Source organism: Jejuia spongiicola (assembly GCF_023502325.1).
Taxonomy (GTDB): Bacteria; Bacteroidota; Bacteroidia; order Flavobacteriales; family Flavobacteriaceae; genus Wocania_A; species Wocania_A spongiicola.
The window spans coordinates 519,043-576,713 of record NZ_JAMFLZ010000001.1 but is presented as its reverse complement, the minus strand read 5'-3'; the positions used below and the strand labels follow the sequence as shown (position 1 = coordinate 576,713).

Genomic DNA, 57,671 nt, shown 5'->3' with positions numbered 1-57,671 from the left:
CGCTTATACAGGGATAACAAATAATACCAGTTCTAGAAGTGCTTTACAAACGACCTTAGATGCAACAAGTTCTACTTATGTAACAAAAAGTTCTTCATCTATAAGCTTGGGAGGTGCAACAGTATATTATAACAATGGTGCATATCCAACAAGCATTGCAGAAATTCATACTATTAATTACTATGATGATTATACCTTTGATAAAGATGGATTAAGTTTACCTTCAAGTTATGAAGGACAAACTATTATAAACCATAATAACACCAATAAGCTTCTTACAAACGGTTTAGCTACAGGAAGCAAAGTTCGTATTTTAGACTCTAGTCCAGTAAAATGGATTACTACTATAACAGGATATGATGTAAAAGGACGTTCTATTTATGTAACAAGTAAAAATCAATATTTAAATACTACAGATATAATAAAAAGTAAATTAGATTTTGTGGGAGCAGTAGATAAAACTGAAACCTCTCATACTGGCAGTACAAGTGTTGATACTGAAGATTTGTTTACATACGATCATATGGGTAGATTAAATAAACAAACACAAGAGCTTAATAGCACTAACGTGTTGGAGGTTCTTGTAGATAATACCTATGATGAGCTAGGACAGCTTATAGGTAAAGGAGTTGGAGGTAAAACGACTCAAAGTAGATTACAAAATGTAGATTACAATTATAACATTCGTGGCTGGCTTAAAAGTATTAATAATGTGACAAGCCTAGGAACAGATCTATTTGGTTTTAAAATAAACTATAATACCATAGATCATCATTCTGGCAATGATAAAAAACAATATAATGGTAATATCTCAGAGATTGAGTGGAAAACTAGTAATGATAATGCGCTTCGTTGGTATAAATATGAGTATGATGATTTAAACAGAGTCACTTCTGCGGTAGATAATATTAATCGCTACAGTTTAAGTGGCATGCAATATGATAAAAATGGAAACATTACGAATCTTACTCGTAAAGGACATATTGTTGCAAACCCAGTGTCTACAACCAGTTCTCACTTTGGTAATATGGATGTATTAACTTATGACTATCTACCTAAAACTAATAAACTGTCAATAGTATCAGATACAGCTAATGACACTTATGGATTTAAAGACGACCAAATAGGTGGAGGTACCGATACTTCTGTTGATTATACTTATGATATTAATGGTAATATGAGCACAGATACCAATAAAGGTATTACAGCCATAACCTATAATCATCTAAATTTACCTACACAAGTCACCCTGGGATCTGGAAATATTTCTTACATTTACGATGCGTTAGGTACTAAATTAAGTAAAACTGTAGGTAGTACTATAACGTATTATGCTGGAAATTATCAGTACGAAGGTAGTTCTTTGAAATTTTTCAACCATGCTGAAGGTTATGTAGAACCTGATGGTTCTGGTGGTTATGATTATGTTTATCAGTTTACAGACCATTTAGGAAACATTAGGTTAAGCTATAAAGATATAAGTACTACTAGTACGCCTAATTTACAAATACAAGAGGAGAATAATTATTATCCATTTGGACTTAAACATAGAGGATACAATGGCGGAATTATTGGTAACGATCATAAATATGGTTTTGGTGGTAAAGAAGAACAGGATGATAATGTCTCAGGTAAACAGCTTGATTGGTTAGATTTTCATGCTAGAAATTATGATGCTGCTCTTGGTAGATGGATGAATTTAGATCCTTTAGCAGATTCTGAAATGCAGTTTAACCAGTCTCCTTATGCTTATACCTGGAATAATCCTGTTAATTTAACGGATTTTACCGGAATGCATCCTGATGATACAGAATATGATTGGAGAAAAGCAGCTAGAGCAGGTGAAACTGTTAATGTTTTAGGAGGTGGTCTTAGTTTTGATGGTAATTCTTTTACTGCAAAAGATGCGAGAGTACAAAAAACTAGTACTAAAGAGAAAACTACTAGTAATAATATAAATCAGCAAGAAAATTTAGAACCAGGAACTGTAATCCTTCCAGAAGTGGTTGTTGAAGGTAAAAGTAATCTTAGTTACAAAAGAGCTGCATTTCAAATACAAGCCAATATTCTTTCCACTAGTTATTATGACTATCTAAGATGGAACTTTTCTCAACGTGAAAACACTATGGCTGATAATTGGGCCACAGGTAATTTTATTCAAAGAGGTATTTATGAGACAGCAAATAGTTTTTCTATTTTCACTCAATCAATGAACCCTTTTGATAATCAAGTTACTAATTTAAGAGGTTCTTATGTTGGTCATAAGGATAATTCAGAGCATGGTGCTATTGTATCTGCTACACTTATTCCTATAGGTTCAGCGAAAATCGCAGCGGGGCCAACGAAAAATTGGATTAGAGGAGTATTTAAACCTCATAGATCTTATAGTAAGTTTTGGAGTACTAAAACAAAATGGTCAGTTAGTTGGGGAGCATCTCCTGCAAGGAATGGCAAATACCTAAAACAAATTCCGAGCTCAACATTAAGAAATTTAAACATAAAATTACGTCAAACAAGATTACCGTTTATTAAAAATTGGAGAACATTAGACAGGGGACATTTTCATATAAAATTATAATGAAATATTTAAAAGTTTATATAGCTCAAAATAAAAAAGAGAGTAGCTTATTTTTTAAAATTTATAGTGCGTTTTTTCCAAATTCATGTAATAAGTTGATTGATTTGAGTGATGTTTGGGTGCTCGAATTTAATGATGAAGGAATAATTAATAGAGAGGTTGGACTATCAAGTGAAATGAAGCCGTTAATTGCTATGCCAAATTCTAAATGTTATGGTTTTTTATCAGACACACAAATGACTTATAAAGATTTTTTTGATAAAAAGTTCAATTCAGAAAAGATTACCCCAGAAGTTTTTAAGAACTATTGGGATAATATGCAGGGTTCAAGTAGGTAGTATAGTGGTATAAATAATTAGTTGATGGTATTTTTTAATATATTAAATCTCTTATCCTCCTTTGCTACCATTAGTTTCTAATTAGGAAGGGTAAGAGTATTAGGTGATACAAATATATAAAGCTATATCATGAACATTTAATTTAATATCACTAGGTAGAGCCTAGGGTTAGTATGGAGTCTTATTGAATATAATTATTAAGATCAATGAAAAATCATTTTATGTTTTTATTTCTACTAGTTTTTATAACACCTTTTGCTATTGCGCAAAATACGTTTTATCAAGAGTTTTATAAAGATGGAACTTTAAAAGAATATGGAGAATTAATAAGTGATAAAAAAGAAGGACTATGGATCCATATTGATTCTATTGGTAAAATAGAAAGTATATCATGTTACTCAAAAGGCATAAAATTAAATATTGAGAATGTTAATTTTATTAAAGAATTATACATAGGAACTGATAGAGTTAAAGCTTTTGGAATAATTAAAAAGGCTAACAAGCATGGCATATGGACATTTTTTAGAAAAAATGGAACTTTACAGTCTGCTGGCTATTATGCTAATGGGGTGAAAGATGGAGCTTTTTATGTCTACCAGCCTGATGCTCAAATATCCAACAGTCAATTTTATAAAAATGGTTTGAAAGAAGGCGAATGGATTGATTACCATTATGGAGGAGTCATACATAATAAAACACAGTATAGTAATGATAAAATTGTAGACGGTGAGCAAATATATTATCACAGTAATGGAGAGGTTAAATTATTCAGTACTATATTAAATGACCACCTAATAGGGAAGTATATAGTATATTATGATACCGGACAAGTTTCTGTTGAAGGTCAATATACACAAGATGGAGATAAAGATGGTGAATGGAAGGAGTATTATCTAAATGGTAAGCTAAAAGAAAAATATACTTATAATCATGGGAGCTTTCATGGAAACTATATTAAATACTACGAAAGTGGTAAAGTAGAGAGTAAGGCATTTTATCAGAACAATAAGTTAGTTGGGAATATAATTTATTATGATGAATGATTTTCAATGAACTATCCTTCCAGTTATGCTAGTCTTTGACTAGTGACGACAAGAGTAAAACAATAACATATCAATATCTAAAATTAAAAGACAAGCGTACAATTAGTATACTTGCCTTTTTTTATAGCATATATTTTAAAGAGAAGCTAACCACTCCCCTTTAACCTTCTCACCTCCAAACTAATCCTCTTTTCTACAACTTTACCATAACTCTCCTGAGTAGTCTGCATTTTACTATGTCCTAATAACCTACTAACAACTTCCATAGGTACATTATTAAATAACAATACAGTACTAGCAAAAGTCTTTCTAGCAATATGATGTGTTAAGTTAAATTCTATACCAACTACATCAGCAATCTCCTTTAAATAAGCGTTAAACTTAGTATTAGACATTCTAGGAAACACATATTCATTAGCTTCATCATCATACCTATCTTTAATCTCTTTAGCTTTTGGCAATAATGGCACTTTATAGCTTCTAGTTGTTTTATTTCTATAAATGTTTAACCATAATTCTCCATCAAATTCAATAGTAATATTTTGCTTCTTTAGATTTACCATTTCTTTAAACCCTAAACCTGTATAACAACAAAAAACAAACATGTCTTTAATCTGTTGTATTCTCTTGATTTTAAAGCTAGTTTCTTCAAGTTTTTTAAGCTGCTCAGGTGATAGAAATAACACTTCCTTTTTAACTCTTTTAGCTTTGTACAACATAAATGGATCTTTAGCTAAATAATCTTCTGCTACAGCATATCTAATCACTCTTCTAAACCTCTGAATAGCCTTATTTAAGGTGCTTTGTTGGAACTTCTTTTCAGTCTTGAGGAAATACTCATAATGCTCTATAAAACTGCTTTTAAGCACCTTTAATTGGATATCTTTTTGCTTATGTTTATGCTTAATAAAAGCCTGTAAATGTCTTCCAGATTCAAGATATTTAGTATAAGTTACAATCTGTATATCTATACCAATAAGTTTCTTAATTCTAGCACTATGTAAGTTATACACTTCCATAACACCAAACTCCTTTTTAGGGGTTTCACCTTTGTACTGTTTATAGATATCATCTACACTAAAATCACTTCCTCTAACTTGTAGAAATAAAAAAGCCTGAGTAAGATTTGTTCTTATCAGGCTTAATTGTGTGTTTATGAGTTCTGCATCTGGTTCATCTGGGTTTACTAACTGTTGTTTACTATTCCAATTAATTAAAATTATGAATCTTCCAGTAGAAAATTGTTTTCTTTGCTTTAAATAAGTAAGTCTGCACATAATAACAGATTTACCATATTTATTCTTTGATTTTTTATTGAGATAAAATAATATGTTTAGTTTTGATTTATTCATTTTGATTAGTTTATGGTTAGAAAATTCAAAATAGCATCTTATTTAAACACATCACTATATGTTCTATTTTGCTATTTATTTTTTATTGTTAATACTACTGTAAGCTTAACTATATTGTTAATTACAACTACTTTCTCTTTAGTAGTTACAGTGAAAGGAATGAGAAAAAAAATTGGCAGATCATTCTATATAATAGCATCCTTTCCTTTTATTATTAGTTGTGTTGCTATTTTTCTTTTTGTGACTGGGCTGTGGTTTTACATTGGGTATTGGCTTGGGTTGATTCCTTTTGCTCCAAACTATTAGTATCATATTATTTTAGTTATACCTAGAAGGATTTTGGTATACCTGAACCTATACCTTTTTTGAAGAAAAACTTGTCAAAGTTGGCAGAATACAAACTTGTATAAAACAAAAAAGCATCCCAATCTTCAATAAAGAAAAAAGGAAAGCTTCTCATTGGAATACCAAATTAACTTTGGTATAACTACGTCCTAGATTTCTCTAGGAACAACACAACTTCATTTAATTGCCAAAAAAAGCCCTAATCTCTTAGAGCTTTTAGCAATACTTGCGGTCTGGACGGGACTCGAACCCGCGACCTTCGCCGTGACAGGGCGACATTCTAACCAACTGAACTACCAGACCGTTGCATTATTGCGGTTGCAAATATACACGCCTTTTTTTATATCTCAAATCTTTTTTTGAGTTTTTTAAAGAATATTTTTTCTAAATAAACTTTTGACGTTCTATCATGTATGTTGTGAGGATGTTATTAAAATTTTTATTAATATCTGCCTCAACATATTTTATCTTGTATTGAGCACATTTTAATTGTAAAGCATCAAAATAATCAATTACCGCTTTACTATAACTTTCTTTAATTGAATCTGCATACAAATTAATATGCTCTCCAGTTTCTACATCAATAAAGCGTTTAGGCTTATTATCAAAATCAAACTTTAATTCTTTGTCTTTATCAATTACATGAAATAAAATAACTTCATGTTTATTATATTTTAAATGTCTTAGCGCTTCAAAAAGCTTAGTTTGATCTTTTAAAGTTTGAAACATATCTGTAAACAAAAAAATCATCGACCTTCTATGAATCTTTTCTGCTATTTGGTGTAAATACTTATACGTTTCAGTAGTTTTATTTAAAGGTTTAGAAACTACAGCATCACTTAGTTTATTTAATAACATTTGATGATGACGCTCGCTACCCTTTTCTGGAGCATAAAAATCGTAATCATCACTATAAATACTTAAGCCTACAGCGTCGCGTTGTTTTTTAAGCATATGCATTAACGAAGCCGAAGCCAGTGCCGAAAAACCTATTTTATTTAGATTATCTATTGAAAAACTATCCATTTCAGGATAATGCATCGAACTACTATTATCTAAAATAATATGACAGCGCAAATTAGTTTCATCATCATACCGCTTAGTATAAAGCTTATCTGTTTTAGCAAACAGTTTCCAATCTATATGTCGTGTACTTTCGCCTTGATTGTATATTTTATGCTCAGCAAATTCTGCTGAAAACCCATGAAACGGACTTTTATGCATTCCTGCAATAAAACCCTCCACAACTTGTTTAGCAAGTAATTCTAAGTTTTTAAACCCGCTTGCCTTATTAAGTTCGTGCTGTAAATTCATGGCTTTTAAATATACTTATTTTAAAACGGCATCAACAATACCATAAGCAACAGATTCATCTGCACCCATCCAATGGTCGCGATTAAAATCTTTCATTATTTTATCAAAAGTTTGCCCACAATTATCAGCTAATATTTGTGCACTTAATTCTTTAGTTAACACAATTTCCTTTGCAGTAATTTCAATATCACTTGCCTGCCCACGAGCACCACCACTAGGTTGGTGTATCATAACACGAGCATGCGGTTGTATAAATCGTTTTCCTTTTTCTCCAGCAGATAATATAATTGACCCCATTGAAGCTGCAAATCCAGTACAAATTGTAGACACTGGACTTTTAATAGATTTCATACAATCGTAAATGGCAAACCCCGATGTTACATAGCCTCCAGGGCTATTAACATATAAATGTATAGTTTCATTAGACAAAGCATCTAAATACAATAATCTATCAACAACATGTTTTGCAGAATCATCATCAACCTGCCCCCATAAAAACACTTTACGTTCTTCAATTAATTTGCTATCAATAGCGTTTTGAACTTTATTTTCACTCATAATAATTATTTTGCATCTAAAATAAAAAAAGGTTCACCATAAATGGCAAACCTTTTCATTTTTCTTTTTAATTATCTACTACAAAAGCGCATCGATAGCTTCAGTATAAGCATTTTTAGGTGCAACACCTACTTGTCTACCAACAACTTCTCCGTTTTGAAAAACTAAAACAGTAGGGATGTTACGTACACCATATTTTGCAGCAAACTCTTGGTTAGCATCAACATCTACTTTCCCTACAACAGCTTTACCATCATATTCACCACTTATTTCTTCAATAATAGGTCCAACCATTCTACATGGTCCGCACCAAGCTGCCCAAAAGTCAACCAAAACTGGTTTATCACTTTTTAATACTGTTTCTTCAAACGTTGCATCCGTTATTTCTAATGCCATAATATTATATTTTAATCTGTTTTACTTTAAAATTTATTTACAAACTTAGTCAAAATATTTTCTATAGCTTACAACCAAACTATTTGTTTTATTTATATCCTTATTGTTTAAGGTTATTTTTGTATTTGGGCGCATCATTTTAATAAAAATGTCAGGCTATCCGCTATATCTTTCTTGTGCTTAAAATACTTCATGTATCCCATAAAGTGTTTCCTCCTATCATAAAACAAATTCCATCACACTTATTATTAAGCACAAAAAAGGATGCCGCTACTATCCTTTGCGCAAATTCACATTTTAATTCAAATTAATTTTACGCAACCAAAAAGTTGCGTATTTAAAATATTTATTTTAGTTTAGCAACCGAAAAGTTGCATATTAATTAAAAAACAAATAATTATGAATGATGTTATTAAAAAAGAAACCGTTTTAAATCATGCTATAGATGTGGTTTGGAATGCTATTACAAAAGCCGAAGAAATCTCTACCTGGTTTATCCCAGCAGATTTTAAAGCAGAAAAGGGTTATAAGTATACATTTACGTCTCCTCCAAACGAAAAAGGTTGTACAGTAATAAGTGGTGAGGTTAAAAATGCGAGTCCGTATGTACTTATATACACATGGATAGTTGCCGATACAAAAGTTGAAACTACTGTTAAATGGGAACTAGAAACAACAAGTAATGGCACTAAATTATCTTTGGAGCATTCCGATATTTCTAACTATGCAGGAGAAACAGCAGTTGCTATGTTTGAAAGCTTTAACGGCGGATGGGATAATTGTATTTCTGGTTTAACAAGCTATTTAAAACAAGAAGTTAATGCAGGATAAAATAACAAGACTATTTAAAGCCATTGCAGATCCAACAAGGCGTGATATTTTTCACGCCTTAGTGATTGCAACTTCAGCATTGTCTATCACTCAAATATCAAATCAATTTGATATCACAAGACAAGGTGTTACTAAACATATAAAAACTTTGGAAGAGGCTGGTTTGGTTTATATTAACACACAAGGAAGAGAACGTTTTTGTAATGCCAATGCAAAACCACTTAAGGAAGTTAATAAGTGGATTAAGTTTTACGAACAATTCTGGGATGATAAGCTTCAGAATTTAGAAGATTTCTTAAACACAAAAAACAGCTAAATGATTGATTCAAGAACAAACTATTCTCATCAAATTGAATTTTCTTCAAGCCCTAAACAAGTTTTTTATGCTTTAAATGACGGCATTCATAACTGGTGGGGAAAAACAAGTAATTCTCAATTTAAAACTGGCGGTCAATTTACTATTACTTTTGAAAATGAATATTGGTGGACATTTAAAATTCTTGAATACACCCCAAACAAAGAGTTGGTTTGGAAATGTATTGGTGGCGAACCCAATTTTAATAAAGAATGGGTTGGGCATGTGTTACATTGGCAAATAGAAGAAAAAGAAACCAAAACTATTCTTAATTTCAATCAGATTGGTTTAACACCAGAGCTTCATTGTTTTGAAGTTTGTTCCTCAACATGGGATATGTTTATAACCCAAAAGCTAAGAGCGTTTTTAACCTAAACAGTTGTAAATTTTTAATGGTTAATTCAAAAAAAATAATAAAATATTTTAATTAGTTAGGATTCCTTACTATATTTGTATCATAATTAATTTAAAACATAAAATTATGAGTAAATCAGTTTTTTATCACGCAGGGTGCCCTGTATGTATTAGTGCAGAACACGACATTATTGAACTAATAGGTAAAGACAACGTCGACATTGTACATTTTGGAGAAGACAATTCAAGAATTAACGAAGCAGAAAATGCTGGTGTAAAATCAGTTCCTGCTTTGGTAACGCCAAACGGAAATGTGCTGCATATTAATTTTGGAGCTTCAATGGAAGCCGTAAAAGGATAATTTTTTTATCACAATTAGTTAGGAATCCTAATTTATAAAACATATCATATTATGAAATCAATAGTATTATTTGTAGTAACCCTATTTCTATTCACAGTAAGTTGTATAAGTCAAAGTAATGAATATCAAAACGATAATTTCTCAATTACAACCACCAAGATTACCCATGATTCAAATTTAGGAATTACAGTTTGGGAGATCGCTGTAAAAGGTAACGCAGGCGAAACAGTCCCTAAAAAAGCAGGCCAATTAGATGGAGCTCCCGTTTTGGGTTACGTATTCCCTACAAGTTTAAAGTCAACTGACGTAGGTTTCAATCAAACCGAAGGTATTGTTGCGCTTGCGCTAACTTCGCATCCAGATTTTGATGATACACCTCTTTGGGATGAAAATTCAGATTCAATCTACGATAATGATGGCGTAATTTGGCATCCGCATTGGGTAGTTTTAGTTGAAGATAAGCGTGTAAAAGGGGGGCTTTCGGTAAAACAGTTTAATAAAGGCGACAAATCTGTAGTATTACCGCCTACAAACCCAGGAATGCCAATGTATATGGATTCTCCTGGTTACTCCGTAATTACAAAAGCTAACTCGATTAAAGTAATTATTCCAGATTATAGGATAAATCATAAAACCGATTTTAATTTTGATGCCGTAACAGCTTTTATGAAAGTTAACACGAGTAAAGAAAACTTTCCAATGCTCGGGGTTTATGAAGTTTTTACCGTTGCAAGTGGCGATTTATCATTACCTTATAAAGTAAAGCAATAATTATGAAAGTTTCAGTTTGGGATACATACGTAAAAAGAGAAAATGGTAAACTAATGCATTTTGATATTTTAGTTCCAAATAAGTTAAATGATGAGCAAATCATTTTAAATTTTGGTACAACTTATTTAGAAAGTAAAACTTTTAAAACAGAACGGATATCATCAAAAATATGCAAGTTTTGTCATATTGAACAAGCTACAGATGCTATTATAAATGATATTAAAAATAAAGGCTTTTCAATTATTGAAATGGAAAATTGTGACTAATTTAATTAGGATTACTAACTTTGCCTGTCGATACCATTCGGCAGGCTTTTATTTATGAGTGATAGTATTTTTAATCCCAATCATCAAGAAATTGATATTTCCAGTAAAATTGTAGCTGGTTTGGAACGTATTTCTGAAGCCTTTAAGGTTTTGCTTTGGGAAAAGGCTAAACTGTTAGGCTTAAGCCCTATTCAAATTCAAATACTCATCTTTATAAGCTATCATAAACTTGAGTTTTGCAATGTAAGCCATCTTGCTAAAGAATTCAACATTACTAAACCCACAATAAGCGATGCTGTTAAAGTTTTAGTTAAAAAAGAATTAATTAAAAAAGTATTTTCTTCATCAGATAGTAGAAGTTATGCAATACAATTATCAAATTCTGGTAAAGCTATAGTTTCTGAAACCGAAAATTTTGCACAGCCATTAAAAAAACAATTAACTGCCATTGATAATGGAAGTTTAGAGTCTACTTTTAATACGCTTAGTAAACTCATTTACAAACTAAATCAAATAGGTGTTTTAACGGTTCAACGTACATGCTATGGTTGTAAATTTTATCAAAAAAAAGCTAATCAACACTTTTGTAATTTATTAGAAAAAGAATTAAAAAACTCTGAAATCCGTATTGATTGTGTTGAGTTTGAAGAAAAAGCTCAGAATGCGGTTTGATGAATATCAATTTAACTTAAACCTAACATCTTGTGTTTCCAGCGCGTCTAAAAGCTCTTGAGATACTTTTACTTTTTGCTTTCTACTTGGCATTGTTAATTTTATTTTCTCTTTTGTATCGTACACTAAAAAATTAAGCATTTGGTTTCCTGGATGCATATTTAACAAATCCTTTAAAGCCATTATCTTCTGTTCGTTTAAGTCTTTTATATCTACTTGAATGGATAATTTTTTTGCATAATTTTCCATCACATCGTGCAACAATTGAAAACTATTAAACTGCAATCGCGGATCGCTTTTCTTACCTGTATCTTTATTCACCCATCCTTCTCGGACAAAAGTTTTAACGAAAACAAAGTTGTTTTTCATTAAAAAATGACGAAACTTTAAGTATTCCTCTCCAAAAATTCTAAACTCAAAACTATCAGTATAATCTTCAATCGTAAATAATGCCCAACCTTTTCCTTGTTTACTTACACGGTGTTGTACATCGGTTACTACACCCCCAAAAACAAGTTCTCTATTTACATAAGGCTCTAAACCATTAAACATCGCCAATGCTGCATTGCAAAAAGTTTTCATTTCGGTTTTAAAATCATCTAGTGGGTGACCAGATATATAAACTCCAACAACTTCACGTTCTTTACTCAGTTTCTCCATAGTACCCCACTCTTCACAAGGTGGCACTTCTGGTTCTGCTATCTGAACGTCGCTAGCTTCACCAAACAAACTTACTTGTGCAGAGTTTTCGTTTTCTTGATGTTTATGTGCATACTTTATTGCTTTTTCTAAAAAAGTAATTCCATCACCATCATCATGAAAATATTGTGCTCTATGCGTGTCGGCCAAACCATCAAAACCACCTGCCAAAGCTAAATTTTCAAAAGCTTTTTTATTAGCAGCTCGTAAGTCTATTCGTTTTGCGAAATCGAAAATCGATTTATAATGCCCATCTTTTTTCCTGTTTTCAACAATAGTCATAACAGCTCCATGTCCAACACCTTTTATAGCTCCCATACCAAAACGCACAGCATAATCTTTGTTTACCGAAAACTTGTAAAAAGATTCGTTAACATCAGGACCTAAAACATCTAATTTCATGCGCTTACACTCTTCCATAAAAAAGGTTACCGATTTGATATCGTTCATATTATTTGACAAAACCGCTGCCATATATTCAGCAGGATAATGCGCTTTTAAATAGGCTGTTTGATAAGCTATCCAAGCATAACATGTTGAGTGAGATTTATTAAAAGCATAACTTGCAAAAGCTTCCCAATCTTTCCATACCTTCTCTAAAACCTTTGCATCATGACCATTAGCACTTGCCTGTTCAACAAATTTGGGCTTCATTTTATCAAGTACAGCAATCTGCTTTTTTCCCATCGCCTTACGCAAAACATCGGCTTCACCTTTGGTGAAATCTGCCAGCTTTTGCGACAATAGCATTACTTGCTCTTGATATACTGTAATTCCATAAGTTTCTTTTAAATACTCTTCCATCGCGGGTAAATCGTATTCAATATCCTCATCGCCATGCTTTCTACGCACAAAACTTGGAATATATTCCATTGGCCCTGGACGATACAACGCATTCATTGCTATTAAATCTTCAAAAACGGTAGGTTTTAAATCTTTTAGATGTTTTTGCATTCCAGGAGATTCATATTGGAAAACACCAACTGTTTCTCCCTTTTGAAAAAGCTCATAAGTCTTTTCGTCATCTAATGGAAAATTATCCGGATCGAGTAAAATACCATGCTTAGCTTTTACAATTTTTACCGTGTCTTTAATTAGAGTTAATGTTTTTAAACCCAAGAAATCCATTTTCAATAATCCGGCATCTTCCACCACGGAGTTGTCAAACTGCGTAACATACAAATCAGAGTCTTTTGCTACAGATACGGGAACGAATTTGGTAATATCATCTGGGGTAATAATAACTCCACAGGCATGAATACCAGTATTTCTTACCGACCCTTCAAGTGCTCTCGCCGTATTAACCGTTTCGGCTTCTAAATCGTCTCCTTCAGATATATTTAAAAGCTGATTCACTTTTTCTAAATCTTCAGCTCTAAATTTTTTGCTTAATTCTTTTTCATCTAAACCAAAAATTTTCCCGAGTTTAGACATTGTAGGAATTAATTTGGCAATTCTATCAGCATCAAACAAAGGCAAATCAAGTACTCTAGCGGTATCTCGAATAGAAGATTTGGCTGCCATTGTACCGTAGGTAATAATTTGAGCTACCTGATTGCTTCCATATTTTTCAATCACATAATCCATCACACGGCTTCGACCTTCATCATCAAAGTCAATATCAATATCTGGCATACTAATACGATCTGGATTTAAAAAACGCTCAAAAAGTAAATCGTACTTTAATGGGTCTATATTAGTAATCCAAAGACAATATGCTGCTACGGAACCGGCAGCCGAACCTCGACCAGGTCCAACAGAGACATCCATATTTCTAGCCTCACGAATAAAATCTTCAACAATTAAAAAATATCCTGGATAACCTGTGTTTTCTATAACGCTTAACTCAAAATCTAAACGCTCTGTAACTTCCTCAGTAAGTACTTCTCCATAACGTTTTTTTGCACCTTCATAAACCAGATGTTTTAAATAGGCATTTTCACCTCGTTTACCTCCGTCTGCTAAATCTTCATCATGCATAAACTCCTCTGGAATATCAAAAGCTGGCAATAATACGTCTCGAGCTAATTGATACGCTTCTACTTTATCAATAACTTCTTTTACATTTAAAATCGCTTCAGGAACATCTTGAAACAATTTTTTCATACTATCTGATGACTTAAAATAATACTCTTGATTTGGTAATCCGTAACGATATCCTCGACCTCGTCCTATAGGTGTAGCTTGTTTTTCTCCATCTTTTACACAAAGCAAAATATCATGTGCGTTAGCATCTTCTTGCTTTTGGTAATAGGTATTGTTGGTAGCGACCAACTTAACATTATGCTTTTTTGCTAATTGTATTAAAGTAGGATTTACTCGATTTTCATCTTCTTGGTTATGGCGCATTAATTCGACATACAAATCATTTCCAAACTCATTCTTCCACCAAAGCAAAGCTTCTTCAGCTTGATTTTCGCCAATATTTAAAACTTTACTTGGAACTTCTCCATATAAATTTCCAGTTAGCACTATTAAATCTTCTTTATACTGCTGAATTAGTTTTTTATCAATTCGAGGTAAATAATAAAAACCGTCAACAAAAGCATGTGATGATAACTTTGCTAGGTTATGGTATCCGTTTTTATTTTTAGCTAACAGTACAATTTGGTAACCGTTATCTTTTCTTGTTTTATCTAAGTGGTTTTCGCATACAAAAAACTCACAGCCAATAATCGGTTTTATTTCTTTGTCTACAACTATTTCTCCTGTTTCTTCTGCAGATTTAATTTTTGTTTTAACACCGCTATTGTGCTTGTTTACTGCATTTACAAAATGAAAAGCCCCCATCATATTTGCATGATCTGTTAATGCTACTGCGGGCATGTTGTATTCGGCTGCTGCCGAAACAATATCAGACACACTCATAGTAGATTGTAGTACAGAAAATTGTGAATGATTATGCAAGTGAACAAAATCAGCATCAGCTAAATCAGAGACGTTTTGCTCAATTTCTTCCGAAGAAATATTAGTAATTTGAGCCTTTTGTAATCGTTCATTAATTTTAGCGCTTTCTTTTTTAAGATTGATGTGCTTTAATCCTATAAGCTGAATAGTTTCAGGGTTGGACTCCTTAAATTTTTGAAAAAAATCAGGTTCAACATCAAGTTGTTCTTTTGTATATTCTCCTAAACGGATTAATTCTAAAAAACATCGCGTTGTCGCCTCAACATCGGCAGTAGCATTATGCGCTTCAGCAAAAGGCGTGTTAAATAAAAACTCGTGAAGCTCGGTCAATGTTGGCAACTTAAATTTACCGTAACGGCCTCCAGGAATTTGACATAAACTAGCAGTATGTTCAGTACAAGTGTCTAAAACCGGTAATTCTTGTAATGGATTAGCGACATTTCCCCTCACAAATTCGGCACCCATAATATTCAAATCAAACTTTACATTTTGCCCAACTACAAATTTGGTTTTGCTTAATGCTTCATTAAATTTTTCTAAAACTTCAGCCAAAGGCACCCCTTGTTCTTGTGCTAGTTCGGTAGAGATTCCATGAATTTTTTCTGCATCATAAGGAATATTAAACCCTTCTGGTTGTACTAAATAATCTTGATGGTCAATACAATTTCCCATAGCATCATGCAATTGCCACGCAATTTGTATACACCTTGGCCAATTATCAGTATCGGTAATTGGTGCATCCCAACGCTTTGGTAATCCGGTAGTTTCTGTATCGAAAATTAAGTACATTCTTTGTGTTTATTTATTGATGCGGTTATTTGTAGAGTCGCAAATAATGAGCTTATAAAAATACATATAAAAATGAGTTTGTTAAAGTGAAGTTATAAACAGTTGTAAACAAGTTTCGTGATTAGTAATCAATAAAATTATTCTATTTTAGAGGTTTTAAAAACTTACCCATGAAATTTAAAATGTGCATATTCCTTTTTTCAGTTTGTTTACTAAATTGTTCAAAACCCAAAAACTCTACTTTATATGTTGGTACTTATACCAATGGTGATAGCGAAGGTGTTTATCAATTTCAATTTAATTCTGAAACTGGCGAGCTAAACAAAAAGCAACTAGCATCTGTCTCCGAAAACCCTTCTTTTATAACATATTCACCAGACAAAAAATATATTTATGCTGTTAATGAAAATCAAGAGGGTGCTATATCTGCATTTAAAGTTGAAGATGATAAAACCTTAACTTTTATAAATAAGGTTAAAACCAATGGGGCACATCCGTGTCATGTAGCAATCAATAAACAAGGAGATAAAGCTGTAGTTTCTAATTATACTGGCGGAAATTTCTCATTATATAATATAAAAACTGATAGTGCTTTATCAGATGCTTTTCAGATAATAGATCATAAAACCGATAGCCTTATTTCCCATGCACATTCGGCTCAGTTTTTTAAAGACGATTTGTATGTCGCAGATTTAGGGCTAAATGCTGTTTATCAATACAAGTTAAATGGCACCAATTATAAATTGGAGGATTCTTCTATTGTAAAAATGCCACATAATGCGGGTCCTCGGCATTTCTCTTTAACTAAAGATGGTCAATTTATATATATAATAAACGAGTACTCAAATACAGTTACTTCAGCTAAAAAAACAGAAAATGGATTTGAGTTTATAGAAAATGTTTCAACACTTACTGATGATTTCAAAGAAAAAAGTTACTGTGCAGATATTCATTTATCTAGTGATGAGAAGTTTTTGTACGGCTCAAACCGTGGCGAAAACTCTATTGTTGTTTTTAAAAGAGACATAACTACAGGTAAACTTGATAAAGTTCAGAACATAAGTGTTCATGGAGATTGGCCTCGTAATTTCACTATAGATCCCTCAGGTAAATTCTTATTGGTTGCCAATCAAAAAAGTCATAATATTTCTGTTTTTAAAATTGATGATATTAATGGAACTCTTACCTTTTTACATTCAATAGAACTCCCTTCTCCAGTATGCTTATTATTCTAATATAAAATATTGATAATTAAAAAAATATAGTATCTTTGCGCCCTCATTAATAACCGAGGTCGAGAACCTCAAATAATTAATTATTATGCCAGTAAAAATTAGATTACAAAGACACGGTAAAAAAGGGAAACCTTATTATTGGATAGTTGCAGCAGATGCACGTTCAAAAAGAGATGGTAAATACTTAGAGAAATTAGGTGCTTACAATCCAAACACAAACCCAGCAACTGTTGAATTAGACGTTGATGGTGCTGTAAAATGGCTACAGAATGGTGCACAACCAACTGATACAGCTAAAAACTTATTATCTTATAAAGGTGCTTTACTAAAAAATCATCTTGTAGGTGGTGTAAGAAAAGGAGCTTTAACTGAAGAGCAAGCAGAAGCAAAATTTACTGCTTGGTTAGAAGAAAAAACAAGCAAAGTACAAGCTAAAGCTGACGGTTTATCTGAAGCTGACGCTAAAGCTAAAGCTGAGGCATTAGCAGCTGAAAAAGCTGTTAACGAAGCAAGAATAGCTGCGGCTGCTCCTGTTGTTGAAGAAGAAGTAGCTGAAGAAGCTGCTCCTGCTGTTGAGGCTGAAGCTTCAAACGAAGAAGAATAAAAACATTTATTTTTTTATACTTTTAAACTCCGATAGCTACTATCGGAGTTTTTTATATCCAAAAATGTCACATCGAGCGCAGTCGAGATACAATCAACCTGACATTTAAATAGTTCTCGACTGCACTCGAACAGATAAATTCAAAATGAAAAAAGAAGATTGTTTTTATTTAGGAAAAATTGTAAAAAAATACAGTTTTAAAGGTGAGGTTTTAGCAAAATTAGATACCGATCAGCCAGATATTTATGAACATTTAGATGCTATTTTTTTAGACTTGCGACATAATCTAGTGCCCTTTTTTGTTGAAAGTTCGCAACTACATAAGTCTGAATTGCTACGTATTAAATTTGAAGATGTAGATACTGAAGCCGATGCCGATGCTATTATGAAAAGTCATTTATATTTACCATTAAATTTGCTTCCTAAACTTGAAGGTGATAAGTTTTATTTTCATGAAGTTATTGGATTTACTATTGAAGATAAAAACTTCGGTGAAGTTGGTATATTAAAAAGCATTAATGATTCTACAGCACAATCTCTTTTTGAAATTGACAGAAGTGGCATTGAGATTTTAATACCCATGAATGATGAGTTTATTTTAAAAGTAGACCGAGAAAACAAAACTATTTTGGTTGAAACTCCAGAAGGACTGATAGATTTATATTTAGAAAAATAGCAGTGCAAAAAAAGCCATTTACTTTTAAAGAGTTTAAAGTACATCAAGACCAATGTGCCATGAAAATTGGAACAGATAGTGTTTTACTTGGAGCATGGGCTTCATTAGAAAGCAATCCTTTTTCTATACTAGATATTGGTGCTGGAACAGGTATTATTGCGCTTATGTTAGCGCAACGCAGTTATGCAGAACTAATAGATGCTGTTGAAATTGATGATAGTGCATACGAACAATGTGTTGATAATTTTGAACAATCTCCATGGGGAGATAGATTATTTTGTTATCATGCCTCGCTTGAAGAATTTGCAGATGAAATAGAAGATAAATACGATCTTATTATTTCTAATCCGCCTTTTTACTCTGAGGATTATAAAACTGAAAACAATCAACGTGATATAGCGCGTTTTCAAGATGCAATGCCATTTAATCACTTAATTGAAAGCGTCTCAAAATTACTTTCTGAAAACGGAATATTCTCTATCATTATTCCTTTTAAAGAAGAAGCTTCATTTATTAAATTAGCTTCAGGATTTGATTTATTCGCAAATAGAATATTACAAGTTAAAGGACATCCAACCTCAGAAATTAAGCGAAGCCTAATAGAATTTTCTTTTCGCGAAAGCGATATAAAAACTGATGTGTTGATTATAGAAACAGGAAGACATCAATACACCCAAGACTATATAAACCTTACTAAAGATTTCTACTTAAAAATGTAATATAAAATAAGTCATTACTCACCAGTAATAATATTTATTTGAGGCAAAGAGTCTTTAATTTTTAATATTCCTTCTTCAGAAATATTTGTTTTCCAAAGGTATAATTTTTTCAATTTTGAAAGCTTTTGAAGGCTTTCAACACTAACATCACTAATTGGGTTTCCGTAAACATTTAAATATTCTAAATGTGTTAATTGCGTTAATTGTTTTACGCCTTTATCTGTAATTTCAGAATTATTGACCCTAAGTTCTGTAAGGTTTTCTAATTGCCCTATTGTAGAAATAAAGTTTTCATGCATGGGTAATCTAGAAAAATCTGCCCAAATAATGTTTTCTTTTGCGCTTAACAAAATATCCATTTTATCTTGATTTAATGGGGTTTTATTATATGCTGAATATTTAACTTCAAGTAAAGTACTTTTATTTACAATCGGTTTAATTTTAAATCCCTCTGCTTTAATTGAATCCAAAATATTTTCATCTACTTCAGGCAAATTTAAGCTTCCTATAAATGTTCTTTTTAAACCAATACCTACCTCTTGCAAATACCCCTTAATTCTGTCAGTAAGATTAAGTTCTACAATTTTTTTATCAAAAGCTAGTCCTTCATTAATCCACCATTTAATCAATAATGTTTCTTCGTTAGTAAGAGGCGTTCTGCCTTCGGTAGGCATAAACTCTTTATGATTTGGATCTAAAGTAATACGTCTATATAATTCGCTTTTAGATGCATTTCCAGCAATTACTACCTTACCATTCTCTCCGCCTTTTAATATACTTTCTGAATCGACCAACAACAAACCTCCTTTAGCCTTATCATTATTATGACATACATTACATTTCTTTTCAAAAATAACATGGATTACATCTTCATAAACTAAAGCAGAATCTAAAATTGTTATTCTTTCTCTAACTGGTTTTATTCCTGCCATCGCTCTAATTGAAGCTGGCGCATGCTCAAATAGATAGTTTGAACCATGTGTTAAATTCCCCCCGTAATGTCCTGCAATTGATAATAAAATTACAACCAAAGCCATCATTACTGGGTATGTCTTTTTAGCCCAAAGTATAGTCTCTTTCTTTTTACTTAGAAAAAATAAAAGAAATGCCACTATAGTTGTAGATATTCCAGTCCACTTATGAAGATTTAAGGTATCTATATTATAACCTCCATCTGATGCTAACATAAGACCTAAAACAACGGCAATAACTCCAAATAATGCTCCTATTAAAAGAGCATATGATATTGCTAATTTTAAGTCTATCTTTTTTTTCCAGGCAAGGCATTCAAAAATTACAGCTAAAATTATAAACCCAATGGGTAAATGTACTACTAGGGCATGGAACCTACCAAAAAACTGCCCCCAGTTGGCTTCTAGGAATATTATCATATGCGGTTTTCTATCATAAAGAATTAATTATAAATATCTTTTTCTCCATTCATGCATCATATGTACATTAATAGCCCACTGATTTGCCAACGGCTGTCTAGTATATGGCATGGTCCACATATAATTAGCTGGACCAAACTCGGTTGTCATCGTAAGTACTTCTCCATTTTCTTTCTTCTGATTCACAACAGCATCCCACCATGTATAATGTGCTTCAACAGCATTTTTCCATTCTGGAGCTCTTGGCTCACTAACTTGAGCACCCTCTTCATGACCAATTCGAGAATGTATGTGTGATGTATGCTCTAGGGCTTTTGCTACAGTTTCTTTTTGATCGTCCAACAAGCTTTCAGCTACAGCACACCAATGTGAAATATCTAAGGTTAACTTCAACTCTGAAAACGCATCTATAAAACGACTGCAAACATGAGGCGCAAATAATATACGTCCCCTATGAGTTTCTTGATATATTGGTACACCAGAGGTTTTTGATTGTTGAATAGCAAAATCTATAAGTAGTTTATTTTCTTCAAATGAAAAAAAATCTTTTCCAGCATGGCAGTTTATAAAATCTGGTTTTCTAGATAATGCTTTAAGCAAATTTTCACCGTAACTTTTTTTATGCTCTGTAAAATTTTTACCACTACTTCCTGCCAAAGCACCATAACTTAAATTATACTTATCTAAAGCTTCATATAATATTTCTTCATCAGCTATATTATTAGGAAACCAATCTTCAATTCCGTCATAACCTTCTGCTTTAACTTGTTTACAAAAGGCATCCATAGTCCCTTTAAAACCCCACCGTGTAGCATAAATTTTAAGAGCAAAACCCTTTTTTGGTGTCACCTTCTCTAGTGGCGCACCCATGCTGGATAAAAGTAATCCTGCGCTAGCTGCTCCTGCTGTTGTTAAAAATTGACGTCTGGTTTGGTTCATGTGTCTATATTTTAATTTACACCAATAAATCTTTAATTACTCTACCGTGTACATCGGTAAGTCTAAAGTCTCTGCCTTGAAAATTATACGTGAATTTTTCATGATTTATTCCCAACTGATTTAATATTGTGGCCTGTAAATCATGAATATGTACTTTATCCTTAATACCATAATATCCTATTTCATCAGTTTCTCCATAAGATATTCCGCCTTTTATACCTCCTCCGGCCATCCAAATGGTATAAGCTTCGGTATGATGGTCTCTCCCGTAATATGGCATTATAATGCCTCCTCTATTTTCGCGCATAGGCGTACGCCCAAACTCGCCTCCCCAAACAATCAATGTATCATCTAAAAGCCCTCTTTGTTTTAAATCTTTAACTAAAGCCGTCATCGATTGGTCTACCTCTTCACATTTTGTTTTTAATCCTTCATTTAAAGAACCCGCTTTACTATCTCCGTGCATATCCCACCCCCAATGATATAGTTGTACAAATCGTACGCCTTGTTCAACCAATCGACGCGCCAACAAACAATTGTTAGCAAAAGAAGCCTCACCTTGTTTTGCGCCATACATATCTCTAATGTAGTCAGGTTCTTTAGAAACATCCATAACATCTGGAACTGAGATTTGCATTTTAAAAGCCATTTCATATTGAGAAATACGTGATAAGGTTTCATCATCGTTAAATTCCTTATGTTGGCTTTCGTTAATTTCTTTTATAGCCTTTAATGATTTTTTACGAATATCCCTACTCATACCATTAGGGTTAGATACATATAAAATTGGATCACCTGAATTACGACATTGCACGCCTTGATATTCTGACGGAAGAAATCCGCTTCCCCATGCGTTTTTTCCAGCACTAGGGTTTTTTCCTCCTGAAACTAAAACCATATATCCTGGTAAGTTTTCATTTTCTGACCCTAATCCATAAGTTACCCAGGCTCCCATACTTGGTCTTCCTGATCGAGCACTTCCTGTTTGTAATAACAATTGAGCTGGTGCATGATTAAATTCATCTGTATGCATTGATTTCACAATAGCAACCTCATCTACAATACTACTAAAATGAGGTAAAGCATCTGAAATATACGTTCCTGACTGACCATATTGCTTAAAATCAAATTGAGGACCTAACATTTTGGGGGTACCTTGTATAAATGCAAATCGTTTTCCTTCTAATAACGATTGTGGACAGTCTAAATCATGCAATTTCTTTAAGGCTGGTTTGTAATCAAATAGTTCTAATTGAGATGGCGCTCCAGCCATATGTAAATAAATAACTCGCTTTGCTTTAGGCAAAAAATGTGGCAGAGTACCAGGATCTAAACTATTACTTACATTCCCGCCAAATACATTTTGGGGGCCTATTAATGATGATAATGCAATACCGCCTAAACCTGTAGTACATTGTTTAAGAAAATGTCTTCTTGTTGTAAATTCTAATTTTCTTTTCTGTGCTTCGTTATACAAATCCATTTGAACCAGTTTAGTTTTTTACAAGAAATTCATCCATATTCATTAAAGTATTTACCATAACTGTAAGTGACGCTAATTCTAAATCATCTGATTTTATTAGCTGAAAGGCCTCTTCTTGATGCTTTAAGTAGTAAGCTTCTGTTTCACTGAGCAAATCATACAGTATATCAGACTTTTCGGTACTAATGCTTTTACCCATTACTTTTCTGTAAGCTAAATCTACTTTTTCTTTTTTTCCTCCTTCAGTTTCATCAACTTGTTTTGCCAAATTTATAGCAGCCTCAAAATACACAGGATCATTTAAAGTTATTAATGCCTGAAGTGGTGTATTCGTATTAATTCTTCGTGACAAACAAGTTTCTCTTTCCGATGCATCAAAACTTATAAACGAAGGATAGGGGCTAGACCTTCTTAAATAGGTATAGAGCCCTCTGCGGTAAGCATCTTCGCCTTCACTAGTTTTCCATTGATCATTATTATAAACCACTGTCCAAACACCATCAGGTTGATGTGGCATCACACTAGGGCCATACATTTTGTCGCTTAACAAGCCAGATACTACTAAAGCTTGGTCTCTTATTTGTTCAGCAGACAAACGAACTCTTGGGCTTCTTGCCAACCATTGATTATGAGCATCTTTACTTTTTGCCTCTTTTGAAACTACAGAGCTTTGCTTATACGTATCTGACATTACTATCGTTTTCAATAGTTTTTTGATACTCCAATCCCAATTTTTTGAAAAACTAAGCGCCAACCAATCTAGTAATTCTGGATGTGTTGGCCTATCTCCTAAGGTTCCAAAGTCTTCTGAAGTCATTACAATTCCTTTTCCAAATATTTTTGCCCAAAACCTATTTGTAATAACTCTTCCTGTTAAATAATTATCTTCGCTTACTAACCATTTTGCAAAATCTAATCTGTTCTTAAATTGTTCTTCTTTTGAATTAAATAACTTAGGAATTGATGCTGTTACCGTATCCGTTTCTACCAACCAATTACCTCTATCAAAAACCCTAGTTATACGACTAAAGTCCTTTGGCTTTTCTACCATTACTGGTGTGGTATATTTTGGGCGTATATTTAATAGTTCATCTATCTTGCTATAGATATTATCATATTCTTCATTTTTTTCAGAAGGTAATTTTTCGCCAATTAAAAATCCATCAATAAAACACTTATAATCTTTCGAATTACTTTTAAATTGAATATATAAATCTGCAAATTTAGATTCTGTTTTGATTTTTATAGGCACATTATTAAACCCATGTGTTTTATACAATTCTAATTCACCTATTATTGCTCCATCGATACTATCCGTTTTTACTAATAGTTTTCCTTTTAATTTTCCTCCTTGGCTATAGTTTAAATATATTCTGTCTACATTACTTAACGAAACGCCTTTTAACTTAATATAGGCATCATTACTAACCATCATATAATCTTGATTAGACCTATTATAATGGGTGGTTTTTTGAGTTTCGCTAAAATCTTCTGGCCTTATTTTAGGTTCTTGGATATGAATAAATTGCTCCCATTTATTAGTTTCAGTTTCAGAAGAAACATTAGAAATCCATTTTTTAACACCCTCTAATTCTATTTGATTAATACTATCAAATTCTCTGTATATTGGATGTTCGGTTGGCACATCCCAATCAGAAGTATTATTAAAAAAAGCAAAAGAAGTATAATATTCTTTATGCTTAATAGGATCGTAAGGATGACTATGACATTGTACACAACTCATTGTAGTAGACTGCCATATTTCCCAAGTGGTATTTACACGATCTATAACAGCTGATATTCGATACTCTTCATTATCTGTACCTCCTTCTCCATTATTTAGTGTATTTCTATGAAATGCTGTTGCAATTAATTGTTCTTTTGTAGGGTTGGGAAGTAAATCTCCTGCTAATTGCTCTATAGTAAATTGATTAAATGGCATATCTTCATTTAAAGCCTTAATCACCCAATCTCTATACTTCCAAATTTCCCTTCCTCTATCTGCTTCATATCCTTTAGAATCGGCATATCTAGCTAAGTCTAGCCACATGCTGGCCCAATGCTCACCAAACTTAGGAGATTCCAAAAGTGAATCAATTAGCTGCTCATATTTTTTTTCAGATGTATCTTTTATAAACTCACCTATTTGCTTAGTTGTAGGTGGCAATCCAATTAAATCAAGATATACACGTCTTACCAAATCATAAGGATCAGCCTCTGCATTTGGTGAAAGATTATGTTCTTCCATTTTTTTATGTGTAAAAACATCAATCTCATTATAACCCCAATCTGATTCTGAATTCGATATCTCTGGGCTTTTAGGTTCTAAATACGCCCAGTGTTCTTCCCATTCAGCACCCTGCTCTATCCATTTAGTTAACGTTTTTATTTCATCATCGCTTAAAGGTTCTCTTTCAAGAGGCATTCTCATTTCCGGGTTTTTATGGGTAATTCTGGAAATCATTTCACTTTTCTTTGGCTGACCAGGGAAAATTCCGATTTTACCATTCGCCGTTTCTCCTAATGCATTTTCTCTAAAAACTAATCCAAACCCACCAGATTGCTTTACCCCTCCATGACAGCTAATGCAATTTTTGTTGAGGATAGGTCGAACTTGAGTATTAAAATCTATCCTTCCTTCTTTGCATGATGTAAAAACAAAAAATATTAAAAAATAAAATCTTATGTATTTGCAATTATGCATATTTATCATGTTAAAAGGACATTGAATTTCTAACTATAAAACACTCATTGAAGAATAGCTGTTATTAATTATACGCAATTTTTACAATCTCTCCCCTATTCAAGTTTTGAAATTTTTATATAAACTCAAACTGAAACAAATCATAATTTACTAATAATCAGTCAATACCAAATATAATTACACAAATCGATATTATTGTTTGATTTTAATCAATGAAAAAAATTAAACAATGATAATGGACTCATAATATTTCATCAAACCAAAGAATATTTCTATCTCTTAAATAATGATTTATATCTTAAATTTTCTCAACTGATTTAATTAAATTTGACCAATTATTACTTTTTTAATAAAAAAAGAGTCAATAATTTCTCAAAAACACAATTTTAAAAATATCAACTGAATGAAACCTGATTTATTCGAAGCTCCTGATTATTATAATTTAGATGAATTACTAACAGATGAGCATAAATTAGTTCGCGATGCTGCCAGAGAATGGGTAAAACGTGACGTATCGCCTATAATTGAAGAATATGCGCAAAAAGCAGAATTTCCAACTCAAATTGTAAACGGATTAGCTGAAATTGGCGCTTTTGGTCCTTACATTCCTGAGGAATATGGAGGCGCTGGATTAGACCAAATTTCTTATGGCTTAATCATGCAAGAAATTGAACGAGGAGATTCTGGAGTACGAAGTACAGCATCAGTACAATCGTCTCTAGTTATGTATCCTATTTGGAAATATGGTAACGAAGAACAACGTCAAAAATATTTACCAAAACTGGCTAGTGGAGAATGGATTGGATGTTTTGGATTAACAGAACCTGATCATGGCAGTAACCCAAGTGGTATGGTTACCAACTACAAAGATATGGGTGACCATTACCTTTTAAACGGAGCTAAAATGTGGATTAGCAATGCGCCTTTTGCACAAGTTGCTGTAGTTTGGGCTAAAAATGAAGAAGGTAGAATTCATGGTCTTATTGTTGAACGTGGAATGGAAGGATTTTCGACACCTGAAACTCATAACAAATGGTCGCTTCGTGCAAGTGCTACGGGTGAATTAATTTTTGATAATGTTAAAGTGCCTAAAGAAAATTTATTACCTAATAAATCTGGATTAGGAGCTCCACTTGGTTGTTTAGATTCTGCACGTTATGGTATAGCATGGGGAGCTATTGGTGCTGCCATGGATTGTTATGACACCGCACTTCGCTATAGTAAAGAACGTATACAGTTTGGAAAACCAATTGGACAGTTCCAGCTACAACAAAAGAAACTGGCAGAAATGATTACCGAAATTACCAAAGCGCAGCTTTTAACTTGGAGGCTTGGTGTTTTACGTAATGATGGTAAAGCAACATCTGCCCAAATATCTATGGCCAAGCGTAACAATGTAGATATGGCTATAAACATTGCTCGTGAAGCAAGACAAATGCTAGGAGGTATGGGCATTACTGGAGAATACTCTATTATGCGCCATTCTATGAATTTAGAAAGCGTAATTACTTATGAAGGAACTCATGATATTCATTTATTAATTACCGGTTTAGATGTTACTGGATTAAATGCTTTTAAGTAAAGCCTTTCGCAATAACATAAAACAAAAAATGCTCCTTGATTATAGGAGCATTTTTTGTTTTATAAAATCCGTATATTTATGTAAAAAGTTGAAAATGAAAAAGATTGTTTATTTAATAGTAATTTGTACTACAATAAATTTAAGCTGCACTGTTGAAAAATCTGTTTTTAATCAAGAAGAAATTCAACCAAACCAATCAGTATTTGAAAATCAAGACACATATAAAATATTAGCTTTGGGTGATAGCTACACCATTGGAGAAAGTGTTTGCCAATCTTGCCGTTTTCCTGAGCAATTAAAAGATAATTTAAAACAAGAGTTTGAGTCTAGCAAGGAATTCAAATTAAAAATTATAGCCAGAACAGGATGGACAACCTCAAACTTACTCACCGCGATAGATACCGAAAAGCCTTCAAAAGATTACGATTTGGTGACCTTGCTTATTGGTGTTAACAATCAATATCAAGGTAAACCTTTTAATGTTTACAAAAAGGAATTCATTCAACTTACAAATAAAGCCATCGAATGTGTAAAAGGAAATAAAAAAGACATTATAATCATTTCTATTCCAGACTATGCATATACACCATTTGGTAATGGGAATCAAAATGTTTCAAAAGACATTGATAGATATAATGATTTTGCTAAAAACTATTGTGGCACAAATAACCTAACTTATGTAAACATTACAGATATAACTAGAAAAGGCTTGCAGGATAGCAACCTAGTAGCTTCAGATGGTCTTCACCCTTCAAAACTTGCTTACTCAAAATTTGTTGAACGATTATTACCAATTGCCTTAGACAAACTTAAAAATTAATACAGCGTTTATATTTGAAACGCTTTTTTGTTTACATTTACTCCTATGTTTTCAGCTAAAAAAAGATTGGATTACGCTTATAAAAACGCGAATGTCATTGATTTTGATGATGATAGTAAATTTATTCTTTTTAGTGATTGTCACCGTGGAGACAATAGCTTTGCTGACGATTTTGCCAATAATAGAAATATTTACTTTCATGCCTTAAAGCATTATTATGCTGAAGGTTTTCAATATTGCGAGATTGGTGATGGTGATGAGCTATGGGAAAATCTATCATTTACCTCCATATTAAACGCTCACAAAAACGTGTATATGCTTATGAAATTGTTTCATAAGGCTGATAAGTTACATATGATATGGGGAAATCATGATATGGTTTATAGAAATCCTGATTATGTAAAAAAACATTTATCAACTTATTTTGATGCAAAAACGGGAGAAGATGTTGAGCTATTTAAAGATATAAAGTACCACGAAGCTATAGTTTTAAAGCATTGCTTAACTGGTCAAGAATTATTTTTAACCCATGGGCATCAAGCCGATTGGTGGAACTATCTGTTTTGGAAATGGAGTCGTTTCATGGTTCGCGTTCTTTGGAAACCTTTGAATGTAATGGGGATTGCAGATCCAACAAGTCCTGCGAAAAACTACAAAGAACTTATTAAAGTTGAGCGTAGAATAAAAAAATGGATTTCAGAAAACAATAATTTGTTAACTATTGTTGGGCATACGCATAGACCACGTTTTCCTGAACCTGGAGATATTGCTTTCTTTAACGATGGTAGCTGTGTACACCCTCGCAGTATAACTGGTATTGAAATTGAAAAAGGCGAAATATCACTTATTAAATGGCAAATAGCCACTAAAGAAGATGGAACACTACAAATAGTAAGAAGTCTCCTTGAAGGTCCTATAAAATTAATAGACTATAAAACAGAATAAATCAACTAATAAAAAATTCGAAATGGCATATTTAAAAAATTATTGTTTTCTGATTATCATTTTTACTATTACCATAAATAGTTTTAGTTGCAAAAAATCTACCAGCCAAAAAGAGAATAATATTGCTGTTATGGCTTATTATGTACCTGAGAAAGATTATAAACCAGAAACGCTTCCATTAAACCAATTAACGCATATTATATATTCATTTACTAAGGTTATAGATAATGAAATGAAATTTAATAATGCAGAGCATGATAAGAAACTTAAACAATTGGTAGAGCAAAGAAAAAACCATCCAGATCTTAAGTTTATGATTGCTTGTGGCGGTTGGGGTTCTAAAGGGTTTTCAGATATGTCTTTCTCTCCCGAAAACAGAAAGAAATTTGTAAAAAGTGTGGTTAAATTTATTAAAGAATATGAATTAGATGGCTTGGACATAGATTGGGAATACCCTTGTATTCCAGCTGCTAATACTAAAGCAAGACCAGAAGATAAGCAGAATTTTACCTTTTTAATGAAAGAACTCCGACAAGCTTTAAACACTTTAGATAGAAAACAAACACTAACCTTTGCATCTGCTGGCTGGAAGCCTTATTATAAAAATATAGAAACTACAGAGGTGATGAAGTATGTAGATTATATGAATATTATGACTTATGATCAGATAAGTGGGAATTCACCATTTACTGGACATCATACGCCTTTAGGATGGATTAAAAATGAACATTTAAAAGATTCGCTGGTTTCTGATTTTTATGAAGAAATGACAAAAAGGAGCGCCGGCTATGGTGTTGAATATGAGCCAGGTTCTGCTGAAATGATTGTTGATTACTGCATCGCCCAAGGTGTAAATCCTAAGCAAATTGTAATTGGCGCAGCTTTTTATGGTAAAGCTTGGAAAGGAGTATCTTCAGCTAATGATGGATTATATCAAGCTAATAAAGGAGCACATGCAACGGATTCTTATAGAGATATTAGAAAAAAATACGAAAGCAATAATAATTATAAAAGGTATTGGGATTCTATAGCAAAAGCTCCATATTTATTTAGTGCAACTGACAGTATTTTTATAACTTATGATGACACTGTGTCTGTTAAACTTAAAACTGAATATACTATTAAGAATAGATTAGGCGGTATAATGTTTTGGCAACTTGGGCATGACGTCAAAGAAAAAAACAGCCTTTTAAATGCTATTTATAATGCGAGTGAAAATTAACTTTCAGGTGCTAATTCAACCTCTAATCCTTCCATATTTGGGGTCATTTGTATTTGGCAACCTAAACGACTATTATCTTTTACATCAAAAGCTTCAGATAACATTGCTTCTTCATCATCGCTCATTTCTGGTAATTCGTGATTTGAATTCACATAGCATTGGCACGAAGCACACATGGCCATTCCTCCACAAATACCAATAGTTCCTTCTGGTGCAAGCGCATAAGATCTTACAACTTCCATAAGATTCATTGCCATATCTGTAGGCGCAACTACATCGTGTATTACACCATCTCTATCGGTTATTTTTATATTTATGTCTTGTTCCATGATTCAATTTATACTTACGTTAATAAACGTATATCACAATTTATGCCGCAAAAATAAGCTTTCTGAATTATTTAGAAATAAGTTTCTCTATTATTTTAGTAGGAATTAAAAAAGAAAGGTTACGCATCAATATTAATGACTTGTTCTATTTGAGGTGCATATTTTTTTATCGTCATCTCAACACCAGATTTAAGTGTCATTTGATTTACACTACAACCCACACACGCGCCCTGAAGCTGCACTTTAACAAGGTTGTCGTTTTCAATAGCTAGTAGCGAAATATCACCGCCATCACTTTGTAAAAACGGACGAATTTCTTCTAATGCTTTTTCCACATTTAATTTAAGTTCTTCTGATGTCATAACTATTTTTTAACTGCTGAACATCCAGCCATTGTTGTAATTTTTATTGCTTCGGTTGGAGGCAAATCGTCATTTCGTCTTACCACTTCTTCTACTACATTTTGAGTTAATTTCTCAAAAGCTTGTTCTAACGGTGTTGCCGTTTGCAATGCTGCTGGACGACCAGCGTCACCTGCCTCACGAATACTTTGCACTAATGGCAGCTCACCTAAAAAGGGTACTTTTAAATCTTCCGAAAGGTTTTGTGCCCCTTCTTTTCCAAAGATAAAATATTTATTATCAGGCAGTTCTGCAGGTGTAAAATAAGCCATATTTTCTATAATACCTAAAACTGGCACGTTAATACTGTCTTGTTGGAACATAGCCACTCCTTTTTTAGCATCAGCCAATGCTACATTTTGAGGGGTGCTAACAACAACAGCGCCAGTTATTGGAAGCGATTGCATAATGCTTAAATGAATATCGCCAGTTCCTGGTGGTAAATCAATTAGCATAAAATCAAGTTCTCCCCAATGCGCATCAAAAATCATTTGATTTAATGCCTTAGCCGCCATTGGTCCTCGCCAAACTACGGCTTGATCAGGTTTTGTAAAAAATCCAATTGATAATACCTTAACACCATAATTCTCTACCGGTTTCATTTTAGATTTTCCTTCAATGTTTACAGCCAACGGTCGTTCGCTTTCAACATCAAACATAATAGGAATCGATGGTCCATAAATGTCTGCATCTAAAACACCTACTTTAAACCCCATTTTAGCTAAAGTCACAGCTAAATTAGCAGTAACTGTAGATTTCCCAACACCTCCTTTTCCAGAGGCAACAGCTACAATATTTTGTATTCCAGGGATTGGATTACCCTTTATAACATTTGCTTTAGGTTTTGCTGGCGCATCAACCTTAACATTAACCGTAATTTTGGCCTTCTCATATACTTGCTCATGAATGGTTTTAAGGATATCAACCTCAACACGCTTTTTTGCTTGTAAACTTGGGTTTGTAATTGTAATATCTACTATAACCTCGTCTCCAAAAGTGATAACATTTTTTACAGCTTTACTCTCAATCATATTCATTCCTTCTCCAGGAACGGTAATAGATTCGAGTGCTTTTAATATATCTTGTTTATTTAACTTCACTATATTCAATTTAGATTTATTCTAAAGTACAAATATACAGTGAATTGTTTAGAATTTAAAGTGGTTTAATTGAAATGATTTATGTGGTAATTGGGTTTATTTATATAGTAAAAATTCATTTTAACGGTAAGCATTTTTTAAATATTTTAAAAGAAAGAAGTATTATCCTACATGAAAAAAAATTCAACAAATATTTTATTGATTAAATAGCTAAAATGCAATTTAATACGCTGAAACACTGTGTGTGAAGCACTTACTGTGACTTTGGCATTGATATTGTTTCTTAACACTATATAATCTTCTTGGTTTTTAATCAAGATTAAATTAAAAAAGATGTTTTCATTTAAGAAAAAAGTAATGAAAGAAGATGCAAAATTCATTATTGATATTGTATCAAACTATTCTAGTAATGAATCTATTAAAAAGCTAATATCTCCAATATCTGACGAATATTTTTTAATAGATCGAAAAAACAAAATATCTATTTGTATTAGTGATGGTGAAGTAACCCTATCTAATCACACTTTTTTATATAAAAAACTGTTCAATTTATCGTTCACAGATAGGCTTAAAAAGCAAATAAAAGAACACATGGAACAAGAAATGCAACTTTTAAAGCAATCTCTTTTTAAAAATGAGACAGAATTGCTTTCAAAAATTTTAACTATTACAAATAAAAAGACAAAGCCTGTTATTATAAAGCATAATTTTAAATCAAGCTAATAATTACTTTAATTCGTTTGGATCCCAATATACACTTTCAAGGTTCTGGATTTGATTATCAACAACTTCTATACCTTCACTTTCCAAAAGCTGTTGCATTAAGTTAGTACCGTCAAAATGATGCTTCCCAGTTAACAAGCCTTTCCTGTTAACAACACGATGTGCAGGTACATCTTTACCTCCAGACCCATTCATAGCATAACCAACCATACGCGCGCTTCTAGCAGCTCCTAAATACCTTGCAATAGCTCCATAACTTGTTACTTTTCCGTAAGGTATTAATCGAGCAACTTCGTAAACTTTATCGAAAAAATTTAAAGTTTCTGGTTTCATTTTACAATTCTTTAATGATGTTTATAAGGGTTATTATCGAAATCACTCCTGTAATGCCTCCAATAATATAATTCATACTTCTTTGAGATGTAAACGTCTTTTGCTTGATTTTATCAAAAAAGAAAATATACATATATAGCATTACAAAAGTGCCAGAAGCTGCACCTGCAACATATGATATAATACTTATTTGATCGAATTTTAACCACCCGAAAGAGGCTAAAGTAATAGTCATGTATGCTTGATATGGTATAGGAAATACATTTATTGAAGACAAGAATAGGCCTTGAAAAAAACGACTGTGCTTGCTTCTTATTTTAGGTTCTATCTGCTGTTTGGGTTGCTTTTTAGCTATAAACAAAAAATAAATTGTGATTAAAATAAAAATAACTAATGCTACACGCTGAAGAATATCTATAACTTCAGGATGATTACTTAAATATCTTGCGAAAATAGCAGCAATATAAGTTTGGGCAATTACAATAACACAAACACCAATAGAAAATACAATACCCCTAGAATGCCCTTCTTTTAAGCTTATTTTGGCTGCCGTCATATTTAACAAGCCAGGTGGAATAACTCCAACTAATGCTATAAATAATCCTAAAAAAAAGATAAAAGTAATATCCACTAACCTTTAATTTTAAACCTAATATACGTAATTGGTTTGTTTTGTTCTAAATATTGTGATTCATAATACGTTTGAATGCTAGTTACTTCTTCTGGACTCCCTTCTTGTTTATACACATTATGGTTTGCATAAAGTACCTCGTGTCCAGCTCCGTGCAACAGCCCAAGTGTATAACCATGCATAAACTCGCTATCGGTTTTTAAATTAACTACGCCTTCTGGTTTTAAAATGGTTTTATAACGTTTTAAAAAGGTCGCATTAGTCATGCGATGTTTTGTACGCTTGTATTTTATTTGAGGATCGGGGAAGGTAATCCAGATTTCATCAACTTCGTTTTCTGCAAAGGCATAATCTATAAGTTCAATTTGCGTACGTAAAAACGCTACGTTTTCTATTTCGTCTTCAATAGCTGTTTTTGCACCTCTCCAAAAACGAGCTCCCTTTATATCTATTCCAATAAAATTTTTATTGGGATATTTTTGAGCTAAAGCTACGCTGTATTCTCCTTTGCCACACCCTAATTCTAAAACTAACGGATTATTGTTTTTGAAAACCGCTTTTTGCCAATTGCCTTTTAAATTGAAATTTGAGTTTACTAACTCATCTCTTGTTGGTTGAAACACATTAGTAAAGGTTTCGTTTTCTTTAAATCTTTTAAGTTTATTTTTGCTTCCCACTATTATTTAAAATTTTGGTAAAATTAAGGAAATATACGCGAGTGTTTATATGCTTATCTTTGATTTTAATGAAAATTTGCGTGAGGGATTGATACGACATCCTTTTTTGTGCAGACTAAGGTCAGTTGATTGAAAATATGATTATAATGTATTTACGCATTTGATGAAATACTGAAACAAGTTCTGCACAAGAAAAGATAAAGTGGAAAGCCCGACTTGAGTTCGCGAAAGGCACGCCCAAAATATTACAATGAAAAAACGAATACTAATAGCACCGCTAAATTGGGGTTTGGGTCATGCTACTAGATGCATCCCTATTATTAATGCTCTTATTGATTATGGTTTTGAACCCGTTTTAGCAAGCGATGGAAATGCTTTGTTACTCTTACAAAAGGAGTTTCCTAACCTTTCCTCTATTGAATTACCATCGTATAATATTACTTATGCTAAAAGTGGAAAGCTTTTTAAATTGAAATTATTAAAAGATTCTCCAAAGCTTATTAAGGCTATTAAATCTGAAAAAAAAGTACTAAAAGAAGTTATTGAAAATAATAATATTTCAGGAGTTATTTCAGATAACCGATTGGGTATATACAGCAAAAAAATTCCATCTGTTTTCATTACGCATCAATTAAATGTTTTAAGTGGGAACACAACATGGTTAAGCACAAAAATGCATCAAAAATTTATACACAAATTTGATATTTGCTGGGTTCCAGACATAGAAGACAGCACCAATTTAAGTGGAAAATTAGGGCATGCCGACTCGCTTAAGATTTCTAAAAAATATATTGGTCCTTTAAGCAGGTTTAAAAGAGAAAGCTTAAACATAGTAAATGATATTTTGGTTATACTTTCTGGTCCTGAACCACAACGAACTTTGCTTGAAGAAAAGTTACTAGTTGAATTAAAAAACTATAATGGGAAAATTATTTTTGTAAAAGGTGTACTTGAAAAAAAACAAGCCAGAAAAAGAATTGGTAACATGGTTATTTATAATTTTATGACTTCTGAATTACTCGAAAAAACTATAAATGAAAGTGCTTTAGTAATAGCTAGATCTGGTTATACTACAATAATGGATTTAGCGAAGCTTAATAAAAAAGCCTTCTTTATACCAACTCCAGGACAATTTGAACAAGAATATTTAGCCAAAAGATTAACCCGTTTAAATTTAGTTCCAAGTTGTAGTCAAAATGATTTTACAATAGAGAAACTCAAAAAAACAGACCACTTTAAAGGTTTAGAATCTTTTGATAACTGCGAGGATTTTAAAGATTTATTCAGCCTTTTCGAGCGTGAATGAAAACTCACTACCTACACCAATTTCACTTTCTACATATATTTTTTCGTCGTGAGCTTCAATAATATGTTTTACAATTGATAAGCCTAAGCCTGAACCTCCAACTTTTCTATTTCCTGTTTTATCTACTCTAAAAAAACGTTCAAACAAACGAGGTAAGTGCTTACTATCAATACCTTCGCCATTATCAGTTACTCTAACAATAACCTTGTTTTTTATTAAATTCTCTACACTAATCTCAGTTGTTCCTTTTTCTTGACCATATTTTATAGAATTTACAAATAAGTTTGCCAATACCTGCTGGATACGTTCCTTATCTGCTTTAACCAAAATAGGTGTTGTATAATCCGTATCAAAAGTGAGTGTAATACGTTTTTTATGAGCTCGCATTTCAAACATATCAAAAACACTTTTTACAAGCTCTACTATATCAAATGTTTCTATATTTAAACTTAAATCTCCAACTTCTAATTTGGTAATCATATCCAAATCTTTTACAATGTAACTTAGTCTTTCAACTCCTTTATTGGCTCTTTCTAGATATTTTTTTCTTATAGTTTCATCATCTAAAGCACCATCTAATAGTGTTAAAATGTAGCCTTGAACTGTAAATAAAGGTGTTTTTAATTCGTGGGAGATATTGCCTAAAAACTCTTTTCTGTATTTCTCTCTAACTTTTAGTGTTTCAATTTCTAGCTTTTTATCACGTGCAAACTTATCTATCTCTTCAGTAAGCGTTCCCATATCAGTAGTAATAGAACCTCTAGTTAAACTTGCAGACTCTAAAAGCGTTAAGTCATCATATATTTTTTTAACCCGTTTATATATAAAACGTTCAACTCTTAATTGAATAACTATAAACGAAAACAAGTAACAAGTTATCGCAAACGCTATAATTAGCACCCAATTAATCGAATAAAACATATATAAAAAAACACTCATCAAGAGCGTTATAAAAAGTGTTATATACAGCGATGTTTTAATCGCAAAACGATATGTTCTTTTTAATTTCATCTGTTATAACAAATGTTATTTAGCGGTCAGAGTAACATTAATTTAACCTCAATTAATCTTTCAAAGTTCGGTAATGTATACTTCCTTTTGCTAATCTACAAATTTATACCCAACACCTTTAACTGTTTTAAAACTATCGTTTCCTATTTTTTCTCTTAACTTCCTAATATGAACATCAATAGTTCTTCCTCCAACCACAACTTCATTTCCCCATACTTTATCAAGAATTTCGTCTCGTTTAAAAACTTTTCCTGGTTTTGAAGTTAATAAAGATAATAATTCAAATTCCTTTCTAGGTAAAAGAATTTCTTTTCCTTTTAAAATAATTTTATATTCATCTCTATCAATAATTAAATCTCCTATTTTTACAACATTTTCTTTCTTTTCATCCTCTTTATAGCGTCTTAAAAGTGCTTTTACTTTACTTACTAACACTTTTGGCTTAATTGGTTTTGTAATGTAATCATCTGCGCCAGCTTCAAACCCCGCAAGTTGAGAGTAATCTTCTCCTCTGGCAGTTAAAAAAGTAATGGTAACATCTTTTAACTCTGGTATAATTCTAATTTGTTCACAAGCTTCAATACCATCCATTTCAGGCATCATTACATCCAAAATAATTAAATGGGGTAATTCTTTTTTAGCTTTTTTAACGGCTTCAACACCATTCTCTGCTGTAATTATTTGATAGCCTTCATTTGACAAATTATAACCAACAATTTCTAAAATATCTGGCTCATCATCTACTAATAATATTTTAATATCTTTTTTATTCATTGTAAAATATACAGTTTCTATCTTTCTTGAGTAAAGATAAAACTAATAACATAATTTTATTAAAAACCTAAAACAAAATAACATTAAGGTAACGTACAACTTACACTTAATTAACCTTTCGATAAAATGTACAAATCTTTAACACTTTTTTTGGTATAACTTTTGAAGTAATTTATTACTTTTATATCAGCGAAAGTTTAATATGAGAAAAAACTACTTTTTAACTACATTTTTGGCTTTAATGTTTTTTGTAACCCAACAAGGGTTTACACAAGCAGACATTAATAATGTCCCTGTGCAACAAAACATTGAAGGACTTTCTATTTACCCAAACCCTGTTAATAACGGTAAACAGTTTATATATATTACTTCAAAAAAGAATTTTACTAAAAAAATTGAAATCTTTAATCCTTTAGGAAAACAAATTTTGTCAACTATTTTAATAGGAAAAGAGTTAAATATAGCGAAATTAAGTACAGGTGTTTACATTTTAAAGATTACCGAAAATAATATTAGTGAAACACGAAAATTGGTTATTAAATAGAAATAATACACTTATAATATATTTTAAAAGCGTTGCTAATAGTAACGCTTTTTTATTTTTATACTTTTGCCAACGTTACAGATATAAACACAAAACTGTTTTTTTGAACCGATTATAGCTTAATGATAGACAGTAATACCATTTTTAATATTAATAATCAAACAGAGTTTGAAGATTTAGCAATACAAGTTTTCAATTATCAGTTTAAAAACAACCGTGTTTATAGATCATTTTGCGACTTACTTTATAAACATCCAAGCGATGTTAAAACCATAAAGGATATTCCTTTTTTACCTATTCAATTTTTTAAGTCACACGAGATATTAAGTTCTAAAAATAAAGCTGAAACCATTTTTACAAGTTCTGGCACTACAGGAAGCAAAACAAGTAAGCATTATGTAACAGATTTAGAAATTTATAAGCAAAGTTTTACTAAAGGCTTTTTACAGTTTTATGACAATATTGAAGACTATGTAGTTTTAGCTCTATTGCCTTCGTATTTAGAACGCGAAGGCTCATCATTAGTCTATATGGTTAGTGAAATGATTTCACAGTCTAAACACCCTGAAAGCGGGTTTTATCTCAATAATTTTTCTGAATTAAAAGACACTTTAATTTCTGTTGATTCACAAAATAGAAAAGTATTACTTATTGGGGTATCGTTTGCTCTATTAGACTTAGTTGAAACCTACCAATTCAACCTTAATAATACTATTATTATGGAAACAGGGGGTATGAAGGGTAGAAGAAAAGAATTAATTAGAGCCGATTTACACAAAAACTTAAAAGCTGGTTTTGGTGTTGAAAATATACATAGCGAATATGGTATGACAGAACTTTTGAGTCAAGCATACTCTAATGGAAATGGTATATTTAATTGCCCCAATTGGATGCGTATATTAACACGAGATACAGAAGATGCCTTAAGTATTCAACCATCAGGAAAAACAGGTGGAATAAATGTTATCGATTTGGCGAATATTAATTCCTGCTCATTTATAGCTAATCAAGACTTAGGAAGAACCTTCAAAAATGGTTCTTTTGAAGTTATTGGTCGTTTCGATAATTCTGATATTCGAGGTTGTAATTTAATGGTTTTATAGCAAACTGTAAGATGTTTAATAGTTTTCGACTTACATTTTATGAGAAACTTAATATTTATTTTTCTATTTACAGTAACGTCCTCTTTTTCTCAAACCAAAGATTATAATGTTAAAAAGGGCTACGTAGCTAATGGTTATGATGTTGTTGCCTATTTTGAAAACAAGATTACTGAAGGAAACAAGGAATTTATAGCAAAATTTGAAGGTGTTAAATACAAATTCTCTTCTCAAAAAAATCTAAACACTTTTAACGAAAATCCAAGCAAATATGCCCCTCAATATGGAGGTTACTGTGCTTATGCCATTGCCATTAAATCCGATAAAGTTTCTATCAATCCGAAAGCTTTTGAAATTAGAGACGGTAAACTTTATCTGTTTTATAATGCTTGGGGAACAAATACTTTAAAATTATGGCAAAAAGAAAAACCTGAAGCCCTAATTAAGAAAGCAGATAAAAACTGGGAAATAATAAAATTTTTAAAATAAAATTCTATATCTGTAAGATTAGAAAAACCATTTCGACAAAACACTCAGCTAAGAAAAAGAAAAATTAGTTTTTTAGTTGGTTGGTTAAAAAAAAGCCTGAGTTAAAACTCAGGCTTTTACTATTTTATTGATAAAACAAAGTAATTCTTTTTACCTCGTTGTAGTAAAACAAACTTATTATTAATTAAATCTTTAGATGTAATTTTATAATCTTCTTTAACCTTTTCTTTATTCACAGATATAGAGTTTTCTTTTAAAGCACGACGCGCTTCTCCATTCGATTTTAAGAAACCTCCCTTTTCTGCTAATGCAGCAATAATATCTAATCCGTTTTCAATATCAGATTTTAGCACTTCGGTTTGTGGTACGCCATCAAAAACATCTAAAAATGTTTGTTCATTTAATTGCTTTAAGTCGTCACTTGTTGATTTTCCAAATAAAATAGCGCTCGCTTTTACAGCATTATCTAGATCTTCTTTAGAATGAACCATCGTTGTTATTTCTTCAGCTAAACGCTTTTGCAAAACACGTAAATGCGGCGCTTCATTATGTTCTTTTACTATGCTTTTTATATCTTCTTCATTTAAAAAAGTAAATATTTTAATATACTTTTCTGCATCCTCATCACTTGAATTTAGCCAGTATTGATAAAATTTATATGGTGATGTTCTATTAGCATCTAACCAAACATTTCCCCCTTCAGATTTACCAAATTTAGATCCATCAGATTTTGTTATTAATGGGCATGTAATTGCAAAACCTTTTCCGCCGCCAACTCTTCTTATTAATTCTGTACCTGTTGTAATATTACCCCATTGGTCGCTTCCACCCATTTGAATTGAACAATTGTTTTCTTTATATAAATGAAGAAAATCGTAACCTTGTACTAATTGATAAGTAAACTCGGTAAAACTCATACCTTCTGATGATTCAGATGAAATTCTGTTTTTTACAGAGTCTTTAGCCATCATATAATTAACGGTAATATGCTTACCAACATCGCGAATAAATTCTAGAAAAGAAAAGCCTTTCATCCAATCGTAGTTATTCACCAAAATAGCTGCATTCTCAGCATCGCTTTCAAAATCTAAAAAATGAGCAAGCTGATTTTTTATAGATTCTTGATTATGCCTTAATGTTTTTTCATCTAATAAATTACGTTCATTTGATTTTCCTGACGGATCACCAATCATTCCAGTTGCGCCTCCAACCAAAGCAACAGGTCTGTGCCCGCAACGTTGGTAATGAGCCAGCAACATAATAGGTACCAAATTTCCAATGTGTAAAGAATCTGCAGTAGGATCGAAGCCGACATAAGCACTACGCATGCTCTCCATTAAATGCTCATCTGCTCCAGGCATAACGGTATGTATCATACCTCTCCAAGTTAATTCTTCAACAAAATTCTTTATCATTATTTAATATTTTTAATAAACTGTAGCAAATATAAAAATACGTGAAGAATTACTAAGCTATTCGTGATGATTCTTTAAATATTCTGAAAAAAACTAACGCAAATACTTACATCCCTATCAATTCTATGCCCACAGGGTAATGATCAGACAAGTACCAGTTTGGTTGTTTATTGTATACTTGAGCGCTTACAAGTTTTTTACTCAATTGGGGTGAAACAAAAATATAGTCTATCCGCTCTAAGCGATTTATTAATTCTTCAACTGACTCAGAATTTATTTTCCCTAAAGGTCTTCCTGGAAAACTTCCACGCTCAGCCATACTATTTGAAAACTTTTGACAGGCATCAACAAGTGGAAAAGCCATAAAATTTGAAATTACTGAATAATCCATTTCATTATTTGTTAGGTTCCCTTCTTCTCCTTTATTCTTGTTTGAAAGCCTTAGCCTATCTAATAAAATGTTATTCTTATATAAATCTGCATCCATTGGCGAATGTGCATTAAAGTCGCCCATCACTAAATAATTTGGGTTACTTTTTGCCGCTATTCTCATTTTTTTTAGAATGATTTTGGCTTCTTTTTGCCTTTTTTTATAGCTAGATGGTGAAAAATGAACCACAAATACATCAAAACCTCCTGTTTTACAATGTAAAGCACCGTGGTGCATGCCTTCAAAAATGGTTTCCTTTACTTCTATCGGGAATTTAGAGGTTAAACCAACTGAATATCCATTTTCTTTTAGTAAAACAGAATACGAGTGTCCCCAATTTTTAGCATCTTCTTCTAACTTTTTTGGAGTATAATTGACTAGCTCTTGCAGTCCAACAATGGTTGGTTCCTCAGAATTAACCCAATTAACTAAATCTCCTCTTCTTTTTTCATCTTTACCAAAATCATATCCATTCCAAATATTATAAGATATAATTTTAACTGTTTTATTTTTCTGTTGAGAGAAACTAAAAACTCCAATTAACAATGTTAGAGTAATACTGAAATAATACTTTCTTACCATTTATGTTATTTCTTTAAATAGTAAAAATAGCAATTATATTCATGACGCAATATAAATGAAAGTAGTACAAATATTTACTATTTTAGTCGCATGATTTTAGTTACTGGTGGCACAGGTTTAGTTGGTGCGCATTTACTTTATAAACTTGTTAAAAACAACGAAACAGTTCGAGCTATTTATAGAACTGAGCGCAAACTTAACAATGTGAAAAATGTTTTTTCTTGTTATACTGATAACTATGAGTCGCTTTTTAAATCTATCCAATGGATACAAGCAGATTTATTAGACATTCCATTACTATCTGAAGCTTTTATAGGTGTTACATATGTTTATCATTGTGCAGCTTTTGTTTCTTTTGAGCCTAATAAATATCATCTTTTACGAAGAACCAATATTGAAGGTACTGCCAATATTGTTAATCTTTGCATTTCAAATGATATAGAAAAATTATGTTATGTAAGCTCAATTGCAACTACAGGTCATTCTATAAATAACGAACCTATTACAGAGGACACTGAGTGGAATCCTGAAGGCGACAATAGTGTCTATGCTATTACAAAGTATGGTGCCGAAATGGAAGTTTGGCGTGCTACACAAGAAGGGTTGGATGTAGTTATTATAAACCCTGGTGTTATTTTAGGCGCTGGCATTTGGCGCTACGGAACTGGTAATTTATTTAAAAAAGCGAATAAAGGTATTAAATATTACACAGCTGGTTCTATTGGATTGATTGATGTTAAAGATGTTGTTTCAATTATGGTAACTCTTTTGAAAAGTGACATTAAAAATGAACGCTTTATTTTAGTAGCAGAAAATTGGACTTACAAACAGTTTTTACAGGAAATAACTAAAGCTGTACATGCAAAATCACCTAAAAAAGAAGCAAAAGTATGGCAATTACAATTAGCTTGGAAATTAGATTGGTTAGCACATAAATTAACTGGAAAAAGAAGGCAATTAACAAGACAATTAGCCACATCTTTAAACTCAAAAACCAACTACAGTAGTACTAAAATTAAAAAAGCTATTGATTTTGAATTTACACCAATAGATGAAAGTATAACTACTGTTGGAAATCTATATCTGAAACAGGCGTAATTAATTCTTCTGTTTGTGCTCTTAACTTGAATTTGGTTACAGAGTCTTTTTTTATCAACATATTTAAAGAGTCCTTCATTTTTATTAACCGTATTGAATCTTTTTTAATTAATGATTTTACAGAGTCCTTTTTAACCAGTATATCAATATGGTCCTTTAGTTTTGAGATGCTTATCGAATCTTTTTTTATAATACTTTGAATAGAATCTTTAAACTTTTTTTCCTTTTCTTCTTTAAACTGCAAGTCAGCGTATTTATTTTTTAAAGCCTCAAGACTGTCTCTAACTTTTTGATAAATAGCTTCATAATCATCAACATAGTAAGCATAATAATTATTGCTTAAAGCAAACTGCAAACTGTCAATATTATATTTTTTATAAATATAGGCTTCGGCTTGTAAATTATTTTTATCTAAAGTGGTTTTATTTTGTCCATTTGCAGAAGATAGTAATCTTACATCCATTATTATATCAATCATTTTATCCTTTGGGATTAAATTCTCTGGCTTTTTAGGCTTGTCATATTTATAACAAGCGGTAGCCATTAATACAATGACAAAATATGCTAATAATCGTTTTAACATCATCTATTAAAAGTTAATCGTTTTGCAGCATTGACGCTATAAAACTTAAAGTTTTTATATGATAAGCTTCCATTTACAAAGGTATGTGTAATTCTCGATTTAAAAGTTGTTCCTTCAAAAGGAGACCAACCACATTTATATAGAATATTATCTTTTTTTACCGTCCACGGATTATTTAAATCAACCAAAACCAAATCGGCAAAATAACCTTCTTTTATGAATCCTCTTTTTTCAACTTGAAATAATATAGCAGGATTATGGCACATTTTTTCTACTATTTTTTCCAATGAGATTTTATTATTATGAAACATTTCTAACATAGCTGGCAAAGCATGTTGCACTAATGGCCCGCCAGAAGGTGCTTTTGTATAAACGTTTTCTTTTTCTTCAATAGTATGTGGTGCATGATCGGTAGCTATAACGTCAATTCTATCATCAAGCAAAGCTTCCCATAATTGAGCCTTATCTGCTTTTGTTTTTACAGCAGGATTCCATTTAATAAATGTTCCTTTTTCATCGTAATCTTTATCTGTAAACCATAAATGATGAATACAAACTTCAGCAGTAATTTTTTTATCTTTTAAAGGAATACTATTATCGAATAAGTTTGTTTCTTTTCCTGTTGATAAATGGAATACATGCAATCGTGCCCCAGTTTTTTTAGCTAATTCAATAGCTTTTGAAGACGACAGATAGCAAGCTTCTTCGCTTCGTATTTCTGGATGATATTTAATAGGAATATCATCACCATACTTCTCTAAATAGGTTTCAAAATTGGCTTTAATAGTACCTTCGTCTTCACAGTGTACTGCTATTAACAAATTGGTTTTTGAGAAAATATTTTCTAAAACTTCAGGGTTATCAACTAGCATATTCCCTGTTGAAGAGCCTAAAAACAATTTTAGTGCTGCTACATTTTTAGCATCAACTTTTAAAATTTCATCTAAATTATCATTAGTTCCACCAAACATAAACGAATAATTAGCCGATGATGTTTTTGAAGCAATATCAAACTTCTCTTCTAGCTTTTCTATAGTTGTGGTTTGCGGATTTGTATTTGGCATTTCTATAAACGAAGTAATTCCGCCAGCAATAGCTGCTTTAGACTCAGTTTCTATATTTGCTTTGTGCGTTAGCCCTGGTTCTCTAAAATGCACTTGGTCGTCAATAACACCAGGTAATAGATACTTCCCTTCGGCATCAAATACATGCACATCAGCAGATTTGGCACTAATAGATTTGCTTATCTGTTTTATATATTCTCCTTCAATTAATATATCTCCATTAAAAATCTCACCTTCATTTACAATGTTGGCGTTTTTAATAAGTGTTGTCTTTAATGTCATTTTTTACTTTTATTTTTTAAATAAACTTTTCAGCTTCATTGTAATTACTCCAAAAACAGCTTCAGAAATAATTCCTGAACTTAGCTTTGATTCGCCCTGTGTTCTATCCGTAAATATTACTGGAACCTCAATTATTTTGAATTTTTTTAAATAGGCTTTAAATTTCATTTCTATTTGAAATGCATATCCTATAAATTTAATTTTACTCAAATCTATAGTTTCTAGTACTTGCCTTTTATAACAAACAAAACCTGCAGTAGTATCATGAATGCGCATTCCTGTAATTACACGAACATATTTTGATGCTAAATAAGACATAAGCACACGTGCCATTGGCCAATTTACAACATTAACTCCTGTTACATAACGCGAGCCTATAGCTAAATCTGCGCCATCATCTTTACATGCCCGATAAAGTTTAACTAAATCTTTTGGGTTATGTGAAAAATCGGCATCCATTTCAAAAATAAATTGGTAAGATTTATTTAGACTCCAATTAAATCCATGTATATACGCAGTGCCTAATCCTGCCTTTTCTTTACGTATTTCTAAAAATAGTCTATTAGAAAACTCTTCTTGAAGTTCTTTTACTTTTAAAGCTGTTAAATCTGGCGAGTTATCATCTACTATAAGGATGTGAATGTTATCCGATTGAGAAAAAACAGCTCTTATAATAGCTTCTATATTCTCTATTTCATTGTAAGTTGGAATTATAACAACCGTATCTTGCATTTGCTAATATATTGTAATCGTCATATTTTTAGCAAATGTACATCATTTAAAAGTTTATTTTTTTTAAATATTCCTTAATAATTTTAACCAAAGTGTGAATATTTATAATAATTTTAAGGCATGTATCGTAACATCATCTCAAACGAATTATTTACAGTATTAATTATTGCTAGTCTTATCATTATTGCAGCAGCAAAATTGGTAGCACCAAAACGTTTTGGAGATTTTATTTATGTTTTAGGAAACTCTAAATATCTTAAAATATATGCTAGGGACCAGAAATTCTTAGACAAGTTTGACGCTTTGTTATTTTCAAACTTAGTTATTTCAGTATCCATTTTTAGCTATCTAGTTTACCAATACGTAACGGACACTAAAATTATTTCGGTAAATATTCTTTTTAAATTAGTTTTTGGTATTGGTACTTTTATTTTGATAAAAGTACTTATCGAACGCCTATTGGCTAGTCTTTTTGATATTGACAAATTAATAGACAAATACCTATTTCAAAAAATAAGTTATAAAAATTATTTAGGTTTATTATTACTTCCAATAAATGCTATATTAATTTTTACAATTAAGCCTACGTTACCTATTATTTATGCTGTAGTTATTTTATTATTAATTATTAATATAATGGGCGTAATTACTTCATTTAAAACACATCAAAACACAATAAAAAACAACTTGTTTTATTTTATTTTGTATCTTTGCGCTCTCGAAATCGCACCTTACATCATTTTATATAAGGTGTTTATTTCTTAAAGTAAGAAAACAAACTACTTGTGTATATGAAAGTGAAAACAATTTTAGTATCTCAGCCAGAACCTAAAATAGAGAATTCTCCTTATTTTGATTTACAAGAAAAGCAAAAGGTAAAAATAGATTTTAGACCTTTTATTCATGTTGAAGGCGTTTCAGCAAAAGATATTAGACAACAAAAAGTAGACTTAAACAATTATACTGCTATTATTTTAACAAGTAGAAATGCAGTAGATCATTTTTTTAGAGTTGCTGAAGAAATGCGTTTTAAAGTTCCAGATGCGATGAAATATTTTTGTCAATCTGAGGCTGTTGCATACTACCTTCAAAAATATGTAGTTTACAGAAAACGTAAAATTTATGTTGGGAAACGTACATTTGCTGAACTTTCACCTTTAATTAAAAAATACAAAGACGAAAAATTCTTGTTACCAAATACTGATAAAGTAAAACCTGCAGTACCAGAAACTTTGGATGCTTTAGGTGTAAACTGGAAACAAGCTACATTTTACAAAACAGTTGTTAGCGATCTTTCAGATTTAGAAAATGTAACTTATGATGTACTTGTATTTTTTAGCCCGTCTGGAATAGAGTCATTATTTAAAAATTTTCCTGATTTTAAGCAAAATGAAACGCGCATTGCCGTATTTGGAAATACAACTATTAAAGCTGTTGAAGAAAAAGGATTACGTGTAGATATTGCTGCACCAACCCCAGAAACACCTTCAATGACTATGGCATTACAAAAGTATATTGATAAAGCTAACAAGGGTAAGTAAAAACTACTATATATAATAAACAAAAAGGGCCGTTTTATAAAAATGGCCCTTTTGCTTTTGAGTTAGTCACTCTTTTGTTAAAACGCATAGCGTTGTGGTCCGCCTCGTCTTATTTCTTCACTACAATGTTCTTCAAACTTTTTAAAGTTTTCTCTAAATGCATTGGTTAACTTAAATGCTGTTTTATAATAAGCATCATCATCATTCCAAGTAGCTCGGGGGCTCAACACACTTGTTGGCACACCTGGACAAGTTCTTGGCTGCGCTACACCAAATACAGAGTGAATATGATAATCATCATAATTATACAATCCTAAATCACCATTTAGCACTGCATTAATCATTGCACGTGTATATTTTAATTTCATTCTAGTACCAATTCCATAAGGTCCTCCGGTCCAGCCCGTATTAACTAACCAAACATTAACCCCAGATTCTTTCATCTTTTTGCTTAACATTTCAGCATACTTTGCTGGATGCAAGGGCATAAAAGGCGCTCCAAAACACGCTGAAAAAGAAGGCTGTGGCTCAACTACTCCTGCTTCAGTTCCAGCTACTTTTGCTGTATATCCAGAAATAAAATGGTAAGCGGCCTGACTTGGTGTTAATTTAGAAATTGGAGGCATTACACCAAAAGCATCAGCTGTTAAAAAGAATATATTTTTTGGGTTTTTCCCTATAGATGGTATTCTAATATTTTCAATATGATCTATCGGATAACTTACTCTAGTATTTTGTGTAATAGAAGTATCTTCAAAATTAACATGTCCATTTTCATCTAAAATTACATTTTCAAGAATAGCTCCCTTTTTAATGGCATCATATATTTCTGGCTCATTATCTCTGGATAAATTAATAACCTTAGCATAACATCCACCTTCAAAGTTAAACACAGTGTTTTCGTTGGTCCAACCGTGTTCATCATCCCCAATTAAACTTCTATTTGGGTCTGTAGACAAAGTGGTTTTTCCTGTACCAGATAATCCAAAGAAAATTGCAGTATCTTCATTTTTACCAACATTAGCACTACAGTGCATTGGTAATGTGTTTTTAAATACAGGAAGTATAAAGTTTAAAGCAGAGAAAATTCCTTTTTTTATTTCTCCAGTATAACCAGTACCTCCAATTAAAGCAATTTTTTTAGTAAAGTTTAAAATCGCAAAATTATGTTGACGTGTACCATCTTCATCAGGAACCGCCATAAAACCAGGAGCATTAATTACTGTCCATTCTGGATTAAAATCTTTTAACTCATCTTCAGTTGGTCGTAAAAACATGTTTGATGCAAATTGATTACTCCAAGCATATTCATTTACAACTCGAATGTTCAATTTATAATCTTCATCTGCGCAAGCAAAGCTATCTCTTACAAAAACCTCTTTGTTAGATAGATAGTTTACAACCTTATTATATAATGCATCAAACTTATCAGCATCAAAAGGAATGTTAATATCTCCCCACCAAATACGATCTTTGGTAATATGGTCTTTTACAATAAATCGATCTTTTGGAGACCGTCCTGTAAACTCGCCTGTATTAACTGCTAAAGCTCCAGAAGAGGCCTCTTTACCTTGCCCTTTCTCTATAGCAATATCATGAAGTTGATTTGGTGAAAGTTGATAATTTACTTTGGCATTTTTAATTCCGTATTCCTCTAACGAAATCGTTTTCGTAACTTGGTTGTTATTTACCATTTTATGATGTAAAATTATTTATCTGGCAAAATTAAAACTTTATTTTAAAGTATCTACAAAATACTACTATTTATCACCCTTATTTTTTGCGAAATCGATAATCAACAAAAACCACGCTATAATTAATAGTAATCCTCCTATTGGAGTTATAAAGGCAATACTTTTAAAATTGAATGCTGTTAATGTATTTGTTGCTAAACCATAAATAGAGCCCGAAAAGAAAAGCACACCTATTAATACAAAATAGAAAATAAAGCGTTTTGTTTTTTGAGATATAATCGAGTTGCTGCCCACAAACAATAGTAGAATAGCATGATACATTTGATAACGCATACCGGTTTCAAAAGTTTGTAATGATTCTGTCGATATTAATTCCTTAAGTCCGTGCGCACCAAAAGCCCCAAAAACAACACTGGTTAAACCTAAAATAGATGCAGTAATTAAAATTTTCTTGTTCATAATTAATATAGATTATTCGTAAAAAATCGTTTTTATATTTATTAAATTCGCAAAATCAATCTGCTTTTTAGCATACTTAATTAAAAAACAAAATTACTCAACAAATCTCACTATGCGAAAGATTTTAGTTATTGGTTCTGGAAAATCGACATCATATCTTATAAAATATTTATTAGATAAGTCTACATCTGAAAACCTGCACATTACCATTGGCGACTTACATATAAAAAATGCTGAAAAGCTAATTGGCAATTATGAAAACGCTACAGCCATAACACTAGATGTGTTTAATGAAAATTCGCGTGTTGAGGCTATTAAAAACGCTGACATTGTAGTATCTATGCTTCCTGCGCGTTTTCATATAGAAGTTGCAAAAAACTGCATTACCTATAAAAAACATATGGTAACGGCTTCATATGTAAGCCCAGAAATGCAAGCTTTACATGATGATGCCAAAGCAAACGGACTTGTTTTAATGAATGAAATTGGTGTAGATCCTGGTATAGACCATATGAGCGCCATGCAAGTTTTAGATAATATTAGAAGTAAAGGAGGCAAAATTATTTTATTTGAATCTTTTACTGGCGGACTTGTAGCGCCAGAAAGTGATACTAATTTATGGAACTATAAGTTTACATGGAACCCCAGAAATGTTGTTGTAGCTGGGCAAGGCAGTGCTGCAAAATTTTTACAAGAAGGCACTTATAAATATATACCGTACAATCGTTTATTTAGACGTACCGAGTTTTTAGAAGTTGATGGTTTTGGTCGTTTTGAAGTATATGCTAATCGCGACTCTTTAAAGTATCAAAGCGTTTATGGTTTAGATAATATTAAAACTTTATATCGAGGTACTATGCGTCGCGTTGGTTTTAGTCGTGCTTGGAATATTTTTGTAACCTTAGGAATGACTGATGACAGCTATACTATTGATGATAGTGAAAACATGAGTTACCGCGATTTTGTTAATGCTTTTTTAACTTATAGTCCTACTGACTCTGTAGAACTAAAATTAAGGCATGCCCTTAAAATAGATCAAGACGATATTGTTTGGGATAAACTAGTTGAACTCGATATTTTTAATGATAAAAAACGAGTTGAACTAAAAAAGGCAACACCTGCTCAAATTCTTCAAAAAATATTAATGGATAGCTGGACATTAAAAGAAGACGATAAAGATATGATAGTTATGTACCATAAATTTGGGTACGAACTTAATGGTAAAAAACACCAAATAGATGCTACTATGGTTGCCGTTGGAGAAGATCAAACTTATACTGCTATGGCAAAAACCGTTGGCTTACCGGTTGCCATTGCTACACTTGCCATATTAAACAAAAAAATTACAACGCCTGGTGTACAAATGCCTATTACTAAAGAAGTTTATGAGCCTATTTTAGAAGAGTTAAAAGATTTTGGTGTTCAATTTAACGAAAAAGATGTGCCTTATTTAGGTTACAATCCTTTAAATAATTAATATTTGGGCGTTACCACAAGGGTCGCGCTTTTTATTGCAATCTTTTTTTCGTGCCTCAAAAAAGGATTTCCACTACAATAGCTAACGCGGGAATTTGGAGGTTCGTTTAACGTCTCGGTTATGATTAGTACGGGAATAAATAAGCGATTAATTTCCGATTAAGAACTTAGCCAAAACTTTTTATTTTGTTTTAAATTTTTCATTTTCAAAGCCAAATCAAAAGATTTGGCGGACATTATAAAAACACACTTCCCTTTGGATTAAACACCAAAACCCGTTGTTGTAGGTATTTTTTTCCTATTATAGTCCGTCAAATATTCCTCCAATGAATTCTCCTATTCCTTCTAATAGTCCATCAAAAATATCTCCAAAATCTAACCACGAAGCATCAATATCTAAATCAGGAATTGCAAGCCAATCTGCAGAAGTTGAAGTTGCAAGTCCGCTTAACATCTCTGTTTTCATCTCAACATAATCACAAACTTCACCGGTAATTTCGTGATAAGCATCAAAGTCGGGATGAGAAGAGAATGTACACATAGCCCAACAATGCCAATCTATTCCACTAGAATCATAGTATTTAGATTTTTTTGATGCCTTTTTAACTTCTTCAGGTTTATAGTATTTTTTCTTTCCGTGTTCTGCAACTAATAATTTTCCAACATCTGATATATATTCTTTTTTATTAGGCGGCGAAGTTGGACATTGAGTGTTCATTTTTTTGTTTTTTTAATCAAGATTTTCTTTTTCAGTTATAAGGTCAACAAATTCCGCATCTCTCAAAAGTCTGATGATAAAGTCAAAATCTTCTTTTCCAAAAATCTTTTCTAGTTTTTCAGTCCCAGTTATTTCAATAATACAATCTCCTGGATAACCTGGTCCTCTAGCTGTGATTGCATCGTTAAAAGCATCAATATTTTTTCCAAAACCTTTTTTTGCCGAAAACTCAATATCTTCCACATATTTGTTCCAAAAGTCTAATTTTGAATCGCAGAACTCTCCTCGAATAAATATTTTTCTTAAATGTTTAATGTTCCCATTTTCGTCCTGCGTTATACTCATAAAAGTATCTTTCCCATAAGCAAACCTGTCAAATACTTTGGAATATCCTTGATTTAGCCACCTTTTGTAGATTAATTTATTATTAAAATACAGATAGAGTTCATTATCATCTTTAATTTCCTTTCGAAGCATTTATTTTGTTTGAATACCTACAATGTTTTTCAAGTATATGAATTCATTTTAATGATTTATATACTACGTTAAACGAAGTTAGCCAAATTTTCTGACAAAGTCAACTTCTATTCCGCACAAAGCATAGTTTCAATTTAAAACCAAATGCTTACTTTTATGTTTTAAAATAAAACAGAATAACAAAATTCCCATCTTCAAAGAAATGACATAAATAATTTATTAATGAAAGTTATAAATCAAAACATACACATTGATGGTATTGATAAAAAGATACTTAGAGCTTTAATGGGAGATGCCCGAACTCCAATTCTGGAAATAGCTAGAAATGTTGGTATTTCTGGAGCTGCCATTCATCAACGCTTACGTAAACTAGAAAAATCTGGATTAATTTCAGGCTCTAAATTTGTAATCAACCCAAAAGTGTTGGGCTATACTACTATGGCTTTTATTGGTATTTATTTAGATAAAGCCATCAGTAATCCTGAAGCTGTTAAACAACTTAAAAAAATACCTGAGGTTTTAGAGTGCCATTATACCACTGGTAACTGGAGTGTTTTTATTAAAATATTGTGTAAAGACAATGAACACTTAATGCATTTATTAAATAGAGAAATTCAATCTATCTCTGGAGTTTCGCGTACCGAAACTTTTATTTCTTTAGACCAACAAATTGATAGACAGATAAGTATATAGAAAATATTTTTTAATCAAATTTATTATAAGATTTTATTTATTCTTGGAATGGTTATTGTAAAAAATAACCAAATCAATTTAAAAAACATAATCTTATGAAAAAAGCTTACTTACTATTACTAGTTGCAATTTTATTATCTACATCTTTATTCTCTCAAGAAGAAACAAATGATGAAACCATTTCTTCTGAAAATTTTAATGAATTTAAACTCAATGGTCTTTACCTTGTTCTTGGTGCTTTTGATGTTACCTATGAACGAACTATTAACGAAGAGTCTGCTTTTGGTTTAAATGTATTTCTCCCTTTTGATGATGACGTAAATGATGATGTTAACTACTATATTTCGCCTTATTATCGTTTTTATTTTGGTAATAAATATGCTGCAGGTTTTTTTGTAGAAGGGTTTGGAATGTTAAACTCTATAAATGATTACAGACTTTCTAATGATGGCTTTGATACCATTTTGCAAGAAGAAAATATTACTGATTTTGCTTTAGGAATTGGTTTAGGTGGAAAATGGATTACTAATAGTGGATTTATTGGAGAGCTAAACTTAGGCTTTGGTAGAAACCTATTCAATAATGACAGATACGATTACGAAATTATTGGCAAAATAGGTATTAGTGTTGGTTATAGATTCTAATAAATAATAAAAACCCAAGCTAAAGCTTGGGTTTTTGTTTAATTTAAATATTCTAGTATTATAAAGAACTACATCTTCATTAACCAAGAACGTACATCTACTTCTTGCTTAATAATATGGCGTAAATCTTCAATCTTAACACGCTCTTGTTCCATAGAGTCTCTATGGCGAATCGTTACAGTGTTATCTTCTATGGTATCATGATCAACAGTAATACAAAATGGTGTTCCGTTGGCATCTTGTCTTCTATAACGTCTTCCAACAGCATCTTTTTCATCATATATTACATTAAAGTCCCATTTCAAATCTTCTACAATTTTACGTGCTATTTCTGGCAAGCCATCTTTTTTAACTAAAGGTAAAATCGCTGCTTTTACTGGCGCTAAAACACTTGGTAGTTTTAGTACGGTACGCTTTGTACCATTTTCCAGTTCCTCTTCTTGTAAAGCGTTTGAGAACACTGCTAAAAACATACGATCCAAACCAATTGAAGTTTCTAACACGTAAGGCGTATAACTTGCATTTTCTTCATGGTCGAAATATTGTAATTTCTTTCCAGAATATTCTTCGTGCGCTTTTAAATCGAAATCGGTTCTTGAGTGAATGCCTTCCAATTCTTTAAATCCAAATGGGAATTTGAATTCAATATCAGCAGCAGCATCAGCATAATGAGCCAATTTTTCATGGTCATGAAAACGGTATTTATCTGCGCCCATTCCTAAAGACAAATGCCATTTCATTCTGGCTTCTTTCCAATGCTCGTACCATTTTTGTTGAGTTCCTGGCTTTATAAAAAATTGCATTTCCATTTGTTCAAACTCGCGCATTCTAAAAATAAATTGTCTTGCAACAATCTCATTCCTAAAAGCTTTACCTGTTTGCGCAATACCGAACGGAATTTTCATTCTCCCCGTTTTTTGCACATTTAAAAAGTTTACAAAAATACCTTGAGCGGTTTCTGGACGTAAATATAAATCCATCGCACTTTCGGCAGAGGCACCAAGCTTGGTTCCAAACATTAAATTAAATTGCTTAACATCTGTCCAGTTTTTACTTCCTGTTAATGGGTCTGCAATTTCTAATTCTTCAATTAGTGCTTTAACATCAGCTAAATCTTCATTCTCCAAAGATTTTGCCATCCGCGAAAGCGTGGCTTTTATTTTTTCCTGATATCCAACAACACGTCCGTTAGTAGAAACAAACTCTTCTTTATTAAAAGCATCGCCAAAACGTTTTGCAGCTTTTTTAACTTCTTTATCTATTTTAGCTTCAATTTTGGCACAATAGTCTTCAATTAAAACATCAGCGCGATAACGCTTTTTAGAATCTTTATTATCAATTAACGGATCGTTAAACGCATCAACATGCCCCGAGGCTTTCCATGTGGTTGGGTGCATAAATATAGCTGCATCAATGCCTACTATATTTTCATTCATTTGCACCATGGCTTTCCACCAATAGTCGCGTATATTTTTCTTTAACTCTGCTCCGTTTTGTGCATAGTCATAAACTGCACTTAAACCGTCATAAATTTCACTGCTTTGAAATACATATCCGTATTCCTTTGCATGCGAAACCACCTTCTTAAATTGATCATCTTGATTTGCCATGGTGCAAAAATAAAAAACCGTTTAAATTCAGTACTATACATTCGTTATTTATTATCGAATTTTATAAAGTTTTTAATGAAACAGATTTTAAATTATAAATCGTTAATTTTATTGTAGATAATTAATTTATGGGGCTTCAATCTGTTATAAATCTTTTCTTTCCCAAAGTATGCTATGCTTGTCTTAATTTACTAGATGATAATGCAGATACTATTTGTATAGATTGCAGACACGATTTACCAGTTACTAACTTTCATTTTGATGATAATGATGCAGTTAAAAAAGTGCTTTATGGCCGTGCAAAAGTTGAAAACGGAACTGCTCTTTTTAGGTTTGAAAAAAAAGGATTGGTACAACAACTTATTCACGGATTAAAATACAAAGGCTACGAAAATATTGGGTTTGTTTTGGGTAATTGGCTTGGTGGAGAATTAAAAGATGTTGAAGCATACCATACCATTGACATTGTTATTCCTGTACCGCTGCATAAAAAGAAATTGAAAAAAAGAGGTTTTAATCAAGTTGCCAAATTTGGACAACAAATTGCAAAAATTATAGATGCAGAGTTTAAAGATGATGTTCTAGTAAAAATTACAAATACAAAATCGCAAACTACAAAAAGTCGTTTTACTCGATGGACTAATAGTAGTGAATTATTTGCGCTTAAAAATATGGACGCTATTGAAAACAAACATATTTTATTGGTTGACGACATTATTACAACAGGAGCAACTTTAGAAGCCTGCATAAATGTTTTAAACCAAGTAGGAAATATAAAAATTAGTATTGCCACTATGGCAATAGCTTAATGTATTGTTCGTTATGTTTAGAAACCCAAAATAGATTTTATAATATATAATTTGTGTTAAATTATGTAGGTTTCTTCAGTAAAATTAAATTTTGCTCAAAAAAATACAAAATTTAGTTTCACTTTAGTAAACGCTTCGCTAGTACATAAATTTTTTCATTCCGTTTTTTGTTAATTTCAGAACGAAAAAATTCACGTACTTTTGCTAAAAATTTAAAATTTTTGATGAATAAATCCCTTTCTAACTTTATTTTTATAGCGTTTATATGCTTGGTTTTTATTAATTGCGCAAATCGAGGCACACCTGGTGGTGGACCAAAAGACGAAACCCCTCCTAGTATTGAGAGTTCATCCCCTGATAATTATTCTACTAATTTTAAAGGGAATGAAATCAAGATTGCTTTCAATGAATATATTAAGATAAAAGACATACAAAAACAGCTTATTATTTCGCCTCCAATGAAATGGCAACCAGACATATCACCCGTTGGTAGTGCCAGCAAAGAAATTAGAATTAAGATTAATGATACACTACCACCAAATACTACTTATGCATTTAACTTTGGAAATAGTATTAGTGATAATAATGAAGGCAACCCGTTTCCTTACTATAGATATGTACTATCAACCGGTGATTATATAGATTCCTTAACCGTAAAAGGGCAAATTGTTGACGCTACAAAAAGGCAGCCTGAAACATTTGTATCTGTTGCTTTATACGAAGTGGACTCTACATTCAATGACTCTATAATTTACAAAGAAGTTCCAAAATATATTACCAATACATTAGATAGTCTTACTACGTTTTCTATTGAAAATATTAAAGCTGGAAAATATATGCTTATGGCTTTAAAAGATGGAAATGAGGATAATAAATACCAACAAAAAACAGATCAAATAGCGTTTCACCAAGAGTTTATTAACGTCACACCAACAGATTCTACATTTTATCCCTTAAAATTGTTTTCTGAAGAACCCGATTTTAAAGCGATAAGACCGCGTTTAATATCTGGAGAAAAAATTGCTTTTGGTTATGAAGGAGATTATAAAAATATGGATATTAAAATAACTTCTGAAATTCCAGAAGATTTTACTCATAGAATCACCAAAGACGAAAAAACAGACACCCTTTATTACTGGTATAAACCTAGGTTAAAAGTAGACTCCTTACTCTTTAAAGTATCGCATCCAACCTTTGAAAAAGATTTTACAGCACGAATTAGTGAGCAAGAAAGAGACTCATTAATAATTAAAGCTGAGCCTTCTGGTAATATCAGTAAAGAGGCTCCATTTAAAATTTTTGCAAACACTCCATTTACTGCCTTTGATGCCTCGAAAATAAGTATAATGGATAAAGATTCTACTGGTGTAGATTTTTCTACTGAATACGATTCTATTGCTAATACTTATAATTTAAACTTTGAAAAAACCGAAGATAATAATTATAGAATTCAAGTATTACCTGACGCCTTTGTTGACTTTTTTGATAACAAAAATGATACTTTAAAATTTTCGGTTAGCACAAAAAAAGAATCCGATTTTGGTTACGTACGTTTTTCACTAGCAAATGCAAAATACCCTATTATATTTCAATTAACTGACGTTAATGGTGAAGTTAAATATGAGCAATATTCCACAAAACCTGAAGCTTTAGATTTTTTAAATTTAGATTCTGGAAAATACTTTATTAGAGTTATT

At 31.8% G+C, this 57,671-nt stretch carries 58 protein-coding genes and 1 tRNA gene (2 of these 59 only partly in view); 31 read left to right on the top strand and 28 right to left on the bottom strand.

Going from position 1 to position 57,671, the window contains the following annotated elements; all coding sequences use genetic code 11:
• From M3P09_RS02720 to M3P09_RS02710, 3 genes are all read left to right on the top strand, one after another.
• Positions 1-2,578: the 3' portion of a DUF6443 domain-containing protein gene (locus M3P09_RS02720; RefSeq protein WP_249971922.1), read on the top strand. The gene continues 1,562 nt to the left of window position 1, outside the view; only the last 2,578 of its 4,140 coding nucleotides appear in the window; its start codon lies off the left edge, out of view; the stop codon is at positions 2,576-2,578.
• Entirely contained in the window at positions 2,578-2,916 is a 339-nt protein-coding gene (locus M3P09_RS02715; protein ID WP_249971921.1) for a hypothetical protein, read from the top strand. The genes M3P09_RS02720 and M3P09_RS02715 overlap by 1 nt, the downstream gene beginning before the upstream one ends.
• Positions 2,917-3,122: 206 nt before the next feature.
• A complete protein-coding gene (locus M3P09_RS02710) occupies positions 3,123-3,959 on the top strand; it encodes a toxin-antitoxin system YwqK family antitoxin (protein WP_249971920.1) in 837 nt (278 codons plus the stop codon).
• Positions 3,960-4,105: 146 nt separating this feature from the next.
• Here the strand turns inward: M3P09_RS02710 and M3P09_RS02705 are convergent, their stop codons facing one another.
• From M3P09_RS02705 to trxA, 5 genes are all read right to left on the bottom strand, one after another.
• Complete coding sequence (locus M3P09_RS02705) at positions 4,106-5,311, bottom strand: site-specific integrase (protein WP_249971919.1); 1,206 nt, start codon at positions 5,309-5,311, stop codon at positions 4,106-4,108.
• A gap of 574 nt (positions 5,312-5,885) precedes the next feature.
• Positions 5,886-5,959, bottom strand: a tRNA-Asp gene (locus M3P09_RS02700).
• 81 nt (positions 5,960-6,040) lie between these two features.
• Positions 6,041-6,970 (bottom strand): DUF58 domain-containing protein, encoded by a 930-nt coding sequence (locus M3P09_RS02695; RefSeq protein WP_249971918.1) that lies wholly within the window; start codon positions 6,968-6,970, stop codon positions 6,041-6,043.
• A 15-nt stretch (positions 6,971-6,985) separates the two neighbouring features.
• Positions 6,986-7,528, bottom strand: coding sequence for a ClpP family protease (locus M3P09_RS02690; protein WP_199099687.1), 543 nt, complete (start codon positions 7,526-7,528; stop codon positions 6,986-6,988).
• A 78-nt stretch (positions 7,529-7,606) separates the two neighbouring features.
• Positions 7,607-7,924, bottom strand: coding sequence for a thioredoxin (gene trxA / locus M3P09_RS02685; RefSeq protein ID WP_099564750.1), 318 nt, complete (start codon positions 7,922-7,924; stop codon positions 7,607-7,609).
• A gap of 399 nt (positions 7,925-8,323) precedes the next feature.
• On the opposite strand from trxA, the gene M3P09_RS02680 reads away from it, so the two are divergent.
• From M3P09_RS02680 to M3P09_RS02650, 7 genes are all read left to right on the top strand, one after another.
• Positions 8,324-8,755 (top strand): SRPBCC family protein, encoded by a 432-nt coding sequence (locus M3P09_RS02680; protein WP_099564751.1) that lies wholly within the window; start codon positions 8,324-8,326, stop codon positions 8,753-8,755.
• Positions 8,745-9,071 (top strand): ArsR/SmtB family transcription factor, encoded by a 327-nt coding sequence (locus M3P09_RS02675; protein ID WP_099564752.1) that lies wholly within the window; start codon positions 8,745-8,747, stop codon positions 9,069-9,071. The genes M3P09_RS02680 and M3P09_RS02675 overlap by 11 nt, the downstream gene beginning before the upstream one ends.
• On the top strand, positions 9,072-9,485 hold the full coding sequence (locus tag M3P09_RS02670) for an SRPBCC family protein (protein WP_249971917.1): 414 nt from the start codon (positions 9,072-9,074) through the stop codon (positions 9,483-9,485).
• Between the two features lie 106 nt (positions 9,486-9,591).
• Entirely contained in the window at positions 9,592-9,825 is a 234-nt protein-coding gene (locus tag M3P09_RS02665; protein ID WP_099564754.1) for a thioredoxin family protein, read from the top strand.
• Positions 9,826-9,876: 51 nt separating this feature from the next.
• Positions 9,877-10,596 carry a hypothetical protein gene (locus M3P09_RS02660; protein WP_249971916.1) on the top strand — a complete coding sequence of 240 codons (720 nt, stop codon included), beginning with the start codon at positions 9,877-9,879 and terminating at the stop codon, positions 10,594-10,596.
• A gap of 2 nt (positions 10,597-10,598) precedes the next feature.
• On the top strand, positions 10,599-10,862 hold the full coding sequence (locus M3P09_RS02655) for a DUF2024 family protein (RefSeq protein WP_099564756.1): 264 nt from the start codon (positions 10,599-10,601) through the stop codon (positions 10,860-10,862).
• Positions 10,863-10,916: 54 nt separating this feature from the next.
• Positions 10,917-11,534, top strand: a complete 618-nt coding sequence (locus M3P09_RS02650) for a MarR family winged helix-turn-helix transcriptional regulator (protein WP_249971915.1) — start codon at positions 10,917-10,919, stop codon at positions 11,532-11,534.
• 6 nt (positions 11,535-11,540) lie between these two features.
• On the opposite strand, the gene dnaE is transcribed toward M3P09_RS02650, so the two are convergent.
• Positions 11,541-15,929: a DNA polymerase III subunit alpha gene (dnaE, locus tag M3P09_RS02645; RefSeq protein WP_249971914.1), complete on the bottom strand. Its 4,389-nt coding sequence runs from the start codon at positions 15,927-15,929 to the stop codon at positions 11,541-11,543.
• Positions 15,930-16,099: 170 nt separating this feature from the next.
• Between dnaE and M3P09_RS02640 the strand changes: the two genes are divergently transcribed.
• The 4 genes from M3P09_RS02640 (at position 16,100) to M3P09_RS02625 (ending at position 19,163) form a co-directional block, all read left to right on the top strand.
• Positions 16,100-17,164: a lactonase family protein gene (locus M3P09_RS02640; RefSeq protein ID WP_249971913.1), complete on the top strand. Its 1,065-nt coding sequence runs from the start codon at positions 16,100-16,102 to the stop codon at positions 17,162-17,164.
• Positions 17,165-17,249: 85 nt separating this feature from the next.
• Positions 17,250-17,768, top strand: coding sequence for a 30S ribosomal protein S16 (locus tag M3P09_RS02635; RefSeq protein ID WP_249971912.1), 519 nt, complete (start codon positions 17,250-17,252; stop codon positions 17,766-17,768).
• A 145-nt stretch (positions 17,769-17,913) separates the two neighbouring features.
• Positions 17,914-18,444, top strand: a complete 531-nt coding sequence (gene rimM, locus M3P09_RS02630; protein ID WP_249971911.1) for a ribosome maturation factor RimM — start codon at positions 17,914-17,916, stop codon at positions 18,442-18,444.
• Between the two features lie 59 nt (positions 18,445-18,503).
• Complete coding sequence (locus M3P09_RS02625; RefSeq protein WP_249972099.1) at positions 18,504-19,163, top strand: tRNA1(Val) (adenine(37)-N6)-methyltransferase; 660 nt, start codon at positions 18,504-18,506, stop codon at positions 19,161-19,163.
• Positions 19,164-19,177: 14 nt separating this feature from the next.
• Here M3P09_RS02625 and M3P09_RS02620 read toward each other — a convergent pair whose 3' ends face one another.
• Genes M3P09_RS02620 through M3P09_RS02605 form a run of 4 tightly spaced genes read right to left on the bottom strand, consistent with a single transcriptional unit; the run spans position 19,178 to position 25,680 of the window.
• Positions 19,178-20,554: a c-type cytochrome domain-containing protein gene (locus tag M3P09_RS02620; protein ID WP_249971910.1), complete on the bottom strand. Its 1,377-nt coding sequence runs from the start codon at positions 20,552-20,554 to the stop codon at positions 19,178-19,180.
• A gap of 27 nt (positions 20,555-20,581) precedes the next feature.
• Positions 20,582-21,493: a twin-arginine translocation signal domain-containing protein gene (locus tag M3P09_RS02615; protein ID WP_249971909.1), complete on the bottom strand. Its 912-nt coding sequence runs from the start codon at positions 21,491-21,493 to the stop codon at positions 20,582-20,584.
• A gap of 16 nt (positions 21,494-21,509) precedes the next feature.
• Complete coding sequence (locus tag M3P09_RS02610; RefSeq protein WP_249971908.1) at positions 21,510-22,976, bottom strand: DUF1501 domain-containing protein; 1,467 nt, start codon at positions 22,974-22,976, stop codon at positions 21,510-21,512.
• Positions 22,977-22,986: 10 nt separating this feature from the next.
• On the bottom strand, positions 22,987-25,680 hold the full coding sequence (locus M3P09_RS02605; RefSeq protein ID WP_249971907.1) for a DUF1553 domain-containing protein: 2,694 nt from the start codon (positions 25,678-25,680) through the stop codon (positions 22,987-22,989).
• Between the two features lie 403 nt (positions 25,681-26,083).
• Here M3P09_RS02605 and M3P09_RS02600 point away from each other — a divergent pair, with 403 nt between their 5' ends.
• The 4 genes from M3P09_RS02600 to M3P09_RS02585 all read left to right on the top strand — a co-directional run bounded on the left by M3P09_RS02600 (position 26,084) and on the right by M3P09_RS02585 (position 30,249).
• Positions 26,084-27,262 carry an acyl-CoA dehydrogenase family protein gene (locus M3P09_RS02600; RefSeq protein WP_099564766.1) on the top strand — a complete coding sequence of 393 codons (1,179 nt, stop codon included), beginning with the start codon at positions 26,084-26,086 and terminating at the stop codon, positions 27,260-27,262.
• A gap of 94 nt (positions 27,263-27,356) precedes the next feature.
• Positions 27,357-28,082: an SGNH/GDSL hydrolase family protein gene (locus tag M3P09_RS02595; protein WP_249971906.1), complete on the top strand. Its 726-nt coding sequence runs from the start codon at positions 27,357-27,359 to the stop codon at positions 28,080-28,082.
• A gap of 45 nt (positions 28,083-28,127) precedes the next feature.
• The gene (locus tag M3P09_RS02590; protein WP_099564767.1) at positions 28,128-29,027 is read left to right on the top strand and encodes a metallophosphoesterase family protein; all 900 of its coding nucleotides are present in this window, start codon (positions 28,128-28,130) and stop codon (positions 29,025-29,027) included.
• A 22-nt stretch (positions 29,028-29,049) separates the two neighbouring features.
• Complete coding sequence (locus M3P09_RS02585) at positions 29,050-30,249, top strand: glycoside hydrolase family 18 protein (RefSeq protein WP_249971905.1); 1,200 nt, start codon at positions 29,050-29,052, stop codon at positions 30,247-30,249.
• Here the strand turns inward: M3P09_RS02585 and M3P09_RS02580 are convergent.
• From M3P09_RS02580 to M3P09_RS02570, 3 genes are all read right to left on the bottom strand, one after another.
• Complete coding sequence (locus M3P09_RS02580; protein ID WP_249971904.1) at positions 30,246-30,578, bottom strand: 2Fe-2S iron-sulfur cluster-binding family protein; 333 nt, start codon at positions 30,576-30,578, stop codon at positions 30,246-30,248. The two genes, M3P09_RS02585 and M3P09_RS02580, sit on opposite strands and share 4 nt — an antisense overlap.
• A gap of 119 nt (positions 30,579-30,697) precedes the next feature.
• Positions 30,698-30,940, bottom strand: a complete 243-nt coding sequence (locus tag M3P09_RS02575) for a NifU family protein (RefSeq protein ID WP_099564770.1) — start codon at positions 30,938-30,940, stop codon at positions 30,698-30,700.
• Between the two features lie 2 nt (positions 30,941-30,942).
• Positions 30,943-32,079, bottom strand: coding sequence for an Mrp/NBP35 family ATP-binding protein (locus M3P09_RS02570; protein WP_249971903.1), 1,137 nt, complete (start codon positions 32,077-32,079; stop codon positions 30,943-30,945).
• Between the two features lie 333 nt (positions 32,080-32,412).
• On the opposite strand from M3P09_RS02570, the gene M3P09_RS02565 reads away from it, so the two are divergent.
• Positions 32,413-32,802, top strand: a complete 390-nt coding sequence (locus M3P09_RS02565) for a hypothetical protein (protein WP_249971902.1) — start codon at positions 32,413-32,415, stop codon at positions 32,800-32,802.
• Between the two features lie 3 nt (positions 32,803-32,805).
• On the opposite strand, the gene M3P09_RS02560 is transcribed toward M3P09_RS02565, so the two are convergent.
• The 3 genes from M3P09_RS02560 to trmB are packed head-to-tail and all read right to left on the bottom strand — an operon-like array spanning position 32,806 to position 34,443.
• Positions 32,806-33,135, bottom strand: coding sequence for an MGMT family protein (locus M3P09_RS02560; RefSeq protein WP_099564773.1), 330 nt, complete (start codon positions 33,133-33,135; stop codon positions 32,806-32,808).
• A 1-nt stretch (position 33,136) separates the two neighbouring features.
• Positions 33,137-33,766 carry a LysE family transporter gene (locus tag M3P09_RS02555; protein WP_249971901.1) on the bottom strand — a complete coding sequence of 210 codons (630 nt, stop codon included), beginning with the start codon at positions 33,764-33,766 and terminating at the stop codon, positions 33,137-33,139.
• Positions 33,766-34,443, bottom strand: coding sequence for a tRNA (guanosine(46)-N7)-methyltransferase TrmB (trmB, locus tag M3P09_RS02550; protein ID WP_249971900.1), 678 nt, complete (start codon positions 34,441-34,443; stop codon positions 33,766-33,768). Before trmB ends, M3P09_RS02555 begins: the two co-directional genes overlap by 1 nt.
• A gap of 250 nt (positions 34,444-34,693) precedes the next feature.
• On the opposite strand from trmB, the gene M3P09_RS02545 reads away from it, so the two are divergent.
• Positions 34,694-35,749: a glycosyltransferase gene (locus tag M3P09_RS02545; RefSeq protein ID WP_249971899.1), complete on the top strand. Its 1,056-nt coding sequence runs from the start codon at positions 34,694-34,696 to the stop codon at positions 35,747-35,749.
• Here the strand turns inward: M3P09_RS02545 and M3P09_RS02540 are convergent.
• Positions 35,723-36,760, bottom strand: coding sequence for a sensor histidine kinase (locus tag M3P09_RS02540; protein ID WP_099564777.1), 1,038 nt, complete (start codon positions 36,758-36,760; stop codon positions 35,723-35,725). The genes M3P09_RS02545 and M3P09_RS02540 overlap by 27 nt on opposite strands.
• Before the next feature lie 90 nt (positions 36,761-36,850).
• Complete coding sequence (locus M3P09_RS02535; RefSeq protein ID WP_249971898.1) at positions 36,851-37,534, bottom strand: response regulator transcription factor; 684 nt, start codon at positions 37,532-37,534, stop codon at positions 36,851-36,853.
• Positions 37,535-37,736: 202 nt separating this feature from the next.
• On the opposite strand from M3P09_RS02535, the gene M3P09_RS02530 reads away from it, so the two are divergent.
• The 3 genes from M3P09_RS02530 to M3P09_RS02520 all read left to right on the top strand — a co-directional run bounded on the left by M3P09_RS02530 (position 37,737) and on the right by M3P09_RS02520 (position 39,667).
• A complete protein-coding gene (locus tag M3P09_RS02530; protein ID WP_099564779.1) occupies positions 37,737-38,078 on the top strand; it encodes a T9SS type A sorting domain-containing protein in 342 nt (113 codons plus the stop codon).
• Positions 38,079-38,200: 122 nt separating this feature from the next.
• Positions 38,201-39,181: a LuxE/PaaK family acyltransferase gene (locus M3P09_RS02525; protein ID WP_249971897.1), complete on the top strand. Its 981-nt coding sequence runs from the start codon at positions 38,201-38,203 to the stop codon at positions 39,179-39,181.
• Between the two features lie 39 nt (positions 39,182-39,220).
• Entirely contained in the window at positions 39,221-39,667 is a 447-nt protein-coding gene (locus M3P09_RS02520; protein WP_249971896.1) for a YHS domain-containing (seleno)protein, read from the top strand.
• Positions 39,668-39,786: 119 nt separating this feature from the next.
• Here M3P09_RS02520 and tyrS read toward each other — a convergent pair whose 3' ends face one another.
• Both tyrS and M3P09_RS02510 read right to left on the bottom strand, forming a co-directional pair.
• A complete protein-coding gene (gene tyrS, locus M3P09_RS02515) occupies positions 39,787-41,082 on the bottom strand; it encodes a tyrosine--tRNA ligase (RefSeq protein ID WP_249971895.1) in 1,296 nt (431 codons plus the stop codon).
• A gap of 106 nt (positions 41,083-41,188) precedes the next feature.
• On the bottom strand, positions 41,189-42,094 hold the full coding sequence (locus M3P09_RS02510; protein WP_249971894.1) for an endonuclease/exonuclease/phosphatase family protein: 906 nt from the start codon (positions 42,092-42,094) through the stop codon (positions 41,189-41,191).
• A 90-nt stretch (positions 42,095-42,184) separates the two neighbouring features.
• Between M3P09_RS02510 and M3P09_RS02505 the strand changes: the two genes are divergently transcribed.
• A complete protein-coding gene (locus M3P09_RS02505; RefSeq protein ID WP_249971893.1) occupies positions 42,185-43,192 on the top strand; it encodes an NAD-dependent epimerase/dehydratase family protein in 1,008 nt (335 codons plus the stop codon).
• Here the strand turns inward: M3P09_RS02505 and M3P09_RS02500 are convergent.
• From M3P09_RS02500 to M3P09_RS02490, 3 genes are read right to left on the bottom strand one after another with little or no spacing between them, the layout of a single operon-like run.
• The gene (locus M3P09_RS02500; protein ID WP_249971892.1) at positions 43,158-43,778 is read right to left on the bottom strand and encodes a DUF4296 domain-containing protein; all 621 of its coding nucleotides are present in this window, start codon (positions 43,776-43,778) and stop codon (positions 43,158-43,160) included. The genes M3P09_RS02505 and M3P09_RS02500 overlap by 35 nt on opposite strands.
• Positions 43,775-45,121, bottom strand: coding sequence for a dihydroorotase (locus tag M3P09_RS02495; protein ID WP_249971891.1), 1,347 nt, complete (start codon positions 45,119-45,121; stop codon positions 43,775-43,777). The genes M3P09_RS02500 and M3P09_RS02495 overlap by 4 nt, the downstream gene beginning before the upstream one ends.
• Before the next feature lie 9 nt (positions 45,122-45,130).
• Positions 45,131-45,853, bottom strand: a complete 723-nt coding sequence (locus tag M3P09_RS02490) for a polyprenol monophosphomannose synthase (RefSeq protein ID WP_249971890.1) — start codon at positions 45,851-45,853, stop codon at positions 45,131-45,133.
• Positions 45,854-45,973: 120 nt separating this feature from the next.
• Between M3P09_RS02490 and M3P09_RS02485 the strand changes: the two genes are divergently transcribed.
• Together M3P09_RS02485 and M3P09_RS02480 are read left to right on the top strand one after the other, a co-directional pair.
• Positions 45,974-46,618, top strand: a complete 645-nt coding sequence (locus M3P09_RS02485; protein ID WP_249971889.1) for a DUF4271 domain-containing protein — start codon at positions 45,974-45,976, stop codon at positions 46,616-46,618.
• A 26-nt stretch (positions 46,619-46,644) separates the two neighbouring features.
• Positions 46,645-47,394 carry a uroporphyrinogen-III synthase gene (locus M3P09_RS02480; RefSeq protein WP_099564789.1) on the top strand — a complete coding sequence of 250 codons (750 nt, stop codon included), beginning with the start codon at positions 46,645-46,647 and terminating at the stop codon, positions 47,392-47,394.
• 77 nt (positions 47,395-47,471) lie between these two features.
• Here M3P09_RS02480 and pckA read toward each other — a convergent pair whose 3' ends face one another.
• Positions 47,472-49,088 carry a phosphoenolpyruvate carboxykinase (ATP) gene (gene pckA, locus M3P09_RS02475; protein WP_249971888.1) on the bottom strand — a complete coding sequence of 539 codons (1,617 nt, stop codon included), beginning with the start codon at positions 49,086-49,088 and terminating at the stop codon, positions 47,472-47,474.
• Positions 49,089-49,154: 66 nt separating this feature from the next.
• Positions 49,155-49,547: a DUF423 domain-containing protein gene (locus M3P09_RS02470; RefSeq protein WP_249971887.1), complete on the bottom strand. Its 393-nt coding sequence runs from the start codon at positions 49,545-49,547 to the stop codon at positions 49,155-49,157.
• Between the two features lie 112 nt (positions 49,548-49,659).
• On the opposite strand from M3P09_RS02470, the gene M3P09_RS02465 reads away from it, so the two are divergent.
• Entirely contained in the window at positions 49,660-51,024 is a 1,365-nt protein-coding gene (locus tag M3P09_RS02465) for a saccharopine dehydrogenase family protein (protein WP_249971886.1), read from the top strand.
• A 300-nt stretch (positions 51,025-51,324) separates the two neighbouring features.
• Here M3P09_RS02465 and M3P09_RS02460 read toward each other — a convergent pair whose 3' ends face one another.
• Together M3P09_RS02460 and M3P09_RS02455 are read right to left on the bottom strand one after the other, a co-directional pair.
• The gene (locus M3P09_RS02460) at positions 51,325-51,741 is read right to left on the bottom strand and encodes a DUF6559 family protein (RefSeq protein ID WP_249971885.1); all 417 of its coding nucleotides are present in this window, start codon (positions 51,739-51,741) and stop codon (positions 51,325-51,327) included.
• 12 nt (positions 51,742-51,753) lie between these two features.
• Positions 51,754-52,218 carry a barstar family protein gene (locus M3P09_RS02455; RefSeq protein WP_249971884.1) on the bottom strand — a complete coding sequence of 155 codons (465 nt, stop codon included), beginning with the start codon at positions 52,216-52,218 and terminating at the stop codon, positions 51,754-51,756.
• 222 nt (positions 52,219-52,440) lie between these two features.
• On the opposite strand from M3P09_RS02455, the gene M3P09_RS02450 reads away from it, so the two are divergent.
• The gene (locus tag M3P09_RS02450) at positions 52,441-52,911 is read left to right on the top strand and encodes an Lrp/AsnC ligand binding domain-containing protein (protein ID WP_099564794.1); all 471 of its coding nucleotides are present in this window, start codon (positions 52,441-52,443) and stop codon (positions 52,909-52,911) included.
• A 95-nt stretch (positions 52,912-53,006) separates the two neighbouring features.
• On the top strand, positions 53,007-53,555 hold the full coding sequence (locus M3P09_RS02445) for a DUF3575 domain-containing protein (protein WP_249971883.1): 549 nt from the start codon (positions 53,007-53,009) through the stop codon (positions 53,553-53,555).
• Between the two features lie 68 nt (positions 53,556-53,623).
• Here M3P09_RS02445 and M3P09_RS02440 read toward each other — a convergent pair whose 3' ends face one another.
• A complete protein-coding gene (locus tag M3P09_RS02440) occupies positions 53,624-55,165 on the bottom strand; it encodes a glycine--tRNA ligase (RefSeq protein WP_249971882.1) in 1,542 nt (513 codons plus the stop codon).
• A gap of 128 nt (positions 55,166-55,293) precedes the next feature.
• Between M3P09_RS02440 and M3P09_RS02435 the strand changes: the two genes are divergently transcribed.
• Positions 55,294-55,974, top strand: a complete 681-nt coding sequence (locus M3P09_RS02435; RefSeq protein ID WP_249971881.1) for a ComF family protein — start codon at positions 55,294-55,296, stop codon at positions 55,972-55,974.
• A gap of 224 nt (positions 55,975-56,198) precedes the next feature.
• On the top strand, positions 56,199-57,671 hold the 5' portion of the coding sequence (locus M3P09_RS02430) for an Ig-like domain-containing domain (RefSeq protein WP_249971880.1). 144 nt of this gene lie beyond the right edge of the window; the window shows 1,473 of its 1,617 coding nt (coding positions 1-1,473); its start codon is at positions 56,199-56,201; its stop codon lies off the right edge, out of view.

What these genes read in the sequence shown, in the direction of transcription:
- M3P09_RS02520 (WP_249971896.1), top strand. Translation starts at nt 39,221, where the DNA reads ATGAGAAACTTAATATTTATTTTTCTATTTACAGTAACGTCCTCTTTT.
- M3P09_RS02575 (WP_099564770.1), bottom strand. Translation starts at nt 30,940, where the DNA reads ATGACATCAGAAGAACTTAAATTAAATGTGGAAAAAGCATTAGAAGAA.
- M3P09_RS02440 (WP_249971882.1), bottom strand. Translation starts at nt 55,165, where the DNA reads ATGGCAAATCAAGATGATCAATTTAAGAAGGTGGTTTCGCATGCAAAG.
- M3P09_RS02435 (WP_249971881.1), top strand. Translation starts at nt 55,294, where the DNA reads ATGGGGCTTCAATCTGTTATAAATCTTTTCTTTCCCAAAGTATGCTAT.
- M3P09_RS02450 (WP_099564794.1), top strand. Translation starts at nt 52,441, where the DNA reads ATGAAAGTTATAAATCAAAACATACACATTGATGGTATTGATAAAAAG.
- M3P09_RS02665 (WP_099564754.1), top strand. Translation starts at nt 9,592, where the DNA reads ATGAGTAAATCAGTTTTTTATCACGCAGGGTGCCCTGTATGTATTAGT.
- M3P09_RS02545 (WP_249971899.1), top strand. Translation starts at nt 34,694, where the DNA reads ATGAAAAAACGAATACTAATAGCACCGCTAAATTGGGGTTTGGGTCAT.
- M3P09_RS02695 (WP_249971918.1), bottom strand. Translation starts at nt 6,970, where the DNA reads ATGAATTTACAGCACGAACTTAATAAGGCAAGCGGGTTTAAAAACTTA.
- M3P09_RS02580 (WP_249971904.1), bottom strand. Translation starts at nt 30,578, where the DNA reads ATGGAACAAGACATAAATATAAAAATAACCGATAGAGATGGTGTAATA.
- M3P09_RS02560 (WP_099564773.1), bottom strand. Translation starts at nt 33,135, where the DNA reads ATGAAACCAGAAACTTTAAATTTTTTCGATAAAGTTTACGAAGTTGCT.
- M3P09_RS02505 (WP_249971893.1), top strand. Translation starts at nt 42,185, where the DNA reads ATGATTTTAGTTACTGGTGGCACAGGTTTAGTTGGTGCGCATTTACTT.
- M3P09_RS02595 (WP_249971906.1), top strand. Translation starts at nt 27,357, where the DNA reads ATGAAAAAGATTGTTTATTTAATAGTAATTTGTACTACAATAAATTTA.
- M3P09_RS02490 (WP_249971890.1), bottom strand. Translation starts at nt 45,853, where the DNA reads ATGCAAGATACGGTTGTTATAATTCCAACTTACAATGAAATAGAGAAT.
- M3P09_RS02535 (WP_249971898.1), bottom strand. Translation starts at nt 37,534, where the DNA reads ATGAATAAAAAAGATATTAAAATATTATTAGTAGATGATGAGCCAGAT.
- M3P09_RS02460 (WP_249971885.1), bottom strand. Translation starts at nt 51,741, where the DNA reads ATGAACACTCAATGTCCAACTTCGCCGCCTAATAAAAAAGAATATATA.
- M3P09_RS02465 (WP_249971886.1), top strand. Translation starts at nt 49,660, where the DNA reads ATGCGAAAGATTTTAGTTATTGGTTCTGGAAAATCGACATCATATCTT.
- trxA (WP_099564750.1), bottom strand. Translation starts at nt 7,924, where the DNA reads ATGGCATTAGAAATAACGGATGCAACGTTTGAAGAAACAGTATTAAAA.
- rimM (WP_249971911.1), top strand. Translation starts at nt 17,914, where the DNA reads ATGAAAAAAGAAGATTGTTTTTATTTAGGAAAAATTGTAAAAAAATAC.
- tyrS (WP_249971895.1), bottom strand. Translation starts at nt 41,082, where the DNA reads ATGATAAAGAATTTTGTTGAAGAATTAACTTGGAGAGGTATGATACAT.
- M3P09_RS02480 (WP_099564789.1), top strand. Translation starts at nt 46,645, where the DNA reads ATGAAAGTGAAAACAATTTTAGTATCTCAGCCAGAACCTAAAATAGAG.
- M3P09_RS02715 (WP_249971921.1), top strand. Translation starts at nt 2,578, where the DNA reads ATGAAATATTTAAAAGTTTATATAGCTCAAAATAAAAAAGAGAGTAGC.
- M3P09_RS02620 (WP_249971910.1), bottom strand. Translation starts at nt 20,554, where the DNA reads ATGATAATATTCCTAGAAGCCAACTGGGGGCAGTTTTTTGGTAGGTTC.
- M3P09_RS02590 (WP_099564767.1), top strand. Translation starts at nt 28,128, where the DNA reads ATGTTTTCAGCTAAAAAAAGATTGGATTACGCTTATAAAAACGCGAAT.
- M3P09_RS02710 (WP_249971920.1), top strand. Translation starts at nt 3,123, where the DNA reads ATGAAAAATCATTTTATGTTTTTATTTCTACTAGTTTTTATAACACCT.
- M3P09_RS02670 (WP_249971917.1), top strand. Translation starts at nt 9,072, where the DNA reads ATGATTGATTCAAGAACAAACTATTCTCATCAAATTGAATTTTCTTCA.
- M3P09_RS02470 (WP_249971887.1), bottom strand. Translation starts at nt 49,547, where the DNA reads ATGAACAAGAAAATTTTAATTACTGCATCTATTTTAGGTTTAACCAGT.
- M3P09_RS02605 (WP_249971907.1), bottom strand. Translation starts at nt 25,680, where the DNA reads ATGCATAATTGCAAATACATAAGATTTTATTTTTTAATATTTTTTGTT.
- M3P09_RS02650 (WP_249971915.1), top strand. Translation starts at nt 10,917, where the DNA reads ATGAGTGATAGTATTTTTAATCCCAATCATCAAGAAATTGATATTTCC.
- M3P09_RS02565 (WP_249971902.1), top strand. Translation starts at nt 32,413, where the DNA reads ATGTTTTCATTTAAGAAAAAAGTAATGAAAGAAGATGCAAAATTCATT.
- M3P09_RS02485 (WP_249971889.1), top strand. Translation starts at nt 45,974, where the DNA reads ATGTATCGTAACATCATCTCAAACGAATTATTTACAGTATTAATTATT.
- M3P09_RS02610 (WP_249971908.1), bottom strand. Translation starts at nt 22,976, where the DNA reads ATGGATTTGTATAACGAAGCACAGAAAAGAAAATTAGAATTTACAACA.
- pckA (WP_249971888.1), bottom strand. Translation starts at nt 49,088, where the DNA reads ATGGTAAATAACAACCAAGTTACGAAAACGATTTCGTTAGAGGAATAC.
- M3P09_RS02690 (WP_199099687.1), bottom strand. Translation starts at nt 7,528, where the DNA reads ATGAGTGAAAATAAAGTTCAAAACGCTATTGATAGCAAATTAATTGAA.
- M3P09_RS02455 (WP_249971884.1), bottom strand. Translation starts at nt 52,218, where the DNA reads ATGCTTCGAAAGGAAATTAAAGATGATAATGAACTCTATCTGTATTTT.
- M3P09_RS02625 (WP_249972099.1), top strand. Translation starts at nt 18,504, where the DNA reads ATGAAAATTGGAACAGATAGTGTTTTACTTGGAGCATGGGCTTCATTA.
- M3P09_RS02615 (WP_249971909.1), bottom strand. Translation starts at nt 21,493, where the DNA reads ATGAACCAAACCAGACGTCAATTTTTAACAACAGCAGGAGCAGCTAGC.
- M3P09_RS02500 (WP_249971892.1), bottom strand. Translation starts at nt 43,778, where the DNA reads ATGATGTTAAAACGATTATTAGCATATTTTGTCATTGTATTAATGGCT.
- M3P09_RS02525 (WP_249971897.1), top strand. Translation starts at nt 38,201, where the DNA reads ATGATAGACAGTAATACCATTTTTAATATTAATAATCAAACAGAGTTT.
- M3P09_RS02600 (WP_099564766.1), top strand. Translation starts at nt 26,084, where the DNA reads ATGAAACCTGATTTATTCGAAGCTCCTGATTATTATAATTTAGATGAA.
- M3P09_RS02585 (WP_249971905.1), top strand. Translation starts at nt 29,050, where the DNA reads ATGGCATATTTAAAAAATTATTGTTTTCTGATTATCATTTTTACTATT.
- M3P09_RS02680 (WP_099564751.1), top strand. Translation starts at nt 8,324, where the DNA reads ATGAATGATGTTATTAAAAAAGAAACCGTTTTAAATCATGCTATAGAT.
- M3P09_RS02495 (WP_249971891.1), bottom strand. Translation starts at nt 45,121, where the DNA reads ATGACATTAAAGACAACACTTATTAAAAACGCCAACATTGTAAATGAA.
- M3P09_RS02530 (WP_099564779.1), top strand. Translation starts at nt 37,737, where the DNA reads ATGAGAAAAAACTACTTTTTAACTACATTTTTGGCTTTAATGTTTTTT.
- M3P09_RS02445 (WP_249971883.1), top strand. Translation starts at nt 53,007, where the DNA reads ATGAAAAAAGCTTACTTACTATTACTAGTTGCAATTTTATTATCTACA.
- M3P09_RS02510 (WP_249971894.1), bottom strand. Translation starts at nt 42,094, where the DNA reads ATGGTAAGAAAGTATTATTTCAGTATTACTCTAACATTGTTAATTGGA.
- M3P09_RS02660 (WP_249971916.1), top strand. Translation starts at nt 9,877, where the DNA reads ATGAAATCAATAGTATTATTTGTAGTAACCCTATTTCTATTCACAGTA.
- dnaE (WP_249971914.1), bottom strand. Translation starts at nt 15,929, where the DNA reads ATGTACTTAATTTTCGATACAGAAACTACCGGATTACCAAAGCGTTGG.
- M3P09_RS02675 (WP_099564752.1), top strand. Translation starts at nt 8,745, where the DNA reads ATGCAGGATAAAATAACAAGACTATTTAAAGCCATTGCAGATCCAACA.
- M3P09_RS02635 (WP_249971912.1), top strand. Translation starts at nt 17,250, where the DNA reads ATGCCAGTAAAAATTAGATTACAAAGACACGGTAAAAAAGGGAAACCT.
- M3P09_RS02655 (WP_099564756.1), top strand. Translation starts at nt 10,599, where the DNA reads ATGAAAGTTTCAGTTTGGGATACATACGTAAAAAGAGAAAATGGTAAA.
- M3P09_RS02640 (WP_249971913.1), top strand. Translation starts at nt 16,100, where the DNA reads ATGAAATTTAAAATGTGCATATTCCTTTTTTCAGTTTGTTTACTAAAT.
- M3P09_RS02705 (WP_249971919.1), bottom strand. Translation starts at nt 5,311, where the DNA reads ATGAATAAATCAAAACTAAACATATTATTTTATCTCAATAAAAAATCA.
- M3P09_RS02540 (WP_099564777.1), bottom strand. Translation starts at nt 36,760, where the DNA reads ATGAAATTAAAAAGAACATATCGTTTTGCGATTAAAACATCGCTGTAT.